At 54.5% G+C, this 57,671-nt stretch carries 51 protein-coding genes, 1 tRNA gene and 3 pseudogenes (2 of these 55 cut by a window edge); 30 read left to right on the top strand and 25 right to left on the bottom strand.

Going from position 1 to position 57,671, the window contains the following annotated elements:
• Window positions 1–349 carry the end of a 23S rRNA (uridine(2552)-2'-O)-methyltransferase gene (locus tag QHG98_05855; protein ID MDH7597249.1) on the top strand. Its footprint begins 419 nt before the window's first position, so the window shows 349 of its 768 coding nt (coding positions 420–768); the start codon falls outside the window, past its left edge; its stop codon occupies window positions 347–349.
• 119 nt (window positions 350–468) lie between these two features.
• Here the strand turns inward: QHG98_05855 and QHG98_05850 are convergent.
• Window positions 469–918, bottom strand: a pseudogene (locus tag QHG98_05850) (transposase).
• A gap of 126 nt (window positions 919–1,044) precedes the next feature.
• Window positions 1,045–1,735 (bottom strand): annotated as a pseudogene (locus QHG98_05845) (transposase).
• Window positions 1,736–1,890: 155 nt separating this feature from the next.
• Between QHG98_05845 and QHG98_05840 the strand changes: the two are divergent.
• Window positions 1,891–2,007 (top strand): annotated as a pseudogene (locus QHG98_05840) (transposase).
• 209 nt (window positions 2,008–2,216) lie between these two features.
• Here QHG98_05840 and QHG98_05835 read toward each other — a convergent pair.
• Entirely contained in the window at window positions 2,217–3,311 is a 1,095-nt protein-coding gene (locus tag QHG98_05835; protein MDH7597248.1) for an inositol-3-phosphate synthase, read from the bottom strand.
• Window positions 3,312–3,433: 122 nt separating this feature from the next.
• The gene (locus QHG98_05830; protein ID MDH7597247.1) at window positions 3,434–4,294 is read right to left on the bottom strand and encodes a hypothetical protein; all 861 of its coding nucleotides are present in this window, start codon (window positions 4,292–4,294) and stop codon (window positions 3,434–3,436) included.
• Between the two features lie 588 nt (window positions 4,295–4,882).
• Here QHG98_05830 and QHG98_05825 point away from each other — a divergent pair.
• Window positions 4,883–5,368 carry a M48 family metallopeptidase gene (locus tag QHG98_05825; GenBank protein ID MDH7597246.1) on the top strand — a complete coding sequence of 162 codons (486 nt, stop codon included), beginning with the start codon at window positions 4,883–4,885 and terminating at the stop codon, window positions 5,366–5,368.
• A gap of 122 nt (window positions 5,369–5,490) precedes the next feature.
• Here QHG98_05825 and QHG98_05820 read toward each other — a convergent pair.
• A tRNA-Asn gene (locus QHG98_05820) sits at window positions 5,491–5,574 on the bottom strand.
• A 365-nt stretch (window positions 5,575–5,939) separates the two neighbouring features.
• On the opposite strand from QHG98_05820, the gene pstC reads away from it, so the two are divergent.
• Window positions 5,940–6,845 carry a phosphate ABC transporter permease subunit PstC gene (gene pstC / locus QHG98_05815; protein MDH7597245.1) on the top strand — a complete coding sequence of 302 codons (906 nt, stop codon included), beginning with the start codon at window positions 5,940–5,942 and terminating at the stop codon, window positions 6,843–6,845.
• A complete protein-coding gene (gene pstA / locus QHG98_05810; protein ID MDH7597244.1) occupies window positions 6,835–8,064 on the top strand; it encodes a phosphate ABC transporter permease PstA in 1,230 nt (409 codons plus the stop codon). The genes pstC and pstA overlap by 11 nt, the downstream gene beginning before the upstream one ends.
• Window positions 8,065–8,489: 425 nt before the next feature.
• On the opposite strand, the gene QHG98_05805 is transcribed toward pstA, so the two are convergent.
• Complete coding sequence (locus tag QHG98_05805) at window positions 8,490–10,208, bottom strand: ferrous iron transporter B (GenBank protein ID MDH7597243.1); 1,719 nt, start codon at window positions 10,206–10,208, stop codon at window positions 8,490–8,492.
• A gap of 74 nt (window positions 10,209–10,282) precedes the next feature.
• Here QHG98_05805 and rlmJ point away from each other — a divergent pair, with 74 nt between their 5' ends.
• From rlmJ to QHG98_05780, 5 genes are all read left to right on the top strand, one after another.
• Complete coding sequence (gene rlmJ, locus QHG98_05800; protein ID MDH7597242.1) at window positions 10,283–11,026, top strand: 23S rRNA (adenine(2030)-N(6))-methyltransferase RlmJ; 744 nt, start codon at window positions 10,283–10,285, stop codon at window positions 11,024–11,026.
• Between the two features lie 200 nt (window positions 11,027–11,226).
• Window positions 11,227–12,156 (top strand): ABC transporter ATP-binding protein, encoded by a 930-nt coding sequence (locus QHG98_05795; GenBank protein MDH7597241.1) that lies wholly within the window; start codon window positions 11,227–11,229, stop codon window positions 12,154–12,156.
• Window positions 12,140–12,925, top strand: coding sequence for an ABC transporter permease (locus QHG98_05790; protein ID MDH7597240.1), 786 nt, complete (start codon window positions 12,140–12,142; stop codon window positions 12,923–12,925). Before QHG98_05795 ends, QHG98_05790 begins: the two co-directional genes overlap by 17 nt.
• Before the next feature lie 115 nt (window positions 12,926–13,040).
• Window positions 13,041–13,571: a hypothetical protein gene (locus QHG98_05785; GenBank protein MDH7597239.1), complete on the top strand. Its 531-nt coding sequence runs from the start codon at window positions 13,041–13,043 to the stop codon at window positions 13,569–13,571.
• 192 nt (window positions 13,572–13,763) lie between these two features.
• A complete protein-coding gene (locus tag QHG98_05780; protein ID MDH7597238.1) occupies window positions 13,764–14,372 on the top strand; it encodes a hypothetical protein in 609 nt (202 codons plus the stop codon).
• Between the two features lie 74 nt (window positions 14,373–14,446).
• On the opposite strand, the gene QHG98_05775 is transcribed toward QHG98_05780, so the two are convergent.
• Window positions 14,447–14,875 (bottom strand): hypothetical protein, encoded by a 429-nt coding sequence (locus QHG98_05775; GenBank protein ID MDH7597237.1) that lies wholly within the window; start codon window positions 14,873–14,875, stop codon window positions 14,447–14,449.
• Between the two features lie 432 nt (window positions 14,876–15,307).
• Here QHG98_05775 and QHG98_05770 point away from each other — a divergent pair, with 432 nt between their 5' ends.
• Entirely contained in the window at window positions 15,308–16,135 is an 828-nt protein-coding gene (locus tag QHG98_05770) for an HAD family hydrolase (GenBank protein ID MDH7597236.1), read from the top strand.
• Between the two features lie 423 nt (window positions 16,136–16,558).
• Window positions 16,559–17,101 (top strand): hypothetical protein, encoded by a 543-nt coding sequence (locus QHG98_05765; protein ID MDH7597235.1) that lies wholly within the window; start codon window positions 16,559–16,561, stop codon window positions 17,099–17,101.
• Between the two features lie 47 nt (window positions 17,102–17,148).
• Here the strand turns inward: QHG98_05765 and QHG98_05760 are convergent, their stop codons facing one another.
• The 3 genes from QHG98_05760 to QHG98_05750 all read right to left on the bottom strand — a co-directional run bounded on the left by QHG98_05760 (window position 17,149) and on the right by QHG98_05750 (window position 20,132).
• A complete protein-coding gene (locus QHG98_05760) occupies window positions 17,149–18,384 on the bottom strand; it encodes a tRNA (N(6)-L-threonylcarbamoyladenosine(37)-C(2))-methylthiotransferase (protein ID MDH7597234.1) in 1,236 nt (411 codons plus the stop codon).
• A gap of 9 nt (window positions 18,385–18,393) precedes the next feature.
• Entirely contained in the window at window positions 18,394–19,419 is a 1,026-nt protein-coding gene (locus QHG98_05755; protein MDH7597233.1) for an AI-2E family transporter, read from the bottom strand.
• A 113-nt stretch (window positions 19,420–19,532) separates the two neighbouring features.
• Complete coding sequence (locus QHG98_05750) at window positions 19,533–20,132, bottom strand: hypothetical protein (protein ID MDH7597232.1); 600 nt, start codon at window positions 20,130–20,132, stop codon at window positions 19,533–19,535.
• A gap of 592 nt (window positions 20,133–20,724) precedes the next feature.
• On the opposite strand from QHG98_05750, the gene QHG98_05745 reads away from it, so the two are divergent.
• Window positions 20,725–20,946: a hypothetical protein gene (locus QHG98_05745; GenBank protein ID MDH7597231.1), complete on the top strand. Its 222-nt coding sequence runs from the start codon at window positions 20,725–20,727 to the stop codon at window positions 20,944–20,946.
• Here QHG98_05745 and QHG98_05740 read toward each other — a convergent pair.
• A complete protein-coding gene (locus QHG98_05740; protein MDH7597230.1) occupies window positions 20,943–22,277 on the bottom strand; it encodes a signal recognition particle protein Srp54 in 1,335 nt (444 codons plus the stop codon). The genes QHG98_05745 and QHG98_05740 overlap by 4 nt on opposite strands.
• A 138-nt stretch (window positions 22,278–22,415) precedes the next feature.
• On the opposite strand from QHG98_05740, the gene QHG98_05735 reads away from it, so the two are divergent.
• Window positions 22,416–22,619 (top strand): hypothetical protein, encoded by a 204-nt coding sequence (locus QHG98_05735; protein MDH7597229.1) that lies wholly within the window; start codon window positions 22,416–22,418, stop codon window positions 22,617–22,619.
• A 427-nt stretch (window positions 22,620–23,046) separates the two neighbouring features.
• On the opposite strand, the gene QHG98_05730 is transcribed toward QHG98_05735, so the two are convergent.
• Entirely contained in the window at window positions 23,047–24,303 is a 1,257-nt protein-coding gene (locus QHG98_05730; GenBank protein ID MDH7597228.1) for an ABC transporter substrate-binding protein, read from the bottom strand.
• Between the two features lie 1,572 nt (window positions 24,304–25,875).
• Here QHG98_05730 and QHG98_05725 point away from each other — a divergent pair.
• A complete protein-coding gene (locus QHG98_05725; protein ID MDH7597227.1) occupies window positions 25,876–28,674 on the top strand; it encodes a DEAD/DEAH box helicase in 2,799 nt (932 codons plus the stop codon).
• Window positions 28,675–28,755: 81 nt separating this feature from the next.
• On the opposite strand, the gene QHG98_05720 is transcribed toward QHG98_05725, so the two are convergent.
• From QHG98_05720 to QHG98_05700, 5 genes are all read right to left on the bottom strand, one after another.
• Window positions 28,756–30,000 (bottom strand): Bcr/CflA family efflux MFS transporter, encoded by a 1,245-nt coding sequence (locus QHG98_05720; protein ID MDH7597226.1) that lies wholly within the window; start codon window positions 29,998–30,000, stop codon window positions 28,756–28,758.
• Window positions 30,001–30,094: 94 nt separating this feature from the next.
• Window positions 30,095–31,405 (bottom strand): tRNA pseudouridine(13) synthase TruD, encoded by a 1,311-nt coding sequence (truD, locus tag QHG98_05715; protein MDH7597225.1) that lies wholly within the window; start codon window positions 31,403–31,405, stop codon window positions 30,095–30,097.
• Window positions 31,395–33,050 carry an NAD-binding protein gene (locus QHG98_05710; GenBank protein MDH7597224.1) on the bottom strand — a complete coding sequence of 552 codons (1,656 nt, stop codon included), beginning with the start codon at window positions 33,048–33,050 and terminating at the stop codon, window positions 31,395–31,397. The genes truD and QHG98_05710 overlap by 11 nt, the downstream gene beginning before the upstream one ends.
• Before the next feature lie 12 nt (window positions 33,051–33,062).
• Entirely contained in the window at window positions 33,063–34,496 is a 1,434-nt protein-coding gene (locus tag QHG98_05705) for an NAD-dependent succinate-semialdehyde dehydrogenase (GenBank protein MDH7597223.1), read from the bottom strand.
• A 357-nt stretch (window positions 34,497–34,853) separates the two neighbouring features.
• Complete coding sequence (locus tag QHG98_05700) at window positions 34,854–35,822, bottom strand: radical SAM protein (protein ID MDH7597222.1); 969 nt, start codon at window positions 35,820–35,822, stop codon at window positions 34,854–34,856.
• 634 nt (window positions 35,823–36,456) lie between these two features.
• On the opposite strand from QHG98_05700, the gene QHG98_05695 reads away from it, so the two are divergent.
• From QHG98_05695 to QHG98_05680, 4 genes are read left to right on the top strand one after another with little or no spacing between them, the layout of a single operon-like run.
• Entirely contained in the window at window positions 36,457–37,344 is an 888-nt protein-coding gene (locus QHG98_05695; GenBank protein MDH7597221.1) for a hypothetical protein, read from the top strand.
• The gene (locus tag QHG98_05690; protein MDH7597220.1) at window positions 37,334–37,570 is read left to right on the top strand and encodes a hypothetical protein; all 237 of its coding nucleotides are present in this window, start codon (window positions 37,334–37,336) and stop codon (window positions 37,568–37,570) included. The genes QHG98_05695 and QHG98_05690 overlap by 11 nt, the downstream gene beginning before the upstream one ends.
• A 54-nt stretch (window positions 37,571–37,624) precedes the next feature.
• The gene (locus QHG98_05685) at window positions 37,625–38,107 is read left to right on the top strand and encodes an adenosine-specific kinase (GenBank protein MDH7597219.1); all 483 of its coding nucleotides are present in this window, start codon (window positions 37,625–37,627) and stop codon (window positions 38,105–38,107) included.
• A 34-nt stretch (window positions 38,108–38,141) separates the two neighbouring features.
• Entirely contained in the window at window positions 38,142–39,440 is a 1,299-nt protein-coding gene (locus tag QHG98_05680) for a dihydroorotase (protein ID MDH7597218.1), read from the top strand.
• Between the two features lie 65 nt (window positions 39,441–39,505).
• Here the strand turns inward: QHG98_05680 and QHG98_05675 are convergent, their stop codons facing one another.
• Window positions 39,506–39,742: a DUF357 domain-containing protein gene (locus QHG98_05675; GenBank protein MDH7597217.1), complete on the bottom strand. Its 237-nt coding sequence runs from the start codon at window positions 39,740–39,742 to the stop codon at window positions 39,506–39,508.
• Window positions 39,739–40,311: a hypoxanthine/guanine phosphoribosyltransferase gene (gene hpt / locus QHG98_05670; protein MDH7597216.1), complete on the bottom strand. Its 573-nt coding sequence runs from the start codon at window positions 40,309–40,311 to the stop codon at window positions 39,739–39,741. Before hpt ends, QHG98_05675 begins: the two co-directional genes overlap by 4 nt.
• 215 nt (window positions 40,312–40,526) lie before the next feature.
• Here hpt and QHG98_05665 point away from each other — a divergent pair, with 215 nt between their 5' ends.
• The 5 genes from QHG98_05665 (at window position 40,527) to QHG98_05645 (ending at window position 44,919) form a co-directional block, all read left to right on the top strand.
• Entirely contained in the window at window positions 40,527–41,153 is a 627-nt protein-coding gene (locus QHG98_05665) for a hypothetical protein (GenBank protein ID MDH7597215.1), read from the top strand.
• Between the two features lie 222 nt (window positions 41,154–41,375).
• Window positions 41,376–42,119, top strand: coding sequence for a response regulator (locus QHG98_05660; protein ID MDH7597214.1), 744 nt, complete (start codon window positions 41,376–41,378; stop codon window positions 42,117–42,119).
• Window positions 42,120–42,408: 289 nt separating this feature from the next.
• Window positions 42,409–42,726, top strand: coding sequence for a metalloregulator ArsR/SmtB family transcription factor (locus QHG98_05655; protein MDH7597213.1), 318 nt, complete (start codon window positions 42,409–42,411; stop codon window positions 42,724–42,726).
• A complete protein-coding gene (locus QHG98_05650) occupies window positions 42,727–43,776 on the top strand; it encodes a permease (GenBank protein MDH7597212.1) in 1,050 nt (349 codons plus the stop codon).
• 36 nt (window positions 43,777–43,812) lie between these two features.
• Window positions 43,813–44,919, top strand: coding sequence for a cytochrome c biogenesis protein CcdA (locus QHG98_05645; protein MDH7597211.1), 1,107 nt, complete (start codon window positions 43,813–43,815; stop codon window positions 44,917–44,919).
• Between the two features lie 440 nt (window positions 44,920–45,359).
• Here QHG98_05645 and budA read toward each other — a convergent pair whose 3' ends face one another.
• Window positions 45,360–46,142 (bottom strand): acetolactate decarboxylase, encoded by a 783-nt coding sequence (budA, locus tag QHG98_05640; protein ID MDH7597210.1) that lies wholly within the window; start codon window positions 46,140–46,142, stop codon window positions 45,360–45,362.
• A 410-nt stretch (window positions 46,143–46,552) separates the two neighbouring features.
• Here budA and QHG98_05635 point away from each other — a divergent pair, with 410 nt between their 5' ends.
• The 6 genes from QHG98_05635 to QHG98_05610 all read left to right on the top strand — a co-directional run bounded on the left by QHG98_05635 (window position 46,553) and on the right by QHG98_05610 (window position 51,864).
• Window positions 46,553–46,834 carry a glutaredoxin family protein gene (locus QHG98_05635; GenBank protein MDH7597209.1) on the top strand — a complete coding sequence of 94 codons (282 nt, stop codon included), beginning with the start codon at window positions 46,553–46,555 and terminating at the stop codon, window positions 46,832–46,834.
• Between the two features lie 3 nt (window positions 46,835–46,837).
• A complete protein-coding gene (locus QHG98_05630; GenBank protein MDH7597208.1) occupies window positions 46,838–47,323 on the top strand; it encodes a ferredoxin-thioredoxin reductase catalytic domain-containing protein in 486 nt (161 codons plus the stop codon).
• A gap of 60 nt (window positions 47,324–47,383) precedes the next feature.
• A complete protein-coding gene (locus QHG98_05625; protein MDH7597207.1) occupies window positions 47,384–47,728 on the top strand; it encodes an SHOCT domain-containing protein in 345 nt (114 codons plus the stop codon).
• Window positions 47,725–50,133 carry a heavy metal translocating P-type ATPase gene (locus QHG98_05620; GenBank protein ID MDH7597206.1) on the top strand — a complete coding sequence of 803 codons (2,409 nt, stop codon included), beginning with the start codon at window positions 47,725–47,727 and terminating at the stop codon, window positions 50,131–50,133. The genes QHG98_05625 and QHG98_05620 overlap by 4 nt, the downstream gene beginning before the upstream one ends.
• Window positions 50,134–50,148: 15 nt before the next feature.
• Complete coding sequence (locus QHG98_05615; protein ID MDH7597205.1) at window positions 50,149–50,292, top strand: YHS domain-containing protein; 144 nt, start codon at window positions 50,149–50,151, stop codon at window positions 50,290–50,292.
• Window positions 50,293–50,475: 183 nt separating this feature from the next.
• Window positions 50,476–51,864 (top strand): dihydrolipoyl dehydrogenase, encoded by a 1,389-nt coding sequence (locus QHG98_05610; GenBank protein ID MDH7597204.1) that lies wholly within the window; start codon window positions 50,476–50,478, stop codon window positions 51,862–51,864.
• A gap of 330 nt (window positions 51,865–52,194) precedes the next feature.
• Here the strand turns inward: QHG98_05610 and QHG98_05605 are convergent, their stop codons facing one another.
• The 5 genes from QHG98_05605 to QHG98_05585 form a co-directional block, all read right to left on the bottom strand.
• A complete protein-coding gene (locus QHG98_05605; GenBank protein ID MDH7597203.1) occupies window positions 52,195–52,446 on the bottom strand; it encodes a winged helix-turn-helix domain-containing protein in 252 nt (83 codons plus the stop codon).
• Window positions 52,447–52,921: 475 nt separating this feature from the next.
• Window positions 52,922–54,154, bottom strand: a complete 1,233-nt coding sequence (locus QHG98_05600; protein ID MDH7597202.1) for a sugar phosphate nucleotidyltransferase — start codon at window positions 54,152–54,154, stop codon at window positions 52,922–52,924.
• 110 nt (window positions 54,155–54,264) lie between these two features.
• A complete protein-coding gene (locus tag QHG98_05595) occupies window positions 54,265–56,001 on the bottom strand; it encodes an aldehyde ferredoxin oxidoreductase family protein (protein ID MDH7597201.1) in 1,737 nt (578 codons plus the stop codon).
• 2 nt (window positions 56,002–56,003) lie between these two features.
• Complete coding sequence (locus QHG98_05590; protein ID MDH7597200.1) at window positions 56,004–56,462, bottom strand: 4Fe-4S binding protein; 459 nt, start codon at window positions 56,460–56,462, stop codon at window positions 56,004–56,006.
• A gap of 207 nt (window positions 56,463–56,669) precedes the next feature.
• Window positions 56,670–57,671: the 3' portion of a tRNA uridine(34) 5-carboxymethylaminomethyl modification radical SAM/GNAT enzyme Elp3 gene (locus tag QHG98_05585; protein MDH7597199.1), read on the bottom strand. It continues 537 nt past the right edge of the window; only the last 1,002 of its 1,539 coding nucleotides appear in the window; its start codon lies beyond the right edge, outside the window; it ends in the stop codon at window positions 56,670–56,672.

Here is a 57,671-nt window from a genome sequence, read left to right as displayed (position 1 = left end):
GCCCGGAGGCAGCTTTCTAGTGAAGGTCTTCCAGGGAGATATGTTCGACGATTACATCGGAGAGGTAAAGCGCGAGTTCAGCTCGGTGCACTTCTACACACCACCTGCATCCAGAAAGGAGAGCGCTGAGATCTACGTCATCGGGAAGAAGCTGCTCAGCGCGCCTGTGAGAACCGGTGAGGTCTATGAAGTCACGATAGATTCCACAGGACGTACAGGCGACGGCATAGCAATGATCAGAGGCTTCGCTGTGATCGTGAAGAACGCCTCGCCGGGGGAGAGGCTCAGGATAAAGATAGGAGACGTCAAGCAGAGGTTCGCATTCGCATCAATTGTGGAGAGGCTTTGATTGTGCGAATATGCTCAATACTATGAGCGAGCAAGAGTCACTAATACTGCTAATCTCGGCAGGCATGGCAGTGTGCCGAAATTGCTGTAATTTCGGAGGCACCCTGTATCCAGCAATCATCACTCTTCGTCCATGGATAGATACCTTTTGCCTGTAATCCACCCTTCGTTTATGTTGATCATGATGCAACCTGCTAATCTCAGAAGAGACTGATCGCTTGGGAATGCGCCAACAGGTCTGCTTCTGCGTTTCATCTCTTTATTGATGCGCTCGATGATGTTTGCTGTGCGTAACCTTCTCCAGTGCGACTGCGGATAAGCCTTATAGTTCCAGAGGTCGAACCCGAACTTATCGATAGTCTCTGAAGCATTTGAGTATCCCTGGTTTCTGAGTTCGACAGCCAGGTTTTGAGTTTTTGTCTCGTCATCCAGTGCATCTTTGAGTTTTTGAGCGATTGAGGGTCTATCCCGCTTGGGTATGCTTCCCAGTACTGCCCTTGAGAAGTGGACATGGCAGTACTGCCATGAAGCCCCTGGGAATGAGGATTCCACTGCTTTTTGGATACCCTTACGCTCTTATGTGCTTGGCAATTTGTGGGTCGTACAATGTGGTTGCTGAACGCACTTATTCATTCACCAGGGATGCATAGCAGAACCAGTACTTCTATGGGTAAGTTATCATATGGATAAGAGCGTACCCTTATGCGCATCTGATACCACCAGCTCAACGCCCTCCAGGCCTCTATCCTTAAGACTGCGAAATAGTGTTGACCAGAACCCGGCGTCTTCCGATTCTGCTATGCTGGCGCCCAGGTCCAAGCATCTCGCGCAGACCATCTTCGCGAACTCCCGCGACAATCAGAAGTGCTCTGGTCTTATACTGGGCACCCCCTCTCACCTTGAAATATGTCGCATCCACAAACAGGTAGCGTATTCCAGTTTCAATCGGCCTCTTGAGAAACTCATCGACCTTCTCATCCAGTATCCTGCACAGCCGGGAGACCTCAGAAGCTGACAGACTATTCAGACCAAAGCTTCTGACCAGATCCTCCATTCTACGAGTTGAAACACCTTGAATGTACGATTCCGCTACACTCATGAGCAAAGCCTGCTCTACGCGGGAGTATCTCTCAAATACCCTGGATTCAAATGGAAATTCTCTGAACTGAGGTTTATCAAGAGTTATTTCACCAGCTAGACTCTTCAAAGTTCGCGGTCTCGTCCCGTTTCGGTGCGCCTTCCTTTCAGGAGTGCGCTCGTATGGCAGCGCACCGATCTGCTGATAGGCCTCGTATTGCATCACCGCTCTCAGAAACTCGGTGATAACCTGCCTCAGCCCGCTGTTCGGATCGACAAGATAATTTATTATCGGCTCGAATTGATCCATGCCCTGTCTCCTCCTTGATTTTGGAACATCTCAAGTCAGGATACAGGGCATATTACATACTTTGAATAGATCCAGTTGCTGTCACAACTCCAACAGCAAACTCCGATCGTCGGGATTCTCTACCATACTTTTACAGCAATTTCGGCACACTGCCGTCGCAAGAGCTCGGAATATATCTCGTTTACCTGCCACCGTATTCTCCTGATCCGAATCCAATAGAGTTCATATGGAAATCAATAAAAAGGCTGCTATCTGTTACATTTGTCAAAAACCTGGAAGACGCAAAAAGAGTCATCCCAGAGGGTTGGTCCAGATTCGCACACTCCATGAGCTACGCCAGATCATGGATACAACGGTTCCCCGGAGCAACAGGTTATACACAGTTATGCGGATAACTATAGATAACTTGCTCGGATTGCAATCATCCACAAGTACAGCTGTGTTACACTTTCCAGGCTGGGGAATGGCACTGCATGAAATGCTAAACTTTTGCTTCGATCACGCTCTCCGACTCTGCTATGAACCTCTCCACGAGCTCTCTGGCCACCTCGTCCGGGTACTGCACAGGGGGGTGCTTCATCGTGTAGGATGAGATCTCCAGGAGGGGTCCACCGATTCCTCTCTCGATCGCAAGCTTGCATACCCTTATCGCATCAATTGTGCAGCCTGCGCTGTTGGGCGAATCCTCTACGGACAGCCTGAGCTCCAGATTTATGGGAACGTCCCCGAAGATCCTCCCCTCCATCCGCAGGAAGCATACCTTGTTGTCCTTCTGCCATGGTATATAATCACACGGCCCTATGTGTATGTTCTCAGGATCAAGAGGTGCATCCAGAACAGACTGAACAGCCTCCGTCTTGGATATCTTCTTCGATCTCAGCCGATCCCTGCTGAGCATGTTCAGGAAGTCTGTGTTTCCGCCGACGTTGAGCTGATAGGTCCTGTCGAGCCGGCAGCCGCGGTCCATGAAGAGCTTTGCCAGCGTTCTGTGGACTATTGTGGCACCGATCTGCGATTTTATGTCGTCTCCGACCACAGGGATGCCCCTCTCCTGGAACCGCATGGCCCATTCCCTGTCGGATGCTATGAACACGGGCATGCAGTTGATGAAGGCCACGCCAGCGTCCAGGGCAGCCTGCGCATAGAACCTTGTGGCTCTCTCAGATCCCACCGGCATGTAGTTTATCAGTATCTCAGCGCCGCTCTCCTCAAGCTCCCTTCGGACATCACACGGTGGCTGATCGGACACGACAAATGTGCTCTCCTCCGGGTATTCCATCATGTGCGGCGCCACACCATCCAGCACCGGCCCCATCATGACCTCGACACCCTTGTACGGGACATCCGGATAGAATACCTTGGTGCAGTTCGGCCTGGCAAATATGGCCTCGCTGATATCACGACCCACCTTCCTGGCATCGATGTCAAAAGCTGCCACAACGTCTATATCTCCTGGCCTGTAACCGCAGATGTCGTAGTGCATGAGGCCGACGCACTCCTCTGCGCTCCTGTTTTTGTAATACTCAATGCCCTGGATCAGAGAGCTCGCGCAGTTGCCCACCCCTGCTACTGCCAATCTAATCTTTTTCAATATCTATTCCCCTCCTGGAATCCCTGGAAGCTGGAACTCTGAGACCGGTTCACGCTATTTAGGTAGACGTATATAACTCTATATGATGTATAGCTCGCCGGATCCTTTTATAGGTTGAGTATCGGCCCAAGAAGATCCTTCAGCGCCTTCTCGAGATTTGCCCTCATTGATGGCATGTCAGATGGGCTGTACGGTAGCGTGTGTCCAGGGAATGCTACACGCTCTCCCTCCATGTGGATTATCAGAGCGGGTTTACCAACTGCATGTGCCATCCCCAGGCCATACATGACATCAGCGTCTCTATCTGTGAGATCTGCGACGACCAGTCTTGAACTGCAGATAGCACGCCATGCCTGCCTGAGCGAGATGTCTGTCCCTGTTATGCCTCTGAGCATTATCGGCTGCACCCTGAGATTATAGAGGGCCTCCGCGACCTCATTGTATACATCCTGTCCTCCTTCAGGAGAGAGAACCGCGCAGCTGTTCTCCAGGACGTATGGCACAGGTCCGAAGGCAGGCCGCAGTCTGAGCATGCTGAGCATGCCCATGAAGCGGAGGAACTCAGAATCGACATGCTCTTCGGCCATCTTTCTTAGGGCATCTGCGCGATCCGCAGCTGGCATATCAAGCAGATCCGCAGGGAACTGCAGCAGGAAGGGGTCCTCGAAGCCGAACTCCCAGCTCGCCTTGGACAGAGCCTGATCTGCAGCAAGCTCGATGTGCTCTGCTGAGATGTACATCGATGAGAGGTTGTTCGGCCTGAACTGCGCGATGACAAGAAGCTTGCTGCGGTCCAGAACAACCACGATGCTGCATGGCAGGGACGATCGCGCAATCCCGCGCTGCAGATGTCTTGAATCTGAGATCTCATTGACGAAGCTGACGAACTCATCGAGAAGAGCATCAACCTTCTCCTGCGTCTCAAGCGGCATCGTACCGCCTTTCGTTCTCATGCCCCTGTGGATCATAATTTCTAGCAGAGCATTTTAGGTATATGAAGCTGCCACACAGATGCCGATAGGGATCACCGCGCCAGCTGCTCCGGGCCTGAAGACCGGTGCCTGTCCCTGGCGCCACATGGAGGGCCCCACGTGCCCGAGACAACAGGCCGGTTGAGATCCTGCAGGGCCGAGCTCCGAAGAGCGGCAATCCGAAAGCACCTGGCCTCAAATGCGGTTTCAGTATCCGCATTGCTGCGGATTCAGCGCTGTATCTGCTATACCCAGATACAGCAGCTGCTTTGGTAGCTGCCGGCATCGATACCTCTCCTCATTTCCCTGTAAAACGTTTCTCCCGAATGGAGCTCTTATAGGAGAGATCCTGTACGATGGAAAGAACATCTACGCCTGGAAACCGTTACTTCGGAATGGAGGGTCTTACAGGTCGGTGGCATCTGAAAGAATGTTGTGCATGCAAGAACGTAAATCTCATGGATGGGACACACTCCTCCCGCCTGAAGGGTTTCCGCTACATCTCAGGTGGTTCTATGAATCCTCAAGAAGATGCGCGTTCACAGCCCGCACATCGCAAAACCGGGGTGGTCGATCTTGGATGTTGTGATCAGGCGCTCAAAACGCAGGCAGAAGACGATTGAGATAAGGCTCAAGGGGAACAGGATAGAGGTTCTGGCCCCGGCTGATATCTCCGATAAAGATCTCGACGCGCACATCGCCAGGTTCAGGAGCCGGGTGGAGAGGAGGAGATCGAGAGACGACTCCCATCTGGAGCAGAGGGCCATGCAGCTCAACATGAAGTACCTTGGAGGTGCTGTCTCCTGGAAGAGCATCTCGTACTCAGATAGAATGGAGAAGCGATATGGATCCTGCACACCATCTGATGGCACGATAAGGATAAGCTCCCGGCTCAGAGGTATGCCGGTCTGGGTGGAGGATTATGTGATCATTCACGAGCTCGCACACATGATCGAGCCGAACCACGGGCCGCGCTTCAGGTCGCTGGTGAACAGATATCCGCTGGCGGAGAGGGCTCGCGGATTCCTGATGGCGATGGATATGTGCAGGAGAAAGACAGTGCAAACATAAGGAATTGTGCCACTGGACTGCGATTCTGAGAGACCGTTCGATGAATCGAGACCACGTCCTGTGCGGGATCGATACCATGAAAGAGACCACTCAGAAAAATCAAATGTGAATAATTGCAATAGCGCCGCCAACAGGGCTCGAACCTGTGACATTCTGGTATCTGCCGGATTAACAGCCAGACACTCTACCAGCTGAGTTATGGCGGCCCGCTCATATCCGTATCCACATCATCCATTTAAGCTTTACCATGAAAGCATGGGACCTGCCCGAATAAGATAAAAACCAGAACTGAGCATAAAATTGAGACGCTCTTATGTATTCAGCAACTTGAAGTACATGCATACTGGTTGCTGAATGCACTCATTCGCTCGCCACGAGCGCACAGCGTGACTGGTGCCTCTTCGGGCAAGTTATCAGATGGATAAGAGCGATAATGCTATTCGGACAGGTCCGAAAGTTTATAGGAATCCTCAGAATAAGTGATCTGGATAGGCGCCTGGAATCGATGCCATGCATCTATATACAGAATATAGACAAGGTCTTTATGCAGCACACCGATTTCTGGGATTGTATGAGTGTCTTGCATCCCGCTATGAGAAGACTGCCCGAGAGGATAATAGAGTCCATGCTCCTGATTACAGCAGTGACTTCCATCGCTCTCATGATTCTCATTTTCGCATACCTGATACGAGAGAGTCTGCCTGCGGTCTATGAGGTTGGGGTGCTGAACCTCGTCCTGGGCGGGAAATGGCACTCCTCGGGAAACATCTTCGGGATGCGCCCGCTGATAGTCGACACACTGCTGGTCGCAGTTCTCGCTCTGGCGATAAACATGGCGGTGGGCATACCCCTTGCAATATATCTCGCGGAGCTCTCCGGCCCCAGGAGCAGAGCTGTGCTGAAGCCGGCTGTGGAGCTGCTCGCCGGGGTGCCATCGATCGTGTACGGATTTCTCGGAATCATAATCCTCGTGCCGTACCTGGGGAACACCTTCGATATGCTCACAGGCAGATCGATACTTGCCGGCGCAATACTTCTTGGGATAATGTTCATACCGTCCATAACGACCATATGCGAGGATGCGCTGAGGGCAGTTCCGACCGAGTTCAAGGAGGGCTCGATGGCTCTCGGAGCTACGAGATGGCAGACGATAAGGCATGTTGTGCTTCCAGCAGCATCGTCCGGCATAACGGCAGCCGTGCTTCTGAACATAGGCAACATCATCGGCGAGACCATGGCTGTACTTCTGGTGGTTGGAAACATCGCCAGGATACCCACACCGATATACGATGTCTTCGATCGTGGTGCGACGTTCACCTCTGTCATAGCCGGGGAGATGGGCGAGGTGGCACATGGCTCTCTGCACTACCACGCGCTCTTTGCTGTGGGGCTGATGCTTCTCATAATAGTATCGATACTGAGCGTGATAGGAGATCTCGCTCGCGAGCGCATCAGGAGGAGGTTCGGTGGCTACTGATAAAAGAACAGAAGCGCTCACAGCCGCAGGCGCGATCCTGCTCCTCTCATCGCTGATCGCACTTCTGATACAGCCACCGCTTCAGATTCTGCTGTTGCTCTGGAGATCTCTTCTGGCAGTTGCTGTGTTCATGCACATTCTGCAGGCCCGCAGGCTGAGCACCAGAAACGCGATGGTTTTGTGCATTGATGCACTGATTCTCATCGCGATTGAAATCTTTCTTCTCTTTCTACACCCTGATCTCGTCATCAGCCCATCGAACCTCGGGGCCTCGTTCAGCTACAGGCTCCTCGCGCCTTCAGCTGCATTCATAGCGGGCGTTTTGGTGTTAAAAGATGCAATCAACATGCTCTACGGGTTTGGCGCAAAAGCGAGAGAGGTTCTGGCATTCACGCTCATCAGAGGCTCGGCGGTGCTGGCCATTCTGATACTTGGCGGCATATTCTCAGCGATTCTTTACAACGGCATTGGTGCCATAAGCATCGAATTTCTGACAGAACCGCACAGAAACCTCGGGCAGGAGGGCGGCATTGTGACTTGCATTGAGGGCACGATGTGGCTTGTCCTGGGCGCCATGCTGGTATCAGCTCCGCTTGGCATTGGCGCTGGAATATATCTGAACGAGTACTCGAGGAGTCACACGCTCAACCGTATGATCACGATATCTATAAGCTGCCTCAACGGCGTTCCATCTGTGGTCTACGGTCTCTTTGGTCTCGCATTTCTCGTCTCCACGGTCGGAATCTCCCTACTTGCTGGATCTGTGATACTGGGTCTCATGAACCTGCCCACGATAATCCTGACGACACAGGAGGCGCTGAAATCTGTCCCCGACTCGCTTCGGGAGGGAAGCGTGGCTCTGGGGGCCACAAAGTGGCAGACGATCATGAGGATAGTCATTCCATCAGCGCTTCCTGGCATACTCACAGGCCTGATAATCGGCGTGGCCAGGGCCGCTGGAGAGACCGCTCCGATCATGTGGACCGCCGTAACATTCACCCCAGTTTATGTGGATAAGGTCTACGGCGTGGTTCCGGATGTGTATCAGCCTGTGAACAACCTGTGCTACCATCTTCTACAGCTGATATACTTCCTCGGGGCGTGGGATGTCGAGAAAAGGGCCTGGGGCACGGCTCTGGTTCTGATGGGCCTTGTGCTGGCGATGAACTTCCTGGCGATAGTTGTAAGAAACCACTACAGAAAGAAGGTAAGGTGGTAGGTGCTGCAGCCCTGATACACCCCGGTTCCCCCTGCTCAGAGCGATGCTGCGCCCATCACGGCGCGCACAACTTTGACCTCCGAGCCTCGCCGGATGCGTGCCAGGCGAAAAACGCTCTCGAGGAGCACATCCTGGCCGTTCCTGTCAGAGCTGCAGCAAAAGACAATTGTAGTCATTAATACTTATAGATTTTGGTCGGCGTGCTGTGCGAACAATTGAGACCCAAAGGGTCGAACGCTGTCGATTTTTACTATAATTGCAATTTGTATGAATTGGGTCTCTGCTATAGGATTCTCAGGCATTATTCAACACAGCAGGTCGGTGGGAACCAGAACTCTGCATACCGGATTCAAACGCTCCTGGGTGAGATGCCTGCGTATCTCTCTCCCACCTGGAAGTTTGCGCCCTGCAGCTCCCCATCACGCTCATAGAAGGACAACTCTGAGCACGCCTCCCACCATCGCAGCTGCAACCAGGCGGAAAACCAGAGCTCTGATTGTATCATAAGCTCCGAGCTCCTTCATCAGCACTGTCAGGGTTGCGACACATGGGAAGTACATCGCGAGCACAACAGACGCTATGACAAGCTGCTCCGGCGAGAGGCCCAGCGGGACGAACATGCCTATGCCGATATCCTTTCTGAGGAAGCCCAGAATGAGGGCAGTCGCAGCCTCCTCCGGCAGGCCGAGAATGCCTGAGACAATCGGCCTCGCCAGCTCCCCGATGCTCCTCATGAGACCTGTGATCTCGAAGATGTTCATCACAACTATGCCGATTCCTATGTATGGAACAGCCTCAAGTATGAACGTCCTGATGCGCAGAAACGTCTTCTTCAGCAGCGCACCAGGCACAGGCATCCTGTACTGAGGGATCTCCATGAATATCTCAGGTGACTCCTCCCGGATCAGTCTGTGGAGAATCATGCCAGAGATGATGAATACTGTGAGGAGGGTTGCATAGACTGCGAAGATGTATTGCAGGCCGTATGGGGCAAGGATCCCGAATACCATCGCGGTCTGCGATGCGCAGGGTATGCTCATCGTCATGAGCGTCGCAGCGAGAAAGCGCTGCTTCGACGACTCCAGAACGCGCAGCCCCAGGACTCCAGGAACGCTGCAGCCCATCCCGAGCACGCACGGTATTATCGCAGCACCGTGGAGACCGAGCCTGTGCATGAGAGCGTCCATGAGCACGCTCACCCTGGGGAGATACCCCAGGTCCTCGAGGAATCCAAGCACCAGATAGAAGGGTATCAGGAACGGGAGGACGATGCCAAATGGTATGTAGAGTCCTGTTGTTAGAAGGCCAAAAGACTCAAGCAGCTCTGGTGATCTCCCCACAAGGATGTCATGCGCGAAACCCGATGTGTATCTGTCAGCCATGGCGAAGATCCAGTAGCTGTACCTGACGAAGAGAGGATCGCTCACCCTGTCCATGAAGAGCTCTCCGGCCCCCACTATCAGGCTGAACGAGAGATAGAGCACCATGAGCGCCACGGGTATTCCGGTCCACGGTCGTATCGTGAGATCCTCCAGCCGCTCGAGGTGAGATGGATGGCGGTGGTGGACCTTCTGCACCCTCGATACGATCTCACCAACCCTCTGCCATCTCTCTGCGGGATCTAGGCTCAACACAGGTGGTCTTGAGCCCATCGAGCTCCCGATCGCCTCGACGAGATCGCGTATACCCAGGCCGCTGGCAGCAACAGTGGGCACGACCTTTATGCCCAGCTCATCCGAGAGCCTCTCGACGTCTATCTCGAGACCCTTCCTTACAGCCACATCCCAGAGGTTGAGGGCGACGACCATCGGGATCCCGCGCTCCTGCAGCTCGAGGGTGAGATTCAGGTTTCTCTCCAGGTTTGTCGCGTCCACAACGTTGACTATGAGATCTGCGCCCTGCTCGAGTATGAGATTCGCGACCTCCTCCGCCTTTGAGCTTGGATCCAGTGAATACACACCAGGCACATCTATCAGAGCAGCGCTCCTTCCCAGCACATTTATGCTGCCCTCTGTATAGCCCACAGTTGTTCCTGGATAGTTCGAGGAGATGGCATCAGCTCCTGTCAGCCTCGAGAATATCACGCTCTTGCCCACATTCGGGTTGCCCATGAGGAGGATCTTGAGCGGCCTCTCTTCCTGCATATGATCTGAGACTCCGGACGGGAGGTTATCGAACAAAAAGATATAGCTTCCCTGAGAGGCCTGAATAGACACGGATGACCTACGACCACAGGGAGCATGCGGGAAACGCAGGCGATCTCTGGAAGCACTTTCTGCTATCAGAGGCAGCTGCGTATCTTCTCTCCCGTTCAGCTCTGGCTTACGCAGAATCGCACGCCGGGTACCTGGAGTACGGGCTTGATACCGGTGGGGAATGGAGGTGGGGCATAGGGAGGTGCTGGCATGTGAGATCATGGATCAAGAGCCCGTACTTCTCGGTTCTGGAGGAGATGAACGGGGATCAGCTCCTGCGGTACCCTGGCTCAGCACAGCTCGTCCTGAGGCTCGGCAGAGCTTTCGGGCGGAAGGTCACGGCAGAGCTCTGGGATATCAGCAGGGATGTCGAAAAGAGCTGGCGCAGCTGTCCCGATGTGCATTTCCATCTGGGTGACGGCTTCTCCGGCGTCATGGATCTCCTGAAGAGAGGAGATCCAGGGCTTCTGCTCATCGACCCGCCCTCCCCTGAGGATCACGGGAGGGCCATCGAGCTTTTAAAGGAGGCTGCAGATCGTGGATGGTCGGTGATGAGCTGGCACATCATGAACAGCGCGACTTTTCCTGAGGGCCTGGACCTGTATCCCCTGGAGTTTCACGAGGTGGGCCTTGAGGGCGGGAGGTGGCCGGGCTGCATCGTGGCCGTATCATCCGGTGATGAACATCTCAGGAGGCACGTCAGACTTCGCGCCAGGGAATTCATATCCGCTCTGAGACGTCTGGTCGCAGGAGAGGGTGCGGTTTGAAGAACGCGCTCCGTGGAGGCACGCACCTGAACGAGCCGCCGCTGAACATTATGAGATCGGTGTGTTCGCTGAACGATGAGGGCGCAAGCTCCAAATCTCTGGAGTGCCGGTACGAAGGAAATAAATGGAAGATGGATTACGAGATGAAGACTGCTCACAGATTTCGATTGTATCCGACGGAGGATCAGGTTATTTGAGCCATGAATGATGCGGTCCGTGCCTCAGGGATATGCAAGAGCTTCAACACGCTGTTCCGGAGCAAAAAAGAGGTTCTCAGGGATATCAATCTCCTGATAGATGGGGAGGAGATATTCGGCATACTCGGTCCGAACGGCTCCGGGAAGACAACTCTGCTCTCGATATTCTCAACGCTCATCTACCCTGACAGGGGCGAGCTCACCATTCTGGGGATAGACGCGCGGAGGAAGACACACGAGGTCAGGAAGCTCATAAACATAAGCACAGGAAAGCCGAACTTTCCCTGGAGCCTTACAGTCAGGGAGAACCTGCGCCACTCAGGTATGCTCTACGGTCTCCATGGAAGAGAGCTCGAGAGGGCCGTGGACTGGTCGATGGAGAGCTTCGATCTATACCAGTATCAGGACACCCGGTTCGAGAACCTGTCGACCGGTGTGAAGCAGAGATTATCGCTTGCAAAGGCAATGCTGAACGGTCCGAAGCTTTTATTTCTGGATGAGCCGACGACCGGCCTGGATCCGCAGATGGCACAGAGGACGAGAGCGCTGGTCAGGAGAATTCACAGGGACATGGGCGTCTCTGTTGTCATGACCACCCACTACATGCCAGAGGCCGAGGATCTCTGCGGGATGATAGCGTTCCTGAAGGAGGGGCGCATAGTTGCCCAGGACACGCCGGCAAGGCTGAAGAGAAGCCTGAAGATAGGGGAGAGGTTGACGATAAGGTACAGGGGAGATGTAGACGCAAACGCCCTGCGGTCGATTCCTGGATTGATATCCGCAGATCTTTCAGCGGGCAGAGCGGATCTGGTCATCGATAAAAACGAGGCGACATTCAGCGGGGTCATGCGCACATTCCAAAGCGCTGAAATACTCGAGCTGGAGCTTGAAGAGCCGGATCTGGAGGATGTATTCATTGAGCTTGCAGGGTGAGATCAACAAGTGCCTCTCCGCGGCATACAAGAACTGGATAATATCCAAGAGGAACGTGTTCACGGTCTTCGAGCTCGTTTTCTGGCCTCTGATCAGCCTCCTCTCCATCGGTCTGATGACCAGGTTTTTGGGCGTGGAGGGGGAAAAAGTTGCGTTTCTGCTCGTGGGAGCGATCGGGCTGACGATCCTTCAGATATGTCAGATAGATGTCGCCTATGTTCTGCTGTTCGATATGTGGTCGAAGAGCATAAAGAACACGTTTGTCTCTCCTGTGCGTGGGTACCATCTTGTGCTCGGCGCCCTCCTCTTCGGGATGGTTCGTGGAACATTTGCATTCACGATACTTGTTGTCATCAGCAGAATCCTCTTCGGCTTTGATTTCCTCGCAGGAGGGATACACACAGTTTTGATATTTCTGGCAGGGGTCTTCGCAGTCTCAGCCATCATAGGGATGATAGTCTGCATCTCGATACTTCTCTTCGGTCAGAAGGCGGACGTCGCGGCGTGGAGCCTGAGCGGGGTGATAATGCTCATAAGCGGGATATACTATCCGGTCAGCGTTCTTCCGGAGCCGCTCCAGCTAATGGCACGTGCTGTGCCGCTGACGTATTTTCTGGAGTACTACAGATCTGCCTACGGTTTTGGGGATCACAATATCCTGACGGGAGCGGTGATGGTGGCCGGGTACATGATTGCAGGCCTGATCGCCCTTGAGATGACGATCGAGCGGGCCAGGAAGACGGGCATACTCCTGCGCCTCTCGGAGTGAGCGTCCGGGGAAACGTGGAGATCTTTACAGTTAGATCTTCTGAATTCCGGCACTCAGAGTGCCCGGTCATCACACGGCCAGAAATGCTTTTATAAAAATTGACAGTGTGACTATCATGAGAAAACTCGCCCTGATTGTGGTTGTATATGCAGCTCTGAGTGCTGCAGCTGCCACGCCGTACTTCAAGGTCATTGACGCGCCTGATGCGAGCATTCAGCCAAACACCACTATAACACTACCTGTAACCATACAGAACATAGGCGGTGACGGAGCGTATGCCAGGCTCGTGTTCAGAGGCCTGCCGCCCGGTATATCAGTCTCGAATGTGACGAGAGCCAGATGGGTCTATCCTGGCGGCCGGATGACTTTCAATGTGAACCTGTCCGCAGGAGATGTCCCTCCTGCAAATCATACGATAGAGGTCGGTATAGCTGCAAAGGGCTCCCCTCCAAACTACAGGAGCTTCCATCTGATCGTCGAGAACGTGAGCGAGGAGATAGAGATTGGTAAAGAGATGGCCGGAGAGCATCCTGAGACAAATAACGTGAGCCATGTCTCAGAGAGGCGGATTCCAGCAGCAGGTGCGCTGTGGTCGATGCTCGTGGTTGCAGCAGCGCGCATCATGAGATCCAGAAGACGGCGTTGATATTCATCGGTGGCACATGAGGGTCTCGGTGACTCAGCTGAGCAGCTGTGCATCCCGGAGATCTCGCAGAATGGACTGCAGTCTCATTTGATCCGCCAGTTGAGCGGGCCTCTCCCGGAAGAACGGTGCCTGCGCCGCGCCATATGATGCTCTGAGCAACCTTCATCTACCATGAAGACCATCTCCCATCAGATGTGCAGAGTGGCGCTGCTTCTGGTCGTCATGCTCTCTCTCATTCAGGGCTCATCAGCATGGGCGCACATCTCATACGGGACTGGAGAGGGTTCATCGCTCCACCCGGCGATGTACGGATTCAGGACTGATGATATGGTGGGGGTGTTCTCCATTGAGAAGAGGATCGTCCTTGCGGGCGGTGAGACATCGGATGGTGCGGAGGAGAGAGCGTCATACCCCCGCGACGCCAGGCTCGGACCCGATCTGCTGAACCTCACGCTCGAGCCGCGCGTGCTGAACGCCACCGTGGATGCGCTCAACATCTCGGTCACACTCTCCGGGATCGGAGCGTCTCCGCCGGCGATAAGGCTCGTCAGCCCATCCGGCGGGATGTCGGTTGAGGTGCAGCTGAACCAGACCGCGAGTTCGAGCACCAGAGGGGCCATCTACCGGGGAGACATCTGTATACCAGAAGACGCAGAGCCTGGGAGATGGCGGATATCATGGCTCAGAGCCTCTGATTCTCAGGGCCACAGCATTCTCCTCGGCGAGGATGAGCTGAATGCGATGGGCTTTCCCACATATATCGATGTGAATAGCAGAGGCAGCAGCCCGCTGCAGGGCTGAGTGAAGGTCAACTGCTCCGGCCTGCATGCCGGAGGACTTCACCCCCATACAAAGAGCAAACCCTGTGGAGAGGTTCAGCGTATCGATCTGCGCCTGGACAGCACCAGAAAATCCTCCTCCAGGGATATGCTGACCCCTCGCATCTCGAGCTCGGAGATCAGAGCGTCAAGTATATCCTCCATGGGGTTCTTTCTTCTGACCGCAACCCCTCTCCAGGCCTCGAAGAAGCCGGTGATCATGTTCTCCCCGAACTCCATTTCAGGATGCCTCACGACCAGCTCCTCCTCCAAAGGCACGCCCAGCTCTTCTGCAGCCCTCTCCAGGAGCTCCAGGCAATCCGCAATGCACCACCTGCAGGATACATGCGCATCGCTCACCTCCAGCATCCAGCGCCTGCCATCAGCCACAATCTCATGTGAGATCGTGGGGGCTTCCATCGCAGAGATGATCGGCTCGAGCGCCCTTGCAGCCAGCGCAGCGATGCGATTCGAAATGTCCTTCATGGCCATTCATAGCAATATCTTTTTGGGTATATATTTTTGCGATACAGACCTTCTGAGCAGATCCTGGCGGCAGATCCTCGGATCGAAGAGCTGAACGAGATAGGATCAATGGCCTGTGACAGGAGATTCGCTGATCCGCCTCGACAGCGCTCGAGTGGGATGGAGACATCATGGGCGATGGCCTCTGACTGAATATCCGTGGATCCGCGGAGCCAATGCGCCTGGCCTGAACGAGCGGCTGAATGTATAGTATTCCGCATAAGTTGATATAATATCACATGTCACATAAAATCATCTAGGAAGTATGACATATCCAGTAGCTTTTAAATGGATTTACATGAAGTGGCGCAAAGAACTATAACGTCCTCCCACCTTCCAGACATGCGCTCAGGAGCGATATGTTCATCACCCTTCCGTGAATACTGGATGGTGATGGGCGAGCTGGCAGTTGTTCTTGATGTCGCAGGCACACTGCTCCGGATGTATCGTGTGGCCAATGATCTCATCCGCAGGAGGATCCTGGAGAGAATAGTGACAGCACAGCTCATAATAGAGAGGCCGGGGAGGGCGCTTGTCGTGCCTCAGATGGATCCGGGGGATGTCCGGAGATGCCCTGAGGACATGCATCTGCTCAGGCTGATAGAGCTGTGCTCAGAGGGCATAGAGATAAGCTGCTACAGCACACCGGTATCTCAACCGGATGTGCTTGAGGCGATAAGACGCTCAGATGCGACCGTCAGGGATCTCCTGGTGGCGCATGATGCTGTCAGGCAGAGATGCCCTGAGACGTACCACACAACTGGGATAATCGTTGACTCTGTGGATATGACAGTCCCGTACATTGTGAGCACAGGAGGTGTGCCGTTCCCTGGTGTCAAATCTGTTCTGGATGAGCTACGAGCTATGGGGGCGGATATCTACATAGCGTCCGGCGACAGCCCCAGGAGTCTGATCCATCTTGTCGATTACGGCATAGATCCTGAAAAATTATACTCTGTTGCCGATCCGATACGGAAGAAGGAGATCGTTAAGAGGCTCAAAGAGAATCACAGGGCTGTGGTGATGGTCGGCGATGGTCTCAACGATATCTATGCCCTGAAGGAGGCAGATCTCGGAGTGCTCACAGTCCAGCAGAATCCAGACCCACACCCCAGGCTGCTGGAGGTTGCGGATATCATGATAGGAGATATCCGTCAGCTTCCTGTTGCAGTGAAAGCATATATTTTGCGAACGGATGTGTGCGATCTCAGATCCGTATGATGGAATTGTTGATCAATTGCCTGTGCAGCTGAGCGATCTGCTCCCGGGCACAGGTACAGCGGGAACATCTCATGATCACATCCTTTATGGATCTCGGTAGTGGATTTGAATCAGCGAAGAGATTGATCCGAATTGCAGTACCCTGAGGAGATGCGTCATGAAGTTGACCGTTCACATCCTGTGGATCTCAGGAGTACACAGGGTACGCGACCCAGCAATGCGACCATGCCTTTCCAGCTCCGGGGGCTGGCATGGAATCTTGAATGTACAAACTCAGATCGGGCCGAGCAGATCGCTGCATCCCTGCCATCTCTCACGAAACCGCAGAGTATACATCGAAATCTATATATAGTAGCGTCTGTTTAAGAACAAATAATATTTTGCATCACCCAAACAAACTATACAAGTGATAGGTGTAAGCAGATGTTCGAAGAGCTTTTAGAGCTGTATAAAAATAAGGCCGCTGAGACTGAAAGGAAGCTGAAGGAAGAGCAGGCCATGATCGAGCTCATAACTGCCGTAAACAGACTGACGGAGAGTGTTGGGTCTGGAAGGGATGTCGAGCTGCTCGGCCGGCTGATCGATCAGGTGGACAGATTATCGAAAGAGGTTGCAGATCTTAAGACACAGCTTAGGGCGAGGCATGCCAGGGCCTCAAAGGATCTCGAGTACGGCGAGGGGCGTGCGATAGACAAGCATGCCAGGGCGCTGATAGAGATCATGAGCGAGAGGCCGGGGGACTACACCACTGCGGAGCTGGTGGACATGCTGGGTCTCAATAAAACGACGGTGATCACAGTGATGAAGCGTGCTGCCGAACTCGATCCCAAGCACGTCAGGCTCACACACGGCAAGCGCAGGAAGCTGACGCTGACATACGTGCCTGACGACTCGCTCGCATCCAATACCGGATCTGATATGAGTGATCGGGAGCGCATGAAGCTGGAGCTCATGGCCCTCACGTAGAGGGCTGACAGTTGTGCTACCGTAAACTTTCGGTCAGGTCAGAGTGTTCACAGACTTCCAGTGCATCTGGCCTTTATGTAGAAGGGCGTTGCATCTGTCGCCCTTGCTCTAACCCATTTTCCAATGTAGCTGGCACCATGGACCACGACTCCGGTGTAGTTCCTGGTCCTCCCCTTCATGGTGCCGGCTCTTCCATGCTCTGTGACCAGCACCTCCAGCTCGTGCCCTGTGTACCGGCTGTTCCGGAGCAGGGCGATCTCCTTCCAGAGCTCCGTCATCCTGCGTGACCTCTCCTTCTTTATCCTGTCCGGCATATCATGCATCATAGATGCGGGTGTGTGAGGTCTCTGTGAGTATCTTGTGACGTTCACCTTATCAGGCTGGGTTGCTGTTATCACATTCTCAGTCATTCTGAAGTCCTGATCCGTCTCTCCCGGGAAGCCGGTTATGACATCGGTCGCGAGCGAGATGTCCGGAAATCTCGATCTGAACTCACTCACGATGTGAACAAAATCACGCGATGTGTAGCCCCTCCCCATTCTCTCCAGAACCCTGTCGGATCCAGACTGGAGCGGAAGGTGGAGAAATCTGTACATCTTCTCGCTCCTGTACGAATCCAGGAGATCGTCGAGAATCCTCAGGACGGAGCCCGGGTTCATCATGCCCACCCGTATCATGAACGCTCCATCCATATCGGAGAGCAGATCGAGCAGCTCAGGAAGGGACGTGCTGATGTCGCATCCGTAAGCTCCGGCATCCTGGGATGCCAGCTGGATCTCAACAGCACCGCTATTTATGAGATGCCTGACATCGCTCTCTATTTCGCGCGGCTCTCTGCTTCTCAGAGGCCCCCTGGCCCTCTTTACTATGCAGTATGAGCATGCTCCGGGGCAGCCCTCTGAGATGGTGACAACGCCGCACAGGCTGCCGGGCAGGCACGGAATTGGACGATCCAGTTCCGGACTCTTTGATCTTCCAAGAGCATCAAGGACCTTCTCCATGCCGCCTCTGTTCAGAACGCCCACGGCCTCAAAACCCTCAATCAGCTCCGGAATGGCAGCAGGCAAACAGCCTGCAACTATCAGCCTTCTGCCTCTGAGCTCGCAGATCCGCCTGAGCATGTCCCGCTCTGTGCGCGATGTCACTGCACATGTATTGAGGATAACTACATCTGAATTATCGAGATCGCTCTCGAGGTGCCCGTGCGCGATCAGCAATCTCCTCAGCTCCATTGAGTTCCCGATATTCGCTGTGCAGCCGTGGGTCTCTATGCAGAACCGCATGCCACCACCTCAGAGATTCTGCTCGCCCTGCTGCCCTTTCGCTAGAGAATGCTCCCTTCTGACCTGGTATATGCCCACGATCACGCCCATGATCGCTGGGGCGAGGAAGAAACCGCCTATTCCGGCCACCATTGCCCCGCCCAGAAAAGAGAGTATGACGAGCAGCGGATGTATGGAGGAGCGTGCAGCCACAAGGTACGGCCGTATGATCAGCTCCGAGGGAAGGTAGATCAGGGCGGATGCGATGGCAAAGAACATGAGAGCCTCGGCCGGACCCAGGAGGATGTATCTGTATATCGATATCGGAACAATGACAGCCCATGCCGTCAGCACAGGCACCAGACCTGCTATGAAAACCAGGCTCGCCATCGCAAACGGCCTGGGGACATCGAATGCGTAGAAGACTATAGCCGAGATCACGCTTCCGACGATCGCGGTGTACATGCTGCCGAGAAATATGCCGCTCAGGATCCTGTCGATCCTCTCGAAATACGCCCTGTATGTGTCCAGGCTCTCCTCGGGGATTATGGTGAACCAGGACTCAACAAACCGCTCGCCGTCGCAGAGAAGGAAGTAGCATACAGGTATCGAGAGTACAAGATTTATTGCGAGCAGGATCACTCTCCTGCCGTAATCGAAGAGTGGCATCCTCGCAGCGAGGTCTGCCATGAAGCTGAGAACGTTCTGCAGGCTTCCTGTGATGAGCGTGTATATCTCCTCAGGGATCTCGAGGCCTGATATGGTGCTGCTCATCTCCCTCGCTATGCTCCCCTGGTTCTGGGCGATCCACATGAACAGGTTCGCTATCTCCATAACCCCCAGGATCAGAACGAGTGAGATCGGCACTATTATCCATATGGAGGCTATGGCTGAGCCGAGGCGTTTCCTGGCTCCGAACATATCACGTATCGGCCTTCCTATGTATGCGAAGACCGTGCCGAGGATGATGCCATCCATGAGGGGGAACATGAAGTAGGCTATGGCGATGAGCGCTACGATAAGCACAGCCATCATCCAGCCACGCCTGATGTTCAAGGTCTCACTGCTTTACCCAGAATGCCAAACTGTAAAAATCTTTCCAGATGGGGCAGGGACAGCAGGCCACTTCTGTTGAGATCACAGCCATCTTTGATCATGCTTCAGGAGGCTCAGTTGCTCTCGTTGATCGCCATCCTGCGTTCGTATGCGCCTGTCTCGGCTCTTCTGGCGCTCATCTCAGCGGATTCGGCCATTGATCTCGCGATGCTGGCGTTCTCGGATGCGTAAACCGCCATGAGTCTTGTCAGGTTGTAGATCGAGAGGACCTGAGATCTCACGCTCTCGGTCTCATTGAGCACCACTCTGCATTCATATGCGCCTGTCTCGGCTCTTCTGGCGCTCATCTCAGCGGATTCGGCCATTGATCTCGCGATGCTGGCGTTCTCGGACGCGTAAACCGCCATGAGTCTTGTCAGGTTGTAGATCGAGAGGGTATCATCCCGTGCTCTCTCCACCTCAGAGAGCAGTGATTCCGCCTGATGTATCATTGCTCCAGGGCTCAGCGCCATCACCTGCGGGGATGCAGGCGCTGCAAATCCCCTCGTACCGAATGAGGGGACATAACCAGGAGACCTCGCTCCCACATCGAGATTCACCACATCCTCATTGGCGCCACGACCGAGCCAGAGAGGCTCCTGGGCGTGATAGACGGGAAGCAGCATCAGAGCCATCAGAACAATCAGAACAACGAGGGGCAGACGTCCATACACTCATATCACCTCTTTTGTAACACGAAGTAAACCGTTGTTGTGTCAGTATGTAGCATTATTTAAATACTTTTCCAGAAGGCGGGGGATCAGTCCGGGACTTGGGATCCAGATAACCACCAGTCTCATCCTGGTGATTTGCGGATCGATGATCTCGCGAGGATTCCTGTTAACCTCCTGTTAGGGGATCTCTGAATGCCGATGCATGAGTTTATCAAAGAAGCTTTCTACTAAACAGCTGGGTTTTAGGAATCCTCTCGCATAAGATGTGGAGATGGTTTATGCTGGTTTGCCTGCGAGAGCTCGAACATGCTCAATATGTGAGGTAAATTGCCCTCTTGGCGGATTTCTGGATAAACGACTATGGCCGATGATAGGGCCACACTTGATCAGTAACTCAAGTAAGCTCACGATATTGAGCAAATACGAGAGCTCGTCTCTCCGCGGTTCGACACAGGAGCAGTCTTTTATCACATGCGGAGGTTTTCAATGGTACAGCTACACGATCGTCGCAAGGGGATGGTTATATATCGAAATCTGCAATCTACTTGCATCATTAGCATCATGGATATCACCCGAAAGGAGGGGATATGCTTTGAGGATTGGAGATGTGCTGAAGGTGATCATTGGCATTCTGGTGGTCATCACTGGAATATGGACCATGGCAGACCCTGCATGGTCTGGGCACAACAGCTGGATGTACGGTCTGAACTGGTGGTCTTACACAGCAGACATCATCAGGGGATCCATCGGTCCGCTTCTGATCCTGGTGGGGATGGTAATCGTATGGATCGCGTATGAGGAATCGAAGGTCTAGACCTTCGGCTGGCCAAGGCGCTTCATGAGCTTCTTCACATTCATACGCCCCATACCCCCTCTCATTCCTTTTATGGCCTTCTGCATTGCAGCATGCGATTTCAGAAGCTCCTTGACCAGCTCGGGCCGCGTGCCGCTTCCGCGCGCGATTCTCTTTATCCTGCTGGCGTTTATTATCTTTGGATCCTCAAGCTCCTCCTCAGTCATGGAGTCCATGATGAACCTGTATGCGTCGAGTCTCTCCTTTGTGACCTGATACTCTTTATCGGAGAGCTCGATGCCCATTCCGCCGATCGGGAGCATCTGCATTATCTGCTTCAGCGGCCCCATCTTGTTCATGGCCTCAAGCTGCTTGTACATATCCTTCAGGGTGAACTTGCCCTTCATCATCGCATCGACATCGACGTCGCTCTCGATCTGCACCTCCTGGGCCTTCTCGATCAACCCCTTGATGTCGCCCATGCCGAGAAGGCGTGATATGAACCTGTCAGCCTCGAACTTCTCCAGGTCGGCTGCGGTCTCGCCAACGCCTATGAATGCGACGGACGTCTTCGTCTCAGCGACCGCGCTCAGCGCCCCACCCCCCTTCGCGGTGCCGTCAAGCTTTGTTATTATGACCCCTGTTATCCCCACGGCCTCGTTGAATGCCCTGGCCTGCTCGCTAGCCTGCTGGCCGATTGCAGCATCCATGACGAGCAGCTTGTGGTCTGCGTTCACAACCGCATGGATGTCCTTCATCTCCTGGATCAGATCGCTCTCGAGCGCATGCCTGCCGGCCGTATCCACTATGCGCACATCGTACTTCTTTGTCGCCTCAAGGCCGTTCTTCGCGACCTCAGGAGCGTTTTTGTTTCCCTTCTCCCCGTAGAAGAATATCCCCTGGCGGTCGCAGAGCGCCTTGAGCTGATCGTATGCTCCCGCCCGGAACGTGTCTGCGCATATGACAGCGGTTCTCAAACCCTTCCTCTGGAAGTATGTCGCGAGCTTTGCAGCTGTTGTCGTCTTGCCGCTGCCCTGGAGACCAACAAGCATGATCGTCTGCTTCTTTAGCGGGATGTCTGTGCCCCTGCCGACAAGGTTGATCAGCTCCTGGTAGACGATGTTTATCACGTGCTCCCTGGGATTCATCCCTGCAGGGGGCTTTTCGTTGAGCGCACGCTCGCGTATCCTGTTCGAGAGGCTCATCACGAGCTTCACATTCACATCAGCCTGGAGCAGGGCGCGCTGAATGTCGCGCACAGCGTCATCCACAAGAGCTTTATCAACACGTGTTGCCGAGGCTATCTTCTTCAGGGCACCTCTGAGCGATCCGCCTAGGTTATCGAGCACCATATTTCTCACACAGACTTACAGAAGCTTTACCTACATGTTCATAACTTTTGGCATTGCTGTGCGGACCTGTCCGAATAAGATAAAAAACAGAACCGAGCATAAAATTGGTTCACTGAAATTTAGAGGGAGTGATGCCGGATGACATCAAGCACTCTGATTTCTGCGTTATCCAGCTCACCTCTCTTCAGCAGAAACAAGGTACCTTTAGAAGTTATCGCGATAGCGACCTGCGTGGTCTCATCCAGCGTTAGGAGGACAGCAGCGGTTCTTGATGTGGGCAAGTCAAGTGTGCATTACTGGATCACGCGATTCAAGGAGCCCCTGGATTACAAGAGAATGTAAAGTCGCTCGGCATAGTGAGACTCGTGCTCAGTAACATTAATTTTTAACTGTATTGTAGTGTCGTTTGAGTTTTGCTCTGGCGTTATCTTTGCTGAACTTCCACCGTACAGTTGCGCGGAGTGTATCTCTTTTCCTGCGGCTAGATCCGCTCACTGTGTTTTAAGCTTCTCCCCATCAGCCGCCTGGATCGCTTAACGCCTACAATCGCTTGAGATTGCCCTGCTCGCCGAGAGCCGAATTCGCGCATGAGATTACGGGGTATGTTACTCGTCGCTGCCCGGCTGCTGAAGGCGTTCGGTTCATACCCAGCAACGCGGCCAAGCCAGTATCTCCAGAAGGGTTATCAGAGGATAAAAATCGATCGCTTTCTAAATGTGGTCTGAGCATATGGATAAATAGATTAAAATATTTCCTGCTGAGCAACAGCTCATGCAGGATATGTAAATACTCCCTGATATCTCACCTTCTGATACTTCTCCAGGTATTCCTTATGTATTGCCTCTGGATCCAGATCTTTGAAATTATCGGGATAGAACCACTTGGCGAGGTAGGCCAGACCCACAAACCATCTGGGTCGACTGGTGATCTCTGTGGTCAGAAGATACACTCTATTGTTCTTCACTGCACTTACCTGAGACAGCTCGGGAGATTTGACTATGCTGTTCCAGACATTCATCATCTCTGTGTCATTTGAGACCGTGTATCCTCCCGGAGAGCTCCAGGTGAAGATGATCTCTGGATTTTCTTTTATCACCCACTCCGGATCGACAGTGGGGTACATTCCCCCAGTTCCACCCTTTAGATCATGGGCTATGTTCCGTCCACCTGCAAGCCCGCACAGCATGTCCACGATAGATCCGTTAGATCCGGTCTTCCATAAATCGCTCGGTGAATAGATTGCATATACTCTTGGCCTCACATCTGCAGGAACTGATGCTATCCGGCCCTCAATGAGATCAACATATCTGTATGCAAAATCGATCAGATCCCTTGCCTCGGACTTCCGATTCAGTATGTATCCCAGCGCCATCATCTCGGACTGGTAATAGTCAGGATACGTAAACCCCATGCGTAGAACAGCAATTCCAGATGCGTTAAGCTTATCTTCCAGCAATTCTGTATCGGGGAACCTCAAATCCGCGATCACAACATTCGGCCTGAGACGAATTATGCTCTCGACATCAGGCTCGCTCCATTTGCCCACAGTCGGGCGGTCGCTTAGATCGCTGAAGAACTCCTTGTTTGCGCCTTCTACAACCGAAGTGCCAACACCTATAACCATATCCCCTGCGTTCAGACATCTGATTGCCTCTGCGGATGCCAGGTTGAGAATCACTATTTTGCTTATAGGCATCGGAACCCTGACAATCTTCGCCTTATCGTAGATAGTAAATGTCTTGAGAATTATGTAGCTCTCTGTGCCGTTTGTTATTCTCTGTATCTGCTCGACATCTCCTTCATCGATCATTCCATCCTGATTTGCATCAGCCAGCTCTGTAATGGGGTTTGTTCCATCAATGATACCCTTGACATAGGAAACATCCTGCTCATCAATGGTGGAGTCCATGTTCGCGTTACCAAAGATGCCTAGAGTATACTCCGCGGCATCCACAACCACGGCTGCGCTCATAATGCATTGTACCAATACCAGCGCAAAGACCAATCCTCTCATATGCTCCTCCATTTACCTGCTGCGGCTGCGCTGTATTCGTACAATTTTGTATATAAATATAAATAATTGCTATTATTTTGATATAAAATCAGATTTTGTAAAATAGGGTATGAGTTCAAATTGGAGGTCGCATCTTGCACCTAACGACTTCTCTGCGCCCTGAAGACCGGAGTCTGCGCCATATGCGCCATTGCATCTCGAGGGCACATGTCCTGCAAATCGTCGGAAATCTGTATAACTGTTGTCCTAACATCACGGCTTGGTTGATGGCTATGAATCGCCTGAGGCTATTGCTTTTGCGATTATCCACACGTTGTAGGTAGACCACACATATCAGCCCATTGGTCATCGGTTAAGGATTTTATGTAAATATATTGATCATGAAATTTGACAAATTGAGATCGCGCCAGATTGGAGAGTTTGATTCAAATCGACCGCCTGTGGACTTGATTCCTGATAGCAGTACTGGGGCAAGATAAGACTATTAAGTCCAATTCTACACATGTCGATCTTAACCGATGACGCATGAAAAAGTACCTCGTCCAACAATCCTGCACCCCACGGATGTGCGCGCTGGTACCCCACGCTCCCTCCCGGCCCCCGGCCACGCGCCCACGCACACGCACAAGGGCCGGGCGAAAACCTGCAGGTGCCGGTTGCGCGAAGGCCCAAAGCGGATGCAGGAGGGCTACCATGGTACCATCAACCCCAACACTTCATCCTAGCTCCGCTCTCTCCTTGCCCTGGCCAGAGGAATAATACCGGTACGCTCTTATGTGCGTAGCAACTTGCAGAGCATGCAATGTGGTCGCTGAAAGCATTCATTCGTTGAAACGAACGCATAGCATGACCCCTGCTCCTTTGGGCAAGTCATCAAATGGATATGAGCGAAATTAATATACACGATGCTCTAAAGACAGAATGACGATTCTGATCGGGTGAGGGGGAGAGGGAGACCAAAAATTTTGGTAGTTAACCCCTTGATTTCCAGTGGAGATTTTAATGGAAATCTGCAGCGATGAAGAATATTACTACGAATTTATTTTTCATATGACTGGCAATACTTAAATATTATTTATATTTTTAAATTCATATCTGTGTTCCGGAGCAGGAGCATTGCGCCACTGGGTGCTGATTTCTAATCGGACCCAACGATGCCAGACAGCAGCTCCGTTACCCGAATCAGAGAAAGCTCCAGAAGATGTGCAGCACATGAAAATGTTTTCGCTCTTATGCGTTTGGCAACCTGGAGGCTGCGCCGGGGTGGCTGCTGCAAGAACTCACTCTCTTATCCATGTGTTAGCCCAATAGAAGCACTCGGCCTGCCATGCATTCCTGGTGAACGAATAAGGCGTTCAGCAACCATATTGCACGAGCCGCAAGTTGTCAAACACGTAAGAGCAAGCAGCCATTCAGCCGCCATGAATGCAGGCAGGACCAGTGCCTTTTTGGGCAGGTCATCAGATGGATGAGAGATTGGTCTGCATACGATCTTTTTTCGTACCAGTCAGCTGCCTGCCCCCGGGGATGTTGACATGCGGCACGCAACGAATATATTCGGAGGCCGCTTAAATCGCCCATATTGTGAATGTGTTCGATCAGCTGAACCCCACGATCAGGGAGAACCTCCAGCGCATGGGCTTTTCCGAGCCGACTCTGCCGCAGAGGATGGCGATCCCCGAGATCATGGCGGGAAACAACGTTCTTCTCATAGCACCAACAGGGTCCGGAAAGACAGAGGCAGCGGTCCTTCCGGTCCTTCACAGGATCATGGATATCGATGGGCCCGGGATCAAGGCCCTCTACATAACCCCGCTGCGTGCCCTCAACAGGGACATGCTGAGACGCCTGGAGGAATGGAGCAGCGCGCTTGGAGTGAAGATCGCGGTGAGGCATGGGGACACGACGAAGGGAGAGCGCGCCAGCCAGAGCAGATCGCCTCCAGACCTCATGATAACAACCCCCGAGACGCTCCAGGTGATGCTGACCGGAAAGAGGCTCAGATCAAACCTCAAGAGCGTCAGGGTGGTGATCGTGGATGAGATTCACGAACTGGCATCATCGAAGAGAGGCTCGCAGCTTGCTGTACTCCTCGAGCGGCTTGTGGAGGTCGCGGGCGAGATCCAGCGGATAGGTCTCTCAGCCACGGTCGGCTCTCCTGATGAGGTCGCAGGGCTGCTAACCGGCATCTCGAGGGAGTGCAGAATCCTCAGGGCGGATGTGGAGAGGTTCGTGGATTTCAGGGTCGTGGCGCCACGTCCGGGGCGGGGCGATCACGCGCTCGCAGGCCAGCTGGGATGCGAGCCGCCGCTTGCAGCGCATATTTCTTGCATAAGGGAGCTTGTGAGATCCAAAAAGAGTTTGATCTTCGTCAACACCCGACAGGCTGCAGAGGTTCTCGGATACAGGCTGAAGGTGCTCGGAGAGCCGATCGGAGTCCACCACGGGAGCTTATCGAGAGATGCCAGAATGGAGGCTGAGGAGGCCTTCAAGCGCGGGGATCTTCGCGGCCTGATATGCACATCCTCCATGGAGCTTGGCATCGACATCGGTGATGTGGAGCACGTGATCCAGTACAGCTCGCCGAGGGACGTCTCCAGGCTCATCCAGCGGGTTGGCAGATCAGGCCACGGCATCGGCAGGGTTTCCTCAGGCACCATACTGGCGACATGCCCGGACGACATCGCAGAGGCATGCGCCATCGCCAGGAGGGCATCAGCCGGCGAGCTTGAAGAGGTGAGGATACACGAGAAGCCTCTGGATGTCCTGGCGAACCAGCTGGTCGGCCTCTCCCTGGACTTCGGGGAGTTGAGTATCGAGAGGGCGTTTCAGATAATCAGAAGAGCGTACCCCTTCAGGGATCTGAGCATGGATGAGATGCTCGGCGTGCTGGATGTGCTGAGGGGGAACAGGCTCTGCACTGTCGAAGATGGAATCATGAAAAGAAGGCGCAGAGGCTGGGAGTACTACTTCGAGAACCTCTCGATGATACCTGATGAGAAGCGCTACAGCGTCTACGACATGGTCTCAAGGAGAGAGATCGGCACGCTCGACGAGGCTTTTGTTGTGAGCTTCGCCAGTCCGGGAGCGACGTTCGTCACCCGTGGGGAGATATGGGAGATAGTCGAGATAGAGGATGATACCGTAAAGGTCGTGCCGATCCAGAGGAGCGGGGAGATCCCGAGCTGGAGCGGAGAGGAGATTCCCGTTCCGTATGGTGTGGCGCAGGAGGTCGGAGAGATCAGATCGCATCTGGCAGGAGAGCTCGAGGAACACGGCGAGGAGGATGCAATCCAATGGCTCATGTCGCGCTATCCTGTGGACAGGGAGGCTGCTGAACAGCTCGTCGATCAGATAAAGCATCAGATGCGTGCAGGCTGCGCTGTGCCTGACGACAGGACTGTGACGATCGAGTCCGATGGCTCGTTTGTGGTGATCAACGCGTGCATCGGCCACAGGGCGAACGATGCGCTTGGAAGGGCCATAACCGCGATACTCTCGACACGCTTCGGATCGAGCGTCGCCATGGAGATAGATCCATACAGGATACAGCTTACGCTGCCGAAGAGAATGATGGCAGAGGAGCTGCTGAACACCATCAGCGATCTCAGCTCCGCTCAGATGAAGGTGATCCTGGAGCTGAGCCTGAAGAACACCACCCTCTTCAGATGGAAGATGGTGCATGTGGCGAGGAAGTTCGGCTCGCTTTCGAAGGATATAGATTACGAGAGGGTATCTCTTGTCAGGGTGCTGGGGGTCTTCGAGAACACACCGATGTACAGAGAGGCGATACGTGAGATATACCAGGAGCGCCTGGATGTCGATACAGCGGGAGACATCCTGGATCGCATGAAATCAGGGGATATCCGAGTGGTAACAGGCGATCTGAGCCCGATAGGATCCTCCGGCAGGGGCGGAGGCCATGACCTGATAGCTCCTGAGCATGCAGATGCAGCTGTTATAGAGCTCCTCAAAAACCGGATACTCCACGACAGGGTGCTTCTGTTCTGTGTCAGCTGCAAGAGATGGAAATCGCTGAGAGAGGTTGGCAGAGTGCCGGATCGGCCTGAGTGCCCGCTCTGCGGCTCAAGAATGATAGCAGCGCTGAAGCCCTGGGAGGATGAGGAGATAAAGATCGTCCGAATGCCGGAGGAGAAGAAGGGCGCTGAGGAGAAGAGGCGCACAAAGAGGGTTTACAGGAACGCGAACCTCGTTCTCAGCTACGGGAAGACAGCTGCCATCGCGCTAGCAAGCAGGGGTCTCGGCCCTGAGACAGCTGCCAGGGTCATAAAGAAGATGCACTCTGATGAGGTTGAGTTCTACAGGGACATACTCAGGGCTGAGAGGGAGTATGCCAGGACGAAGAGGTTCTGGGGAGATTGAAGCCATTCCGCTGATCAGATTCATCTCAAACGTCATCACAGAGTTTATCTGGGTTCCAAGCCTCAGGAAAACTCTCACATCTCAACCGGCGGCTGCCCCGGCGGCGCACCTGTCAGGAATGCGCGTCACGTAGGGTCTCTGCGAGATGTAAAGCCACAAAGTCGCACAGATCATCCCGATGAGCACATACATCATCCCAAGAACAGGGATCATGTTACCCCGATTCATGGATATCAGGGACATGCCGATGCTTCCTGCTGTTATCCCGGCGCAGCTCATCAGAGCAGCGGCGGATCCTGTATCCTCCCTCTGCTGCTCGAGCATCAGGTTGGTCCCTGGTGTGCGAACAGCCCCTGCGGCGATTGTTGCTGGCAGTAGCGCTGCTGCAAATAGCCAGGGGCTGCGGGTTCCCAGAATTACAATAAGCATCCCGCTCAGGATCATCACACCAAAGCATATCGTCACAAACGATCTGCGAGACATCCTTCTTGAGAGCTTCAGGTAGATTGTTGGAGCAGAGATCATCCCGATTGCGTTGAACGCGAAGAAGTAGCTGTAGGCAAGCTCGCTCAGCCCGAAGCCTCTGATGTATATGTATGATGACGATGCGATGAATGCCATCGCTGAGATGGCTGGCAGAGAGAAGAGGGCCAGAAGCGATGCGAACGCCGGGTTCCTGGCAACCACATACAGCCTTCCCAGCGCATGAATCAGCGAGCCTTCGTTGCGATCATGCAGCGTCTCCTGGAGAGCAATGCTTCCCGCAAGTGCCAGGAGCCCTATGAACGCCAGAGCTCCAAAGAGCCCACGCCATGTGGTGAATCTGAGCAGGATGGCGCCGATAACAGGCGCTGATACCGGAGATATCAGGACCATTGTCTGCACCACTGCCAGGATGGGCTCCCTGCTGCTGACATCGTACACGTCCTTGATCATGGCAGTGGCCACGGCAAACCCGCTGCTGCCACCGATGGCCTCCAGAATGCGAAACGCTATCAGCTGGTATATGTCCACGGATAACGCGCAGCCAAGGCTGGCCGCTGAATAGATGGAGAGACCTATCAGGAGCATCGGCCTGCGGCCATACCTATCGCTGAGCGGCCCCCAGAGGAGGGTGCCTGCGCCGAATGAGAGGAAGAACATGACGAGGGTGAGGTTCGCAAGGTCTGAAGATACGCCAAAGTAATCTGCCATTCCAGGAAGCGCGGGGAGATACAGGTCTGTCGATAGCGGGACAAAGGCGCTCAGCAGCGATATGAGCGCGATTAGACCCCTGTCCCCCAGGTACCTCTGCCTGGTCCGTCTTCCTGCAGATAAGATGTTCATGCTCGATCCCTGGTTTTGCGGCAGCGCCATGGACAACGGGCGCGATATGTCTGTCAGCGCCAGGATATCCCCAGGAGCACCCTCCTGTGATATATCAGTTGCTCTCCCCGGTATCCTTCATGTACTCCCTCAGCACCACCGTGGCATACGATCCGGGAGGCAGGGAAAACTGAATGCAGGCGCTCTCCTCTTCGAGAGCAAACAGCGGATCAACCCGCAGAAGAGCCGGTCTTCTTGCGCCGCGTGAGCCCAGATCCGGGCAGACATCCACTGAGAAGCTCTCCCTGGCTATCCCCTCAGATTCCAGTAGGCCACGCTCGATCTCGCCCTGCTCCCCATCAGCGAGCTCTGACTCGTATCCGATGAGAGGGAGGGTGACAAACGCGCGTCCTCTATCGAACAGCCTCCTCACAGCCTCGATGTTCTCAGATGTCACCTTCTCTGTTCTGCTAACATCCGGCATCCCGTTCCTCGAGAAGCAGACGATATCCCCCTCCACCGGCTCGAATGTGAGACATCTTCGCAGGCGCATGCTGAGCATTCTGTTGAAGAGATACGACTGGTATGCGTGAACGAACATTCTCCTCAGGTTCTCGGGGAGAACCCTGAAGGCGCCTGCATGATCCCCGGGGCTGGAAACCAGATGGTTCAGCATCGCCAGCTCGTATGTGAGATGTCTCGGGTATCTCCTGAGCGCGGATCTCACATCCCCTGACTCCCAGAGCTCCTCACGCGCTGCTCTTGTCCCCTCGGGCTCATCGGGAAATGGCATCGCGAGATATGTGAAAACCGCCCGCTCCAGATCCCCTCTTACGATGGCCTCTCCGACAAGATGCGTCACAGGCCTGGTCTCGCCGAACCTCTGCACACCGAAGTAGTTGGGAACGCCTCCCATCTCTGATATCTCAGAGGTTATGCGCTCCATGCGCTCCCTCGCTGAATCTCCATCGAGAAAGATGTCTCTTATCACAATCCTGAAGCGGTTACCCTTCAGATCGCCAAGGCCAAGAGGCCTGTTTGTTCTTCCAAGAACAGAGATCCTGAGATCCGGGATTCTCAGATCCCTCAGCGCCTCTTCATCGAGGTTCATGATCGCCATCCTCTGCCTCGTGACCGCCCTCTTGTCCTTGGTGCCTGCGAAGCTGATCCTCCTCTGGCTTATCCTGAGAGCCCTCGAGATCTCCCTCACAAGCTTGTGCGTATCCCAGTCCCGCTTCTCAACCTCTATGACAAGATACCTTCCGCCCTCGTAATGATCATCATCGAAGATCTCCTCGACGATAAAATCCTCCGGGCTCTGGCGTATGACCCCGCCGATGCCTGGAGTTCTGGTGACGTAGATCTCCATGCCTAAAGCTTTATCACGCTCAGGCGCTGGAAGGAGTCCCTGCATCCTATCCTCCATCCCCGAATACCTGGCTGAATCTGTCCATCGATCCCGGCGGTCCAAGGAGCACCAGCACATCTCCCGGCAGGATCTCGGTCCCTCCTGAGAGGGCCAGTATCGCATCGCCTGCCCGATCGATTGCCACAGCAGTGCAGCCGAAACGCTCTATGAGCGCCAAATCTTTCAGGGTCCGGTGCGCCATGGCAGATCTCCTGCGAACCTCATACCTCCTGAGCTCCAGCCCCTCGTACAGTATCGTCAGATCCTCGCTCGCCGGGGTGACCATGGTGAGAAGCATCTTGCTAGCAACCAGCGGCACCGATGCCACATAGTCTGCTCCAGCCCTGTAAAGCTTCTCTGTGGAGAGAAGATGGTTTGCTCTTGCTATTATGAACGCATCCGGGCTCAGGTTCCTCGCGACAAGTGTCGCGTATATCGCATCATGATCGTTGTTCAGCATGACCATTATGCATGATGCGTCCTTTATGCCGGCCCTGATGAGCGCATCCTCTGAGTATCCATCGCCCCTGACATGCTCGAACCGGTCTGTGGTCAGATCCCGCCTGTCAACAACCACAGGCCTGATCCCGTGCTCGCAAAGGACCCGGACCAGCCTCTGCCCCACATCACCATAGCCTATGACGAGAAACCTCCTCGTGCTCTCATCTCCAGCGGCCAGCAGCCTGAGACGCATGAGCTGCTCGGAATCCCCAACCGCAAGAATGACTGTGCCGCTGGACAGAATATCGCTCCCCGCCGGCCTGGGCGTGAACCCGCCCCTCCTCCAGATCCCGACAACAGCAGCGCCAGTCTGGATCAGGAGGGGATCCGAGATGGCTCTTCCAGCAAGAGGGCTGCCGGGAAACACAGGCACCTCAGCCAGGCTCAGCATGCCGAAGAGCTGGACCGCCCCGGGAAACACGCACTCACCGCAGGATGGTGTTGATATCTGCGCTACGAACGTTCCCAGCATCGTCTTTGGCGAGAGAACCCGGGAGGCGCCGGCATAGCTCAGGAACCTCGAGTGCCTCAGATCCTCGACCATCGCGATTATCTCGACTCCTGATACCTCCCTGACCGTCAGAACTATGTCCGCATTGACCTCATCTGTGTAGTTCACCATGACCATCCTGGCAGTTGATATGCCCGCGTTTCTCAAAACCTGCACGTCGGAGGGGTCCCCCCAGACGGTCGTGTACCTTTTGAAGATTCCTCTCGCCACGGACTCCCTGCTCTCAACTATCGCAAACTGGATCCCCATCTCATCAAGTCTCTCGGTCAGCCTCTCGACCATCGGGCCGTAGCCACAGATCAAAATGTGATCTCTCATCCCCTCCGGCACCCTTTCAGGAAGCTCTCGTCCAAGACGCTCAAACCAGGGCGTCACCAGGCCCGGAAGAACGAAAGCGAACAGCATGACTATGCCCGTCAGACTCACGGCGATGCTGAAGAGGTACCCCACATGGCTCCTGAAGACGATGTCCCCGTAGCCGACGGTCGTCATGGTCATTATGACCCAGTAGACCGCGTTTACCGGTTGTGCAAGCTCCGGCCTGCCCTCATGCCTCATGAGAATCATGTAGATAGCGCTGTATGCAGCCACCACCGCGATCGCGAATAGCACAGCTCTGGCAGCGCCTCTGGAGCCCACGCTATCGGTCATTCAGGAGATACTTCAGAGCCCAAGCCTTATGTGCTTTATCTCCATGTACTCTTCAAGGCCTCTGTGAGAGAGTTCCCTGCCGATGCCGCTCTGCTTCCACCCGCCGAAGGGAGCATGGTGGTCTATAACGCTTCCGACATTCACGCCGATGCTTCCCGCCTCGATCCTTTCAGATATGCGAATCGCTCTCCGCATGCTGTCTGTGTATATGTAAGCTGCAAGTCCGTATTCTGTATCGTTCGCGAGCCTGACAGCCTCCTCCTCACCACTAAACCGCATGATCGGAGCGACAGGCCCGAAGGTCTCCTCTCTCATCATCCTCATCGTGTGATCGACGTCGCTGAGCACTGTTGGCATGAAATAGTAACCTTTAGCGAAGAGATCTCCCTCTGGCTCGCGCCCGCCGCAGAGGAGCCTGGCGCCCTTCCGGAGCGCATCCTCTATGTGCTCCACGGTCTTTCTCCGCTGGGCCCCGCTCACCATCGGCCCCAGATCCACTTCCGGATCGAGCGGGTTTCCGATTCTGAGATCCAGCGTTCTTCGAATCACTTTCTCTGTAAAATCATCCGCGATCGCATCATCCACATAAACCCGGTTCACGGATATGCAGACCTGGCCCATGTTCCCGAAGGCTCTTCTCACGCATGCGCCTGCTGCTGCATCGATATCTGCATCATCGAAGACGATCATGGGCGCATGCCCGCCTAGCTCGAGAGATACCCTCTTGAGATGCCTGGCCGCAGCCTCCATGATCCATCTCCCTGTCGAGGTCTCTCCTGTGAATGAGATCTTTCTCGATATCGGATTCGTCACAAGCTCGGCGCCGACTGTGTCCCCGGATCCGTGGACGATGTTCAGCACACCTGGCGGAAGTCCTGCATCGTTGATGGCCATTATGAACTCGGTGGCAGCGACTGGCGCCAGGCTCGAGGGCTTCGCCACAGCTGTGCATCCTGCAGCGAGCGCCGGGCCGGCCTTCCAGGCGAGCAGCTCCACGGGATAGTTCCAGGGTGTTATGAGGGACACAACACCGATGGGCTGTTTTGTCACTATGCTCCTGGTATCGCCTGTGGCGATCCAGTCTCCGGTGTTTCTCAGCCCCTCCTCCGCGAAGTAATCGAGGGAGTCAGCCGCGGACAGAACCTCCCTCCTGGAGTCCCTGATCGGCTTCCCCATCTCCATTGTGAGTAGCTCTGCGATGTGATCTGCCCTCTGCCTCACAATCTCAGCTGCATCATGCAGCAGGTTGCACCTTATTTTCGGGGATGAGGATGACCATTCTGGAAATGCATGCCGTGCAGCCTCAAGCGCTCTGACAGCGTCGCTGACGTCCCCGATCACAACCTCTGCCACAGGCTCCTGGTTCGCAGGATTATGGATGATCTCAGATCTGCCGGAAGCACCCTCAACCTGCTCCCCGTTTATCAGCATCATCGAACGGTACATGAGAGGATGTCAGGAAGATGGTATAGAAATTACTTGGGCCCAAGTACATTGGGTCGAGGCGCAATTTTCTTTTGCGACCCATGGTCAGTGAGGCATGATGTCCGGTGATCAGATACAGTAATCACGATCCCCCTACATTCAAGGTACTGAGCAGCCCCGGCTGAAAACCACGGCGCGATGATGAGAAGGCCTGTCTGATATGGTGATGAGGGTTTTGAGTCCTGAGCGCCACATCTGGAAGAGCCTCACCAAGCAGGCGAATTCTGATTCCTGTGTTTGAAGAGGAGCGAAGCTGCCAGCCTCTCAGATGCACAGCGCTAAAGCAGGCGATTTTGGAGATGTGCATCCAGTAACCCGTCACAGATCCCGGTGGGGTATGAGATCGCAGCCTGTGCACGGATAGCACATCGTCTGGGGCAAGTCCCCTCTGAGGCCGTTCCTGTCCAGAGCCATCCGCAGATGTTCTGCAAGTCGGAGGATTCTTTCAGGGGATGGCCGGCGCATCTCCAGGTCTGCCAGGCGCAGCGGATGGGGGTAGACCGCGCGAAGCACAGGCATCACCCCCATCTCCGTGAGCTCATCTATTCCCTGGAGGATGACCCTGTCAGACTCGCCCAATCCCACTATGACATTCGTGAAGACCCTGTTTCTGCCGAACACCCCCACAGCATCTGCGAGAGCGCTCTTTATACCCTCAAATGAAAGCCCCGGGCATACCGCCTGGAATATATCAGGGTCGAGCGTCTCCAGGTTGTACTTGACCTCGATGGCACCTGCGTTCCTCAGAATCTCGTTCGAGCGCTCCGTCGGGCATACAGAGATCCCGATGGGAACGCCGAAGGTTTTAAGCGCGTGAGCTATATCAGCAATCCTCCCGACCTCGTGCTCCGGAGATACCTCGACCCCGCTTGTAAGCGAGATCGCTTTGAGCCTGCCGGTCATGGCCGCGCGCCTGACCATCTCGATGACCTTCTCCTTGGACTTCGTCGGTCCCATGAGCTTCGGGACCGCACAGAACCTGCAATCGTAAATGCAGCTCTCAGACACAGTTATGTATGCCTGAGCCGGGCAGTGAAGCAGCGGCTCAACGAGATGGCCACGGGCCACAATCCTGTCTCCTTCAATTATGATATGCTCATCCCCCTCACGCAGGATCCTGAGGGGGCTCGGGGCGACCGTGAGACGGACGATCCTCCCGCCGGAGCTGAAGAAGACCGAGCCCTCACCCGCGCTAGGTCCGGCCGTCGATGGTGGTCCATGAGGCGTCAAATCCCGGAGCTCCACAGTCCCCACGGATATCAGGTACGCTTTTGTGGCTGGATCCATATGCAGTACTCCGAGCAATTTCTATATGTGACTTCGCTCTTTATTCAGCAACTTGAAAGACATGCAAGCTCGCTGCTGAATGCACTCCATGCGTCATCGGTTAAGATCGACATGTGTAGAATTGGACTTAATAGTCTTATCTCGCCTCAGTACTGCTATCAGGACTCGAGTCCACAGGCGGCCGATTTGAATCAAACTCTCCACTATGGGGAGATCTCAATTTGCCAAATTTCATGATCAATATATTTACATAAAATACTTAACCGACGACCAATTGAATGCACTCATTCGCTCGCCATTAGCGCATAGCATGACTGCTCTCCGCGGACAAGTTATCAGATGGATAAGGGCGTATGACCTCCTCTGAAGGGGGTCTTCAGCCTGCCTTCCGAGAAAGATACCGCGCAGCATACGTGAGCTGAGCATGCTCAATATGTTGAGGTAAATTGCCCTCTTGGCGGATTTCTGGATAAACGACTATGGCCGGTGATAGGGCCTCACTTGATCAGCAACTCAAGTACGCTCACGATATTGAGCAAATATCCGTGAGCTGCATGGGAATGCTCATATCCGCCAGATACTCCCATACCCGGACCATGCAGCAATTTAATAGGATGAAGTCTGTGTGTCAAGTATGTACGAAGAAATCGGAGCGATTATAGGGAGGGGATTCTCAACCTGGAGACACAATCTGGGCATATGCGTCCCCTTTGTGCTCGATGTCATCGCTGTTGGGTTGCTGTTCATGGTGCTGTTCGTCTCCATTCTTGGAACCATGCCCGAGGCCTTCGCGAACATCGAGAACGTACCTCCGGAGGACCTGATTCAGGCGTTCGAGCAGAGAGGATTGATTGTAGGAGCGTACATAATGCTGTTCTTTGTGCTCGCGTTGCTCGTCAGCTCGTTCTTCACGGCAGGAGCGACCGGCATGGCGAGGAGCGCGAACGCAGCCGGCTTCTCCTCCCTGGGGGAGATGTGGGCAGCAGGAAAGAGATACTGCATCAGGCTCTTCTCAGCTTCCCTGCTGAGCATGATCATCTACGCCCTTGGAGTTCTGGCAGTCAGCGCGCTCTTCCTGCCGTTCGTATCTCTGGAGTCCCTTTCGAAGATCGCTCAGGCCCCTGAGCAGATAGATCCGGGGCTCGTAGCTCTCGTAATCGCCTGGATCCTGGTAGTGTGCTTGATACTCATAGTGATCTCCATGGCCCTCGCTGTTCTCTCTCCCGCCATTGTGGTCGATTCCCTGGGCGCGATATCAGGGATCCGGGCGAGCATGCGCTTCTTCAGGGAGAATATCTTCGATGTGTTCCTCCTCTGGCTTGTGACCGTGGGATTATCGATGGCCTTCAGCATATTCGGGATGTTCTTTGAGGGCACCGGTCTTGAAGGAGTCTGGTCCACGGCCGGCGGCATCTTCAGTGTTCTCGTCATAGCACCACTGACCACGATCTGGTGGACCAGGCTTTATATGAGCAGGACTGGAAAGGACCTCCACAGATATGATCGAGCATATGCTGCTTAGGTTCAGGGCGATGGCCCTTCCATTCCAGACCGTGCTGATCGGAGCGGTCTTCTTCACCATCTACGATCTCTACACGTACTTCGGTCATGGGCTGGGCGCTGTCGAGTCCGCGATCGAGGCCCTGGTGGCGTCGCTGATATTCATGACCGCGTACTACTTCACGTCAGTTGCATTGAGATCGAGGAGCTCCGAAAGGCGCGGGAAGGGTCTGCGGAAGAAGCGATAGTAAAGGTCCGCAATCGATAAGTCGGTGGTTGGCATCTATGGAATGGTGATCAAAATGGAACTAAGGACTGTGAGAATGGAGGTACCCGATGGCTCAAACCTCATACTCGGTCAGAGCCACTTCATAAAGACAGCTGAGGATCTGTACGAGGCGATCGCTGGGAGCGTGCCTGGCGCAAGGTTCGGAATAGCATTCTCAGAGGCGAGCGGCGATTGCCTTGTAAGGCTGGAGGGGAACGACGATGCTCTGAAGGAGGCAGCAAAGAGAAACTCGCTCGCCCTGGGATGCGGGCACACATTTGTCATCCTGATACATGGCGCGTTCCCGATAAACGTTCTCAACGCCATCAAGGGCGTTCAGGAGGTCTGCAGCATCTTCTGCGCCACAGCCAATCCGGTGGAGGTTGTGGTGGCGTCGACCGAGCAGGGCAGCGGCATACTCGGGGTGATAGACGGAAGCTCGCCAAAGGGCGTTGAGGGGCCTGAGAAGGTCGTGGAGCGGCGGAGCCTTCTGAGAAGGTTTGGGTACAAGCTCTGAGGCAGACGTGAACCCCGCTGCCGGAGAATGCTGCATGATGGACCTTCTGGTAAAAGACGGCAGGGTTTACAGCGGTGGCAGGCTGATGAGCACAGACATATGGATCAAAGACGGGAGGATCGCAGCACTAGGTGGGTACAACAGGGCTGCGGAGCGGATAGACGCCAGCGGCATGATCATCATACCGGGGGCCATTGACATGCACGTCCACTTCAGGGAGCCGGGGTACACGCACAAGGAGGACTGGGAGAGCGGCTCGATATCCGCGGCTGCTGGCGGCGTGACGACCGTGGTCGATCAGCCCAACACGGATCCGCCTGTGATGGACGCTGAGTCGTACAAAGAGAAGCTGAATCTGGCGAAACGGAAGTCGGTCGTGGACTTCTGCCTGAACGGCGGGCCCGGCGATGTAGAGTCACTTCTCAGGGCAGGGGCATCTGCGATCGGCGAGATCTTCATGTATGAGATGAGCGACGAGCGTCTGGCCAGAATTTTAGAGGCGGTCGAGCGGCTAGGCGCGCTCGCGAGTGTGCATGCAGAGGATGGAGAGGTCATACGGAGATACTCCGAGCCGCTGAGTGAGATCGGAGATCCCGATGTTCATTCCAGGGCCAGGCCGCCGATCGCTGAGGTCTCCGCGATAGACAGAGTTCTGAGCATATCGAGATGCAGGCTCCATATCTGTCACATCTCTACTGCAGATGGCCTGGATCTCGTGAGGAAGAGGGGAGAGAGCAGGGTGAGCTGTGAGGTCGCACCACACCATCTCTTCCTGAGCAGAAGGGATTACAGGAGGCTCGGGACATTTCTGAAGACTAATCCGCCCCTCCGGAATCCAGCGGACTGCGATGCCCTCTGGGATGGTCTCAGAAGGGGGGATATAGATGTCATCGCATCAGATCATGCGCCACATCTCCCCGAGGAGAAGAGGGATGACATATGGCATGCGCCTCCCGGCGTCCCGGGCGTGGAGACGATGCTCCCCCTCATGCTGTATGCTGTGAAGAGCAACATGATAACGCTGGACAGGGCTATTGATGCTCTATCAGCAAGGCCTGCATCCATACTTGGATTGAGATCCAAGGGGGAGATCGCGGTCGGAAAGGATGCGGATCTGGTGATCTTCGATCCGAAGAGGCAGGAGAGGATCGATGTGCAGAGGCTTCACAGCAGGGCAGACTGGACGCCGTATGAGGGGAAGAGGGCGATCTTCCCTGTGATGACCCTGGTCAGGGGGAGCGTTGTCTTCGATGGGGATGTAGAGGTGAATCCCGGCTACGGCAGAAATATCGAGACGCGCATGGGTAAAAGACCGGAGGAGAGCTCTGATTAGCTCTCCCCAGCTAGTCATGAATCGACCTGATGTTTAAGATCTGACTCCACACGCTGAGAGCCCTGTCAGCCTTTTATTCTTCCCAGCTCCTCGCCGATCTCGAGCCAGGCCCAGGCCCAGATGACCGCCTCAAATGCCCGTATGAGATCCCCTCTCTCAAGAAAGTACCTCGAGTCGCTGATGTATGCCTTTATGTTGCTCAGAAATCTGTCATCCCCCATGCATCGCGATAGCCTCTCGTCAGCCCTCACGAGCCACTTCTCGGTCTCGGCTCTAAGCTCAACAGCAATATCTTCGTTCAAGACCGGAATGAGACCTCCTCAACGCTGAAGACGCGCTTCTCATCAACATCAACCCTCACCATGGTTTTAAGAGGAAATCCTGAGGATCTCACACGCTCAGCACCATCGCCCCTCTCGATCACAACAACAGCATCCCTGATCACAGCGCCTGCGGCCTCCAGCGCCTTCATAACCGCGATGGCCGTGCCACCGGTGCTCACAACGTCATCAACAAATATCACACGATCTCCTTTTTTTATACCGTTGAGATATATCTTCGATTTGGAGTAGCCCGTGACCTGGCTGACCTCTATCTCCCCGGGCAGACCGTACATCTTCTTGCGAATTATCACGAGCGGTATGTCTGTCACGAGTGAGAGCGCTCCGCCAATCGGTATCCCCATCGCCTCAACGGTGACTATCTTGTCGACATCAAGATCGGCGATCCTGATTATATGACAGACAACCTCTCTTATCAGCTCAGGTCTCGTCTCTGGAACTCCGTCTGTTATCGGATGGATGAAGTAGTTGTAATCCCCTCTCCTGAACACAGGCGCATCATAGAGCGACCTCTTCAGTATCTCGAGCAAAGCCAAACGCCTCCATTCACCGTAGCGCGCACTGCTTTAAACGGTTTTGGGCCCAGGTCCAGGTGACTCCTGGAATGCTGTTATCTTAAAATCGAGTGCCACACAGCTTGCTGCGGGGTGCACGCCGCAGTTTGACTCAATCCACTCCTGTCCTTCGGATCAAAGATGATTTAAACATAAACATCCGACATACTCATGTCTTTCGTGGGAGTAGCATGAGCGCAGCGGTGTTTCTCAGAGTTCTGCTCGTTCTCGCGATCATAGCTTCTGCTGCGCTTGGATCTCCCGGAAACAGCTACCATGAGGAGTACACGAACGTTCTCAGGGTCGCAGGCACTGGGCTCATCGATATCACCACATCTGCTGTGGACAGGAGATCCGGGCTGGAGTACTACAACGTGATGTATGGAGAGGGCGATTTCGAGATGGACTCCACACACGAGATTGCCACAGCGCCCTCAGGCAGATCCGCCCCCACAAACCTCACCGACACGACGCACATGACATATCTCGGCTCAGTCCCGCTCGTTGGAGTCAAGGTCATAAAATCCAGGTCGATCTATGGCGGGATAGGGGCTGAGATCCAGGAGAGCTTCGCGGTGACAGAGATGGACCGGATACAGAGGACGTTCTTCGGATCGAGAAGCCCCTGCGATTCCATCGCGATGGATGTCTCAGCAAGCTTCAACGGCACCTGGACAACAGATGCCGCATGGCACAAGATCTTCGAGAAGAAGGTTCGGGATCACACAAGCTTCCAGGGCAGGTTTGATGTCAAGAAGCTGCTCAAGATACAGGAGGGCAGTCATCCCCAAAACAGATTCAGCGGGATCGACTTCTGAGCGCATCTCGTGGTAGCTCTTATCAATCTGATAACCTGCCCGCAGAGGCACCAGTCCTGCTATGCGCTAATGGCGAGCGAATGAGTGCATTCAGCAACTAGCGTGCATGTCCCTCAAGTTGCTGAATACATAAGAGCGAAGAGCGATTAATTCAACAAAAAGTTTTTATGAAAGGGCACGCATTGCTAGAGAAGAGGGGTTACAGAAATTTGGTGAGTTTCCATGGATAAGCTCCGGAGGGTTCTTCTGGTTGAGGATAACGATGCTCATGCTGTGCTCATCCAGAGGATATTTGAGGAGAACGGCTCGGCCTGGAGCGTATCGCGGGTCTCGACCCTCGCAGATGCTATGAGATTTCTTGATGAAAACCAGGACTCCCTGCCAGATATCGTCATTGCCGACTACAGGCTGCCGGACGGCACAGGTCTAGATCTCACAAGAGGCGCCGGAACTCCTGAGGATGTTGGGTTCCCTCTCATAATACTGACAGGTGTGGGCTCCGAGAAGCTTGCTGTGCAGACAATGAAATCCGGTGCCATGGATTACGTCGTGAAGAGCTCTGATGACCTCCGTCACCTCCCATCAACTGCGAGCAGAATCCTGCAGGAGTGGAACACCCTGATGGAGAGGAGAAGAACGGAGATGGAGATCGCAAAGTGCGTCTCAGATCTTGAAGCCGACAAATTGAACCTCGATGAATTCATGGACAAGATCTCTCAGGACCTTGAAGAGGCGATCAGCACCATAAAGGAGACGAACTCGAGGATCAAGGAGAGGTTCGGCAATAACATCGATGATGATACGCTTAAAGATCTCTACAGGATCGAGAGCGCTGCTGAGAGGGCCGGCATGCTCACCGACAAGCTATTCGAGTACCTGCTGCCCCTGTACTTCGACAGCTCCCTTGTGAGGCTGTACATGCAGAACCTGGAGGAGCTGAAGAGAAGAAGGGAGAACTCAACGTAAATTCGCAGCAGGCGCTCTGAGATCCTGAACTCCATCTGCGTGGTCATATACCTGGAGTTCCACCGCGTGCGAATCGTCTCTCCCCGGATGATCTTGAGGCAACCCTTGCGGATTCCTATCGGATTTCTTACGCCATCATCCTGAGGAGTTGTGAACTGTAGATTGGTGGGGACATCTGATCTGATGAACAAACGGGTGTTCCACCAGCCAGCTTGGGTAACCAGAAGATCTTATTCAAATATCGCCATATTTCGATAAACTTATATACAACCCGCCCAGAGCCTGACCCATGCTCTCTGTTCCAAGACTGGATATGCAGGTCCGCATATTCAGCGCTCTCGCCGATCCGATCAGGATAAAAATCATCCTGCTTCTCTCGGGCGGAGATCGGTGTGTGTGCGAGATACTCCCTGCATTTGAGAGATCCCAGTCCACAATATCGAAGCACCTGAGCATTCTGTACAATGCGGGGCTTCTTGATCGCAGGATCGAGGGAAACAGGACGATCTACAGCATAAAGAACAGAAAGGTCGTGGAGCTTCTCGAGACCGCGGATGTGATAGCTCTTGAGCATCTTTCCGGTCTCGTGGAGACAAGAGGTGATTGATTGCAGAACATCATTTATGCGGCTCTGAGCGCGGGTCTTGAGAGCCTCCTCGAGTACCTCTCGGCGCATGTGCTGACATGTCTGATTCCGGCTTTCTTCATAGCCGGAGCGATATCCGCGCTCCTGAAGAAGGACATAATCCTGAGGTACTTCGGTGCAGACGCACCCAAATGGCTGTGCTATCCGGTCGCAGCGATTTCCGGCACTGTGCTTGCAGTATGCAGCTGTACCATACTCCCGATGTTCGCAGGAATAGAGCGGAAGGGCGCTGGCATAGGCCCTGCCACCGCGTTCCTGTTCTCCGGCCCGGCCATCAACCTGATGGCGATAGTGCTGACCGCGAGGGTTCTGGGTCTGGATATCGGGATAGCAAGAGCCATCGCGGCTGTTACCATGGCCGTGCTCATAGGACTGATAATGTCGTCTGTGTTTCCAGGGGAGAGGAGACCCTCCAGGAATCCTGGCTCAAAAGACGGCTCGGTGAGCAGGACCACGCTCCTCTTCATAGGAGTGCTCATAGCCATACTTCTGGTGGCGACTTCAAGCGCAGTAAGCATGACACCGAAGATCGCGATTCTCTCAGCGCTGATACTTGTGGCTTCCTACATTATGTGGAGACACTACACGCCGGTGGAGAGGCGCGCGTTCCTCGGCGAGACATGGTGGCTTGCGAAGAGGATATTCCCGTTGCTTCTCGCAGGTACGTTCGTGGTGGGTGTGATCGGGTACTTCCTGCCCATGGATCTGATAAGGATGATCATGGGATCGAACAGCTTTATATCATGCCTCACCGCCTCCATCATAGGCGCTGTGCTCTACATGCCGACGCTGCTCGAGGTCCCCATCGTCGGGACGCTCTTCGGCTACAGCTCGGGCGTCACCGCCCCGGGACCGGCGCTGGCGCTTCTCCTCGCCGGCCCATCGCTGAGCCTCCCAAACATGATAGTGATCGCAAGGGTCATAGGCCCGAGAAAGGCCGGAGTGTACGTCACGCTGGTCGTGCTCATCTCGACGCTCATCGGCATGATCTATGGAGCCCTTGTCTCCTGAGGGTCACAGGACCGGAGCGAATGAACAGGTAACAACATGCCCTCCAGCTCTGAGAGATCTGCAGCATGCAACACCGCTCGCAGTGTGCTGAGGATGACGATTGCAGCTCTTGCCATCTTTCTGTGCGTGCATCCAGCAGCATGCGAGAATGTTCTGATACTGACTGCTCCAGGATGTGCAAAATGCGCCGCCGCCCATCGGGTGCTGGAGGATGTGCTCTCCGGTTACGAGGATGTGCACATCCAGGAGTACACGTACACAAGCGAGGAAGGCAGGAAGATCATAAAGGAGTTCAGGGTCAAGGATGTGCCGTCGATAATAATAGACGGCTCTGTCATAGGATACAGGGATTACGATGGCAATGAGAGCAGGCTGCGGGATCTCATAGCATCTGCTCTTGAAGGAAGGATCGATACAAATGCTTCGTCTGAGACGCCATACTCACCGGAGATCTTCGGGAGCATCACGCTGTCCACGGCGCTGACGGTCCTTGTCGCCGGCCTTCTTGCGGGTTTCAACCCCTGCCTGCTCGCCATACTCGCGTTCCTTGCGACGACTGTTCTGTCAAGCGCGGGGCGCAGAAGGGATCTCCTTTTAATGATAATCTTCTTCTCGCTGGGCATACTCTCTGTGTACCTCGTATTCGGGATGGGCCTCTTCAGGATGATGCAGAACAGCAACACCGCCTCGATGCTCAGGCTGGTGCTGAGCGCGCTTCTTATCCTGCTCGGGATGATGCAGCTCGAGGATGCCAGGCGGCTGAACTCAACCGGACGCTCTCTGTTCAGGACTGACTGGATACTGGGATACTTCCAGGCTGCAGCTGGCGCTCAGAGCCTCGCAGCATACTTTCTCCTAGGAATGCTCTTCTCCATGGTCAAGGCCCCGTGTGTCGGAGCGGTTTACGTGGCGATCATCAGCATAATCTACACAAAGGGCTACGCATCATCAGCGGTCTTGTACCTGTTTCTGTACAACCTCGGCGTGGTTCTTCCCGTGATGCTGCTGGGCGGAGCCATAGCCCTCGGCATGCAGCCTGAGAGCGTCGAGCGTTTCAGGCACGAGCATCGCGTTGCGATCAGAATCATCACCGGATTGATGCTGATCGCCCTCGCGCCACTGATATACTGGGAGATGATATGAAAAGTCCGCATGCGAGAGCAGTGGCGTGCCAGAAGGATGAAAGAGTTGATGCGCCGCCAGTTTCACACAGCAACGATCATATACGAAAGATCACCATCATGCTTTCAGGGTAACCGTCTGTGAGGTTGCGGGAAATCCAGGATTGCTCTTTGTGTGTTCAGCAACTTAGAGGTCAAGCAAGCAGGTTGATGGAAGCACACATTCATTCGCCAGACCTTAGACTTCGTCGAAACTCTTCGACGCATTCGAAGATAAGTCGAAACGAGCGCATAGCATGGCTGCTCTCTGCGGACAGTTTATCATACGGATAGGAGCGATCCAAGATTTGAGCAGGAAGCATGCGCATCCAGTCAGACCGCGTGCTATTAACCGGCATCCCACATGAACTCAGTACTCCCAGGAGCGCGACCTCATTTTCATTAAGACCCAGAGCATGAGTTTCATCCTGGCTTCATGCTCTCAACAGCCTCCAGCTCTGTTGTATCCGCTGCCTCAGTGCCTGCTGCGTAGAAATCCTCATTATACGGCAGGACCACCATGAAGCCATCCGTGTGATCGATTGAAGCGTTTCCATCCATCAACTGAAAATCAAGCAGGTGGCCGCCAGCTGTTCTCTCATCGTTTATGAAGTGAAGGTGGTAGCCCGGGACGTTCAGCCCGCTCGCGTACGAGGGTGTCCAGAATCCGACGACTGTGCCGCTCTGGTTGTATAGATCGAAGATGCTCTGATTCATGACAGCAACCGTGAGATTCGGGTATGGTCTGGATTGAGCAGGCACGCTTCTGGTCCTGACATGGCCGAACTTACCATCGATCCTGATCGCGTAGAAGATGTTCCTTGTCGGCAGCACCTCCTCCAGGCATCTCTCCACCTGAGTCATGTTTGAGCTGCTGAGAGCCAGCTCCTCATCCGAATCAAAGAATGTGACATCTGCAAATGAGGTGAGCGTGGAATCTCTGACCTCATGAACGGAACCATCTGCCCTAACCTGATAGAAATGGCCATCAAGCCCCACCATCTCGCCATCGAGCGCATCGAATGTTCCGAGGCCGAAGTCCCCATGCACCCTCAAATCACCAAATGACATCGATCCCTCAAAAACACCATCCATGAGCGCAGATATTGTGGAGACCTGAAAGAGCACATCACCATATCCTGCGGGGCTGACGATCTGCATGCTCATGATGAGCGCTACTGCAACTGCTTCAACTGAGTGCCTCATAATACCTCACCGGCGCAGAAGCTCCGGTCCGGGCAAAAGCCGTCAGCTCCAGCACCGTTTTCGTTTTCTGCAGCAGATCCCATTGCTGCACAGGATATCTGATATAAGGAAATATAAAAACCATTCATTCGAGCTGCATCACCACGGCATATTCTGCACCCCCACTGCTTTCTCCACACGATCGGGAAGATCTGACAGAAAGTAGCGAAGTGCATGAAGCCCACAACCATTCAGAGTAAAGCGATAGATTGACATTATTCGCTCTTAGGACAGATGGAGTGCATTTATATGCGAGCAGGTATCAACAGTTGATATAAGTCTCAGGATGTGCCACATTTCCAGATGCACACTCGCATGGCTCCGGCCTGGTGCATGCTGGAGCTGTATGCAGATCAAGCAGAGGTATGCGAATGAGCAAGGTACATGTCGATGGGCAGGATGCTGGTGCTGTGACCCTTTATGCGCTGAGCACATGCATGTGGTGTAAGAAGACAAAGGATCTGCTCTCAAAGCTCGGCGTGAGCTACGATTATGTTTATGTGGATCTGACGAGCGGCGCTGAAAGGGCAGGGCTGATCGACGAGCTCAGGAGATTCAATCCGGATCTCACGTTTCCCACACTCGTTGCTAACGGGAAGGTGATCATCGGATACAGGGAGAAGGAGATAAAGAGCGCCCTGGGGGTATTGTAAGTGGTGAGCGATGAGGATGTGGAGCGGCTCTACCAGAAGCTCAAAGAGGATGCCGAATCTGCAGGATACCATCTCAACCCTGACAGATCATTCGTCATGGGGATCGTCCGCGGACTGCTGACTAATGAGGAGCGCTTCGGATACATGGCATGCCCCTGCAGGCTTCCCTCAGGTGTCAGAGAGGAGGATCTGGACATAATCTGTCCATGCGATTACAGGGATCAGGATCTCGCGGACTACGGGGCGTGCTACTGCGCTCTTTACGTCTCCGAGCGTGTCGCGAAGGGCGAGGATGAGCTGAGGCCGGTGCCGGAGAGGCGTGGATCAAAGCCAGCCCCTGAGAAACAGACCGGTGAGGCAAAGATCACAGGGCTCTCAAAGCCTGTCTGGAGGTGCAGGGTCTGCGGCTATCTCTGCGCCAGAGATGAACCTCCAGAGGTATGCCCGATATGCAAGGCCTCGCGGGAAAGGTTCGAGAGGTTCATGTGATTGCGCTCTACAGCACTGTATCGCCAGAGGGCGCTGATTTAGCTCCATGAGAGGGGCATCATGATATCATACCACATGATGGACTGGGGGCCCATGTGGTGGGGCGCATGGGGCTTGTTCCCCTTCATATGGATGCTCGGATACTGGCTGGTCTTTCTGGTCATAGCGTATCTTGTCTACAAAGATGCTGAAGCCAGGGGTATGAACGGCCTGCTCTGGGCGGTCCTCGTCGTGCTTCCATGGATCGGCATGCTGTTTCTCCTAATTTACCTGTTGAAGAGGGAGGAGATGGGAGGTTCGATCAGGAACGCAGAGTCGATCCTGGATGAGAGATATGCGAGAGGCGAGCTGACGAGGGATGAGTACCTCAGGATGAAAGAGGATCTAAGACGGGGAAGAGAATGAGGAAAAGGGCCGAGATCAGGATCTCCGGAATGACATGCGCCACATGCGCATCTACGATAGAGAGCGCTCTGAGGGAGAAGGGAGTCGAGAGCGCCAGCGTGAATCTGGGGAGCGAGACAGCTCAGGTGGAGTACGATCCAACCAGGCTGAAGCTCTCGGAGCTGGAGGGTGCGATCAGGGACGCGGGGTATGATGTTATCAACGAAAGAGCGACCGTGAAGGTGGGAGGGATGGTATGCGCCACATGCGAATCAACGGTCGCAGATGCTATTCGCGAGATTGATGGCGTCTCCGATGTCACTGTGAACCTGAGCACAGAGAAGGCGTATGTCACCTACAATCCCAAAGTCGTCAGCCTGGATGATATCAGGAGGGCGGTGGAGGACGCCGGATATCAGTACCTGGGCGTGGTTGGCGAGGAGTCCGAGAGCCTCGAGGCCGAGATCAGGGCCAGGGATCTCAGGGAGAGGATGCGGAAGATAATCGTGGGATTCGGGGCGAGCGCTCTCCTCATGGCGCTCATGTATCTGGCACCGATGACACACACCATGAGCATAGTGATGATGTGTGTGGCGACCCCTGCATTTGTGTATGTGAGCAGCGGTATATTCAGAGCTGCTCACAGGGCGCTCAGGAACAGAAACCTGAACATGGATGTGATGTACTCAATGGGCACCGGCGTGGCGTTCGTTTCCAGCGTCCTGAGCACATTCCGCATTCTGTCACACGATTTCATCTTCTATGAGACCGCGGTGATGCTGGCATCCTTCCTCAACCTGGGCAGGTATCTGGAGACCAGAGCGAAGTGGAGGACCTCAGACGCGATCAAGAAGCTCGTCGCACTCCAGCCGAGAACTGCGACACTTATCGTTGATGGCAGTGAGAAGGAGATACCGGCGGAGATGGTGAAGCCGGGAGATATCATCCTGATAAGGCCCGGTGAGAGGGTCCCGGCAGATGGCGAGATAATCGAGGGAGAAGGGTATGTGGACGAGTCAATGATATCAGGAGAGCCGGTTCCTGTTTTGAAAAAGCCAGGGTCACAGGTGATCGGAGGCACGCTGAACAAAAACGCTGCTCTGAAGATGCGCGCCATGCGCGTCGGAAGGGAGACATTCCTGGCGCAGATAATCGATCTCGTCGATAAAGCGCAGGGATCGAGGCCGGAGATTCAGAGGCTTGCAGACAGGGTGGTGAGCGTGTTCATTCCCATCGTCCTCTCAATCGCAATGCTCTCATTCCTGGCATGGTACTTTTTCGGGAGATCTTATCTGCCTGAGGACAGGATCCTCATGTTCGCAATCTCCTCGATGATCTCTGTCCTCGTTGTGGCATGCCCGTGCGCGCTCGGCCTTGCCACACCAACCGCAGTGACCGTCGGGATAGGAAGAGGTGCGGAGCTCGGAATACTCATCAAGAGCGGAGAGGCACTTGAGGCCTCAGACAAACTCACCACAGTGATATTCGATAAGACAGGGACGCTCACAGTGGGGAGGCCTGAGGTCACCGAGATCGTGGGTGATGAGCGGATGCTCAGGCTGGCGGCAGGCATCGAGAGCAGATCCGAGCACCCCCTCGGCGAGGCGATCGTGCGCATGGCGATCTCAAAGGGGATCGATATCCCAGAGACAAAGGACTTCTACGCATTCCCTGGCATGGGTGTTGTTGGCGTTGTGGATGGCGTGGAGGTTGCTGTGGGGAACAGATCCTTCATCTCGGAGCGCGGAACCAGGATACCTGATGATATGCTGGAGAGAGCTAGCGCTCTTGAGGAGCTGGGGCAGACGGTGCTCTTCGTCTCTGTCTCCGGCGCTGCAGCAGGAGCTTTCGCGATATCCGATGCCATCAAGGACTCAGCGAAAGCCGCTGTGCAGAAGCTGAAGGGGATGGGGCTTGATGTTGTTATGATAACTGGGGACAACATACGCTCCGCCAGGTCTGTGGCAGAGCAGATCGGGATCGAGGAGGTTCACGCGGAGGTTCTGCCACAGGACAAGGCATCTGAGGTCAGAAAGCTCCAGGAGGCGGGCAGGACGGTCGCATTCGTCGGTGATGGCATAAACGACGCGCCAGCCCTCGCACAGGCCGACCTGGGGATAGCGATCGGCTCGGGAACAGATGTCGCCATAGAGGCCGGAGAGATCGTTCTCATAAGAGATGATCTCATGGATGTTGTGAGAGGAATACAGCTGAGCAGAAAGGTGATGTCGAGGATAAAGCAGAACATATTCTGGGCGTTCGCTTACAACACAGCTCTGATACCAGTTGCAGCAGGAGCTCTCTACCCTGGATTTGGTATGGTGTTCAGGCCGGAGCTGGCAGGTCTCGCGATGGCCCTCTCATCAGTCACCGTCGTGTCCCTGTCGCTGATGCTCAAAAGGTATATACCAGATGTGCAAAAATAATTGAGAGGTTTCAAGATGGCAATAGATCCTGTGTGCAAGATGGAGGTCGACGAGGGGACCGCGAAGTTTGTGAGCGAGTACAGAGGCAGAAGGTACTACTTCTGCTCTCCCGGCTGCAAAAAAGCGTTCGATAAGGATCCGGAGAAGTATCTGAGCTGAGCAAAATGCTGAGTTCCGGGCGCGCACCATCTCAGCTGTGAGATCCTGCATCACAGAGTGCGATAGCCGGCTGGCATGGATTGCAGGAATGATTCAGCGCGTGCCCGAATAACATCCGTCTGAGTTCAATTATGCTGGCATGCGGCCTGCGCCTCGCAGCATGCCTCTGCAGGAAGGTGCTTTATGGATGACAATTACGATGTAATAGTGATCGGATCCGGAGCCGGGCTCATAGTTGCGCAGAGGGCTCTCTTTGAGGGGCTCAGGGTGGCTCTCATCGAGCACGGCCCTCTTGGCGGAACATGCCTCAACACCGGATGCATCCCCTCGAAGATGCTGATACATCCGGCTGATATCGTAAGGATGGTGGAGGATGGCAGCAGGCTCGGCATAAAGGCACACGTCGACTCGATAGATTTCGGATTCATAATGAGAAGAATGAGGGATCTGATCGAGACCGAGCGTGGGGAGATGGAGAAGGCGATCGGGGAGGAGGAGCAGCTCCGCTGGTACCGCAGCACAGGTGTTTTTGTCGGTGATCATCTCATCAGGGTAGGTGAGGAGGAGATAACAGCTCCCTGGATCGTCATCGCAGCCGGCGCCAGAACGCTTGTTCCTCCTGTGGCAGGTCTTGGCGAGGCGGGATATCTGGATAACGTCTCCGTCTTCTCATTAGCGAAACCCCCTGAAAGCCTGATCATCCTGGGAGGGGGATACATCGCATGCGAGTTCGGGCACTTCTTCTCCGCGATGGGCTCTGATGTCACGATAGTGGGGCGGAACCCCCGGCTTCTCAAATCAGAGGATCACGAGATATCGGATATGGCGCTGAGGGCGTTATCCAAACACATGCGAATCCACACGAACATGGAGGCGATACGTGTGGATCTGGAGGGCGGGAAGAAGGTCGTGACAGCGATCGATAGATCCAGGGGTGAGACAGTGAGCTTTGTGGGTGATGAGATACTCCTGGCAGCCGGCAGGCGTCCGAACACCGACATGCTGCAGCCGGAAAAGAGCGGAGTGGAGATTGACAGGGCCGGCTGGGTCAGGGTGAATGAGCACCTGGAGACCACAGCTCCCGGCATATGGGCCCTCGGAGACATCACTGGAAAGCACATGTTCAGGCACACCGCGAACTACGAGGCATCGATCGTGGCCCACAACCTCATCAATGCTGCCAGAGGAGAAAAGGAGAAGGTAAAGGTGGATTACCATGCAGTGCCGCATGCTATCTTCACATATCCCCAGATCGCGGGCGTCGGAATGACAGAGGAGCAGGCGAGGGCCAACGGGTACGATATCCTCGTCGGGCGTGCTTACTACAAACAGACAGCCATGGGTTATGCGATGGATGAGGACGGCATGGCCAAGGCGATAGTCGATGCCAGAAGCGGGCGGATCCTGGGATTCCACGTCATAGGATCCTCTGCACCGGAGCTTGTGCAGCAGGTCACGTATCTGATGAACGCCGAGAATCAGGATGTAACGCCGATGGCAAGATCGCAGGTTATCCACCCGGCGATAAGCGAGGTTGTGGCGAGAGCCTTCGGGAACCTGCATGACGGCTAAATGCAGCCCTTGTTGCTCTTATGTATTCAGCAACTTGAAGGATATGCAGGCCGGTTGCTGAATGCACTCATTCGCTCGCCATTGGCGCATAGCTTGACTGGTGCCTCTTCGGGCAAGTTATCAGATGGATAAGAGCGGCCCTTGTTATGTGCCTTCCACACATCAAGTGCGTGCCTCCAGACGCTCTCGGATGTGGACTTGCTCCGCGGGAGCACTGGTTCAGCCATCTGACGAACGTATGAGGGCGTTCAGCAGACACATGTTCAAAGCGGAAGAGCGACAAAGATGCATGGGATGAGCAGAACAGGAATCAGAAGATGAGAGCAATTCTTACTGACCGAGCTCGAGATCTATGCTCCTGCACGTCTCAAGCATTCTGATGCCCTCTTCTGTGGTCACATACTCGTTGCCGTGATCCTTCCTGACGTGAAGAAGGCCTTTTTTTGTGAGCGCATCAAGGTAGGAGTTCAGCATCTTGAAGTTCAGGTTCGCATTGTAAACTATCTTCGTCTTGTTGGCCCCATCGATGCATATCTCCAGTATATCTGACATGATCTGCGCTCTGCTCCGTCTGGACGGCATGTTGAGTGCACCTCTCCAACCAGCAAAGATTTTGCTGCCCTCTGACAAAATTGTTTTTCCTTGAAGAATATAAGGTTTGTCGATCAAGCCTGCCGCACTGCTGCAACCAGCCGGATCGATCTCTGGTTGTGTGCATGAAACATGCATGCAGTGCTTGCTCTTGTGTGCCCCTGAAGTTCACAGCGGCAGGTTGCTGGAAGCACCCATCCATTCGCCAGGAACGCATGGCTGGACCAGTGGCTCTCAGTGCAGGTCATCAGAAAGAGCGTTCGTGAATACCGCAGACGCCTTAACGCTTCCAGGCTGGCGGAGCTCATGACCATTCGGTCACCAGAAAGAGCGTTCGTGAATACTGCAGGCTTGACGCGTCAGGTCTCAGCGATTCGAGAAGATAGTTGAACACGAGATCACATAAAAATTCTGTAAAGCGGGCACGCTGGATATGCATTGCAGTTCGGGCCTGCAGGGAGATCGCTCAGCCCACGGACGTGCTCTGCAGCATGGATTTCACGTATCCTCTGAGAGCCTCGCCTGGCCTGGAGAGGTAGCCGGGCTCTATAACGGTTCCCGGGTAGATGCACGTGTGCACTCCTGTCTTAACGCCGTCCCCCATTATCACGCCAAGCTTTCTCCTGCCCGTGTCCACAAGCACGCCCTTGACGTAAGAGCGGATGTTTCTGTTATCATGCCTGAGGTTTGATACGATTGTGCCGGCGCCCAGGTTGCAGCCGTACCCGATGACGCTGTCCCCGACGTAGGAGAGGTGGCCTATCTTGGTGTTGTCCATGATTGTCGAGTTCTTTATCTCAACGGCATTTCCAACCCTCACGCTGTCCCCTATGCAGGATCCTGCGCGAATGTAGCAGTTCGGCCCTATATCGCAGTTCCTGCCGATCCACACGGGACCCTCGATGTATGCTCCAGCCCTCACCAGGGTGCCGCTGCCGATTGAAACATTCCCCTTGAGCGTGGCGCCGCTCTCCACATCCCCCTCCATGACGGGGCTCTTTCTCGAGAGCACAGCGTTCGAGGCTGTGAGTATGTCCCACGGAACGCCGACCTCAACCCACTCGCTGAGCTCGACAGCCCATATTCTTCTCCCAGCAGCTGCAAGAGCGTTTATTCCATCGGTGAGCTCATACTCGCCCCTGATCGAGACAGGCACCTCATCCATGAGCTCGAAGATATCCCTGTCAAGCAGGTATACGCCAGCGTTTGCCATGTCAGATGGCGGCGACGGGCTCTTCTCTATGACCCCCTCAACGAGCCCATCTTTCAGCAGAAACACGCCATAACGGCTCGCCTCAACGACACGATGTGTCGCAACACTCAGATCCTCCATCGACATCATGTGCCTGAGCGCCTCGACGTCAGGAAGCACATCCCCGTTTATGACGAAGAACCTCTCATCCGAGAGGTCCTGGGCGACCATCAGCGCATGGCCTGTGCCCAGCTGTTTCTCCTGTACTGCATAGCTGATCTCCACATCGAAATCGCTGCCGTCCCTGAAGTAGGATGTTATAACATCTCTGCGATAGCCCACAACGAAGACAAACCTGTTTATCCCAGCATCTCTGCATCTGACTACGAGCTCCTCAAGCAGCGGGGCTCCACCCACAGGAAGCATGACCTTCGGCCTGTTCGCTGTCAGGGGCCTCATCCTGGAGCCCTCGCCTGCAGCCAGTATTATCGCCTGCATGCTGTTCATGGCGCCTCTCCCGTGTACTGATGGATCACCGATGGATCCATCACATCTCCTGCCATATGCTTTCTGTTCATGGCACTTCTCCCTGCCTGGAGGGGGTTAAGATTACAGGCTCATGCCCATCCGCGTCTCTCCCTGTAGAGAGCGATCATCTTCTCCACAGTCTCGGGATCTATACGGCCGAGGGTGCTCACGGTCTCGAAGAACCTCCTGGGTATCCTCGCCTTCGAGAGATCGAAGCCCTCCCTGGTCTTGAACCTGTACTTTTCCAGGAAGATCCTCCTCCCGAGCTCTGTCAGCTCCTCCCGGCTCTTTGTTATTCCAACAGAACCCAGAGCATCGATCATGTTCTCATCTGTGTAAACACCTCTTGCGAAGAGGCATCCTACGAGCGAATTGAACACCCCTCTCGAGTCGTCCTCTCTGATTATCTGATCAACCATAGCGGCCGGATCGAGCTGCTTCTTGGCAGCCGTCTGGTCTATGCTGTATCCAGCGTTATCCAGATGTGAGTGTCTCACACCAACTAGCTGCCCGACTATGGATGCAGGACCTGTGTGGTATCCTGAGACCTCGTTTTTCCCCAGGGCCATCGCGAAATCGGTTCCGCCGTATCTGGAAGCAGCGAACTCAACACCCCTCGCAAGCGCAGAATAGAACTCGTTCGGCGCAGCCACGATATTCTCCATCGCCTTTACGTAGCCCTTCACGTTGTTCCACTGGAGCGGCACTCCCAGAGTCTCCTGAGGCGTGATCAGATCCCTCTCGTAGGCCTCCGTCGCCCACGAGAGCACCACGCCTGTGCTCATCGCATCCAGTCCCAGGCGCTCGCATGTGTCTATCAGCTCCAGCACACCCTCAGCAGTCGTAACCCCCAGGTTGCTGCCCAGAGAGTAAATCGGCTCGTAATCATAGCTGACCCTTCTCACCTCGAACTCGTGATGTGGGGTGAACGCGGTCTTCAGCATCGCTACGTGGATGCACCCTATCGGGCAGTGCGCGCATGAGACCCTTCTGAAGAGGTATTCCTCCGCGAGCCTCTCACCGCTTATGTTCTCTGCATCTGCAAACGAGCTCGACTGGAAGTTGCGTGTCGGCAGCCCCTTCAGCTGGTTCAGCACGTTCACGTTCATGGGAGTCCCGAGGTCGTGGTACTTCTCCATTGCGTCTGTCTGGACGACCATTCTGTAAATACGGTTGTAGACCTCTCGATATCTCTTCGGATCTGGGATCGCAACATCCTCTGTCCCCGATATCACGATTGCCTTCAGGTTCTTGGATCCGAAGACAGCGCCTAGGCCGAGCCTGCCGAAGTGCCTGTAGGTGTCGACAACCACAGAGGCGTACCTGACCATCCTCTCGCCGGCAGGCCCTATCCTGATGATGCTTCTCCTCCCAACTCCCCTCTCGACATCTCTCAGGATGACTCCAACGCGGGCGGCGCCGATCCCCCATATCGATGTGGCATCCCGTATCCTCACCGTATCATTCTCTATGGATATGTAGCAGGGGCGCTCAGCTCTGCCCTTTATCACAATCGACTCGTGGCCCGCGAACCTCATCGCCATTGCGAGCCTCCCGCCTGCGTAACACTCCCCGAGCTCTCCTGTCAGCGGGGACTTGAACTGGGCCACGGTCTTCGTCATCGCCGGGAACATCGTTGAGAGAGGCCCTATGCTGAAGATTATCGGAGCCTCCGGCGACAGGGGATCGACTCCAGCAGGAGCCTCCTTGAGCAGGAGCTGTGTTGCGACCCCTGTGCCTCCCAGCCATTCCTCGAAGAGGTCGTGCTTCTCCTCGACCCAGCTCTCGCCTCTGGTGAGATCTATGTAAAGAACTCTTCTCAGCATGCTTAATCCACCTCGATCAGCTTGAGCACATCATGCGGGCAGAATGCAACACATGCCCCGCAGTGCTTGCACTTCACGGCCTTGCCCTCGCTGTCGAGGGATATCGCTCCTATGAGGCACGCATCCACACACCTGCCGCATCCGTCGCAGAGATCTCTATCAAAAACAACACTCCCATCCTCTTTCCTGGAGAGAGCTCCCGTCGGGCATGCCCTGACACATGCAGGATCCTCGCACGCATGACAGACCACTATTATGGGGTCCCCCTCGATCCCACCCTGCGTCTTTATCCTTATCGCCGAGCGCTCAAGCGATGCACGCCCGGTGTTTATCCTGCTGCATGCGAACATGCAGCTCAGACATCCGATGCACCTCTCCGGATGGGCGACCTTCAACCTCCTCCGCTTCTTGGGCCTCTTCGCGGCCTCCGCGCTGGGTTTACCAGCAACAGCTCCCGCCATTTCTCATACCTCTCCTGCACGCTGCTGTGAAGTTATAGATCCTCAAGGGATATATAACCAATCAATCTCCTGAAGACAGATGATCTGACTGCGGATAAGCTGCTCCAGATCACGGAGAGCGCGCTGCATCTGAGGCATGCACCGCACGCGCCCCATTCGAAGAGTTTCAGATTCAGATGCTTCGAGCCGGCCTCCACGGATCTCAGATCAAAGCGCCTTCTCCATGTACGGCGCGTTCAGTCTGTAGCCGAGAGAGGCGTAGTAGCTCCTGACGCCTATGCCACTTGTGACTGTGATCCTGTCGTAGCCCTGATCCCTTGCCATCTCCTCAGCTCTCTCTATCAGCCTTGCGCCGATACCGCGGTGCTGCCATCCCCCTCTCCTTCCGAGAGGTACGAGCGGGCCGTATACATGCAGCTCCCTGATCCTGGCCTCGGCGCCAAGCCTCAGCCTGAGGAATCCGACGAGGGTGTCATCCACGGTATCAAAAGATATGAAGTGCTCCTTAGCTCCGCATGCATCATAGCTCTCTGTGTTCAATGCGATATCCCCCTCGGATATTCCGCGAAGCCCGGCCTCTCTGCACCTTATGCACACGCACCTCGATCCGCGCTCCTCGAGCCTCTTCTTTGCGAGCTGTCTGAGGTTGCTCTTCCTGACACCAGCCGCTATGAGGTGCGCAGGTATATCCCTCTGCACGCGCTGGAGCCTGGTGTACCTCGGGAGGATCTCCTTGATGCGTGATACCAGCTCAGCAGCCTCATCATCGTAAAGAGGCTCGTAATCGCCACGCATCCACATCCTGTGGAGCTCCGTTCCCTCGATAACCAGCGTGGGGTATATCTTGAGGTAATCTGGCCGGTAATCGCTGCTCTCAAACAGCTCCCTGAACATCCTGAGGTCCCTCTCGGGGTTCGATCCCGGCAGCCCGGGCATCATGTGGAACCCGACCTTCAGGCCAGCCTCTCTCAACAACCGGTTCGCTCTGATGGTATCCTTCACAGAGTGGCCTCTCCTGATCGCTTTCAGAACATCGTCGTGGATGCTCTGCACCCCGAGCTCGACTTTTGTCCCGCCGAGGAGGAGCATATTTTTAATGTGACCGCTCCGGCACCAGTCGGGCCTGGTCTCGAAGGTTATGCCGACGTTTCTCACGGCTGCACTGCTGTTTGCATCTGTCACCTCTCTGAAGGATCTCCAGCGTGCTCT

Origin of the sequence: Methanothrix sp., assembly GCA_029907715.1 — an archaeon.
In the GTDB taxonomy this organism is placed as follows: Archaea; Halobacteriota; Methanosarcinia; order Methanotrichales; family Methanotrichaceae; genus Methanothrix_B.
Note: the sequence above shows the minus strand (reverse complement) of the source record. Positions and strands in the feature narration are given on the sequence as shown.

Excerpts from the sequence above, each read along its gene's own strand:
- QHG98_05775 (MDH7597237.1), bottom strand. The coding sequence starts at position 14,875 with ATGAAGGACATTTCGAATCGCATCGCTGCGCTGGCTGCAAGGGCGCTC.
- QHG98_05680 (MDH7597218.1), top strand. The coding sequence starts at position 38,142 with ATGATGGACCTTCTGGTAAAAGACGGCAGGGTTTACAGCGGTGGCAGG.
- QHG98_05610 (MDH7597204.1), top strand. The coding sequence starts at position 50,476 with ATGGATGACAATTACGATGTAATAGTGATCGGATCCGGAGCCGGGCTC.
- QHG98_05760 (MDH7597234.1), bottom strand. The coding sequence starts at position 18,384 with ATGCGGTTCTGCATAGAGACCCACGGCTGCACAGCGAATATCGGGAAC.
- QHG98_05805 (MDH7597243.1), bottom strand. The coding sequence starts at position 10,208 with ATGCAGGAAGAGAGGCCGCTCAAGATCCTCCTCATGGGCAACCCGAAT.
- QHG98_05615 (MDH7597205.1), top strand. The coding sequence starts at position 50,149 with ATGGCAATAGATCCTGTGTGCAAGATGGAGGTCGACGAGGGGACCGCG.
- QHG98_05655 (MDH7597213.1), top strand. The coding sequence starts at position 42,409 with ATGCTCTCTGTTCCAAGACTGGATATGCAGGTCCGCATATTCAGCGCT.
- QHG98_05795 (MDH7597241.1), top strand. The coding sequence starts at position 11,227 with ATGAATGATGCGGTCCGTGCCTCAGGGATATGCAAGAGCTTCAACACG.
- QHG98_05765 (MDH7597235.1), top strand. The coding sequence starts at position 16,559 with ATGTTCGAAGAGCTTTTAGAGCTGTATAAAAATAAGGCCGCTGAGACT.
- QHG98_05605 (MDH7597203.1), bottom strand. The coding sequence starts at position 52,446 with ATGCCGTCCAGACGGAGCAGAGCGCAGATCATGTCAGATATACTGGAG.
- QHG98_05740 (MDH7597230.1), bottom strand. The coding sequence starts at position 22,277 with ATGGTGCTCGATAACCTAGGCGGATCGCTCAGAGGTGCCCTGAAGAAG.
- QHG98_05660 (MDH7597214.1), top strand. The coding sequence starts at position 41,376 with ATGGATAAGCTCCGGAGGGTTCTTCTGGTTGAGGATAACGATGCTCAT.
- rlmJ (MDH7597242.1), top strand. The coding sequence starts at position 10,283 with ATGACCTACGACCACAGGGAGCATGCGGGAAACGCAGGCGATCTCTGG.
- QHG98_05705 (MDH7597223.1), bottom strand. The coding sequence starts at position 34,496 with ATGTACCGTTCGATGATGCTGATAAACGGGGAGCAGGTTGAGGGTGCT.
- QHG98_05735 (MDH7597229.1), top strand. The coding sequence starts at position 22,416 with ATGACATCAAGCACTCTGATTTCTGCGTTATCCAGCTCACCTCTCTTC.
- QHG98_05625 (MDH7597207.1), top strand. The coding sequence starts at position 47,384 with ATGATATCATACCACATGATGGACTGGGGGCCCATGTGGTGGGGCGCA.
- QHG98_05645 (MDH7597211.1), top strand. The coding sequence starts at position 43,813 with ATGCCCTCCAGCTCTGAGAGATCTGCAGCATGCAACACCGCTCGCAGT.
- QHG98_05690 (MDH7597220.1), top strand. The coding sequence starts at position 37,334 with ATGCTGCTTAGGTTCAGGGCGATGGCCCTTCCATTCCAGACCGTGCTG.
- QHG98_05590 (MDH7597200.1), bottom strand. The coding sequence starts at position 56,462 with ATGGCGGGAGCTGTTGCTGGTAAACCCAGCGCGGAGGCCGCGAAGAGG.
- QHG98_05695 (MDH7597221.1), top strand. The coding sequence starts at position 36,457 with ATGTACGAAGAAATCGGAGCGATTATAGGGAGGGGATTCTCAACCTGG.
- QHG98_05780 (MDH7597238.1), top strand. The coding sequence starts at position 13,764 with ATGTGCAGAGTGGCGCTGCTTCTGGTCGTCATGCTCTCTCTCATTCAG.
- QHG98_05770 (MDH7597236.1), top strand. The coding sequence starts at position 15,308 with ATGGGCGAGCTGGCAGTTGTTCTTGATGTCGCAGGCACACTGCTCCGG.
- QHG98_05730 (MDH7597228.1), bottom strand. The coding sequence starts at position 24,303 with ATGGAGGAGCATATGAGAGGATTGGTCTTTGCGCTGGTATTGGTACAA.
- pstC (MDH7597245.1), top strand. The coding sequence starts at position 5,940 with ATGAGTGTCTTGCATCCCGCTATGAGAAGACTGCCCGAGAGGATAATA.
- budA (MDH7597210.1), bottom strand. The coding sequence starts at position 46,142 with ATGAGGCACTCAGTTGAAGCAGTTGCAGTAGCGCTCATCATGAGCATG.
- QHG98_05830 (MDH7597247.1), bottom strand. The coding sequence starts at position 4,294 with ATGATCCACAGGGGCATGAGAACGAAAGGCGGTACGATGCCGCTTGAG.
- QHG98_05720 (MDH7597226.1), bottom strand. The coding sequence starts at position 30,000 with ATGAACATCTTATCTGCAGGAAGACGGACCAGGCAGAGGTACCTGGGG.
- QHG98_05595 (MDH7597201.1), bottom strand. The coding sequence starts at position 56,001 with ATGCTGAGAAGAGTTCTTTACATAGATCTCACCAGAGGCGAGAGCTGG.
- QHG98_05635 (MDH7597209.1), top strand. The coding sequence starts at position 46,553 with ATGAGCAAGGTACATGTCGATGGGCAGGATGCTGGTGCTGTGACCCTT.
- QHG98_05785 (MDH7597239.1), top strand. The coding sequence starts at position 13,041 with ATGAGAAAACTCGCCCTGATTGTGGTTGTATATGCAGCTCTGAGTGCT.
- truD (MDH7597225.1), bottom strand. The coding sequence starts at position 31,405 with ATGGAGGATAGGATGCAGGGACTCCTTCCAGCGCCTGAGCGTGATAAA.
- QHG98_05665 (MDH7597215.1), top strand. The coding sequence starts at position 40,527 with ATGAGCGCAGCGGTGTTTCTCAGAGTTCTGCTCGTTCTCGCGATCATA.
- QHG98_05620 (MDH7597206.1), top strand. The coding sequence starts at position 47,725 with ATGAGGAAAAGGGCCGAGATCAGGATCTCCGGAATGACATGCGCCACA.
- QHG98_05710 (MDH7597224.1), bottom strand. The coding sequence starts at position 33,050 with ATGACCGATAGCGTGGGCTCCAGAGGCGCTGCCAGAGCTGTGCTATTC.
- QHG98_05685 (MDH7597219.1), top strand. The coding sequence starts at position 37,625 with ATGGAACTAAGGACTGTGAGAATGGAGGTACCCGATGGCTCAAACCTC.
- QHG98_05600 (MDH7597202.1), bottom strand. The coding sequence starts at position 54,154 with ATGAACAGCATGCAGGCGATAATACTGGCTGCAGGCGAGGGCTCCAGG.
- QHG98_05700 (MDH7597222.1), bottom strand. The coding sequence starts at position 35,822 with ATGGATCCAGCCACAAAAGCGTACCTGATATCCGTGGGGACTGTGGAG.